Annotated in this window: 52 protein-coding genes and 2 tRNA genes (1 of these 54 running past the window's edge); 39 read left to right on the forward strand and 15 right to left on the reverse strand. The window is 71.2% G+C overall.

The window, feature by feature from the left end; genetic code table 11:
- A partial coding sequence (locus DI573_RS00760; protein ID WP_292809614.1) for an MFS transporter occupies positions 1-772 on the reverse strand: 772 nt, incomplete at its 3' end.
- A 50-nt stretch (positions 773-822) separates the two neighbouring features.
- On the opposite strand from DI573_RS00760, the gene rsmA reads away from it, so the two are divergent.
- Genes rsmA through DI573_RS00775 form a run of 3 tightly spaced genes read left to right on the forward strand, consistent with a single transcriptional unit; the run spans position 823 to position 3683 of the window.
- Positions 823-1674 (forward strand): 16S rRNA (adenine(1518)-N(6)/adenine(1519)-N(6))-dimethyltransferase RsmA, encoded by an 852-nt coding sequence (gene rsmA / locus DI573_RS00765; RefSeq protein WP_292809616.1) that lies wholly within the window; start codon positions 823-825, stop codon positions 1672-1674.
- Between the two features lie 9 nt (positions 1675-1683).
- Complete coding sequence (gene mgrA / locus DI573_RS00770; protein ID WP_292809618.1) at positions 1684-2751, forward strand: L-glyceraldehyde 3-phosphate reductase; 1068 nt, start codon at positions 1684-1686, stop codon at positions 2749-2751.
- Entirely contained in the window at positions 2748-3683 is a 936-nt protein-coding gene (locus DI573_RS00775; RefSeq protein WP_292809620.1) for a 4-(cytidine 5'-diphospho)-2-C-methyl-D-erythritol kinase, read from the forward strand. Before mgrA ends, DI573_RS00775 begins: the two co-directional genes overlap by 4 nt.
- Positions 3684-3689: 6 nt before the next feature.
- Here the strand turns inward: DI573_RS00775 and DI573_RS00780 are convergent, their stop codons facing one another.
- Entirely contained in the window at positions 3690-4928 is a 1239-nt protein-coding gene (locus DI573_RS00780) for a DUF2254 domain-containing protein (protein ID WP_292809622.1), read from the reverse strand.
- Between the two features lie 45 nt (positions 4929-4973).
- Positions 4974-5132, reverse strand: a complete 159-nt coding sequence (locus DI573_RS00785) for a hypothetical protein (RefSeq protein WP_292809624.1) — start codon at positions 5130-5132, stop codon at positions 4974-4976.
- 107 nt (positions 5133-5239) lie between these two features.
- On the opposite strand from DI573_RS00785, the gene DI573_RS00790 reads away from it, so the two are divergent.
- From DI573_RS00790 to DI573_RS00815, 6 genes are all read left to right on the forward strand, one after another.
- Positions 5240-5605 carry a rhodanese-like domain-containing protein gene (locus tag DI573_RS00790; RefSeq protein ID WP_292809626.1) on the forward strand — a complete coding sequence of 122 codons (366 nt, stop codon included), beginning with the start codon at positions 5240-5242 and terminating at the stop codon, positions 5603-5605.
- A gap of 138 nt (positions 5606-5743) precedes the next feature.
- Positions 5744-6046, forward strand: a complete 303-nt coding sequence (locus DI573_RS00795; protein ID WP_292809628.1) for a DUF427 domain-containing protein — start codon at positions 5744-5746, stop codon at positions 6044-6046.
- 49 nt (positions 6047-6095) lie between these two features.
- A complete protein-coding gene (locus tag DI573_RS00800; RefSeq protein WP_292809630.1) occupies positions 6096-6920 on the forward strand; it encodes an ATP-binding cassette domain-containing protein in 825 nt (274 codons plus the stop codon).
- Positions 6917-7609 carry an ABC transporter permease gene (locus tag DI573_RS00805; protein WP_292809632.1) on the forward strand — a complete coding sequence of 231 codons (693 nt, stop codon included), beginning with the start codon at positions 6917-6919 and terminating at the stop codon, positions 7607-7609. The genes DI573_RS00800 and DI573_RS00805 overlap by 4 nt, the downstream gene beginning before the upstream one ends.
- Entirely contained in the window at positions 7606-8367 is a 762-nt protein-coding gene (locus DI573_RS00810; protein WP_292809633.1) for an ABC transporter permease, read from the forward strand. The genes DI573_RS00805 and DI573_RS00810 overlap by 4 nt, the downstream gene beginning before the upstream one ends.
- A gap of 56 nt (positions 8368-8423) precedes the next feature.
- The gene (locus DI573_RS00815; RefSeq protein WP_292809634.1) at positions 8424-9338 is read left to right on the forward strand and encodes an ABC transporter substrate-binding protein; all 915 of its coding nucleotides are present in this window, start codon (positions 8424-8426) and stop codon (positions 9336-9338) included.
- Here the strand turns inward: DI573_RS00815 and DI573_RS00820 are convergent.
- Positions 9335-10270: an NADP-dependent oxidoreductase gene (locus tag DI573_RS00820; protein ID WP_292809636.1), complete on the reverse strand. Its 936-nt coding sequence runs from the start codon at positions 10268-10270 to the stop codon at positions 9335-9337. The two genes, DI573_RS00815 and DI573_RS00820, sit on opposite strands and share 4 nt — an antisense overlap.
- Before the next feature lie 297 nt (positions 10271-10567).
- Between DI573_RS00820 and DI573_RS00825 the strand changes: the two genes are divergently transcribed.
- The gene (locus tag DI573_RS00825) at positions 10568-12376 is read left to right on the forward strand and encodes an ABC-F family ATP-binding cassette domain-containing protein (RefSeq protein ID WP_292809638.1); all 1809 of its coding nucleotides are present in this window, start codon (positions 10568-10570) and stop codon (positions 12374-12376) included.
- Between the two features lie 24 nt (positions 12377-12400).
- On the opposite strand, the gene DI573_RS00830 is transcribed toward DI573_RS00825, so the two are convergent.
- Complete coding sequence (locus DI573_RS00830) at positions 12401-12898, reverse strand: MarR family winged helix-turn-helix transcriptional regulator (RefSeq protein ID WP_292809640.1); 498 nt, start codon at positions 12896-12898, stop codon at positions 12401-12403.
- Positions 12899-12995: 97 nt separating this feature from the next.
- Here DI573_RS00830 and DI573_RS00835 point away from each other — a divergent pair.
- The 7 genes from DI573_RS00835 to DI573_RS00865 all read left to right on the forward strand — a co-directional run bounded on the left by DI573_RS00835 (position 12996) and on the right by DI573_RS00865 (position 21325).
- Positions 12996-13067, forward strand: a tRNA-Gln gene (locus DI573_RS00835).
- A 1-nt stretch (position 13068) separates the two neighbouring features.
- Positions 13069-14511: a bifunctional UDP-N-acetylglucosamine diphosphorylase/glucosamine-1-phosphate N-acetyltransferase GlmU gene (glmU, locus tag DI573_RS00840; RefSeq protein ID WP_292809642.1), complete on the forward strand. Its 1443-nt coding sequence runs from the start codon at positions 13069-13071 to the stop codon at positions 14509-14511.
- Entirely contained in the window at positions 14486-15520 is a 1035-nt protein-coding gene (locus tag DI573_RS00845) for a ribose-phosphate diphosphokinase (RefSeq protein WP_292809644.1), read from the forward strand. Before glmU ends, DI573_RS00845 begins: the two co-directional genes overlap by 26 nt.
- 16 nt (positions 15521-15536) lie before the next feature.
- A complete protein-coding gene (locus tag DI573_RS00850) occupies positions 15537-18320 on the forward strand; it encodes an HAD-IC family P-type ATPase (protein ID WP_292809646.1) in 2784 nt (927 codons plus the stop codon).
- A gap of 88 nt (positions 18321-18408) precedes the next feature.
- On the forward strand, positions 18409-18867 hold the full coding sequence (locus DI573_RS00855) for a hypothetical protein (protein WP_292809648.1): 459 nt from the start codon (positions 18409-18411) through the stop codon (positions 18865-18867).
- A gap of 2 nt (positions 18868-18869) precedes the next feature.
- Entirely contained in the window at positions 18870-19781 is a 912-nt protein-coding gene (locus tag DI573_RS00860) for an FAD:protein FMN transferase (protein WP_292809767.1), read from the forward strand.
- Positions 19778-21325 carry a flavodoxin reductase gene (locus tag DI573_RS00865; protein WP_292809650.1) on the forward strand — a complete coding sequence of 516 codons (1548 nt, stop codon included), beginning with the start codon at positions 19778-19780 and terminating at the stop codon, positions 21323-21325. The genes DI573_RS00860 and DI573_RS00865 overlap by 4 nt, the downstream gene beginning before the upstream one ends.
- Positions 21326-21908: 583 nt before the next feature.
- Here DI573_RS00865 and DI573_RS00870 read toward each other — a convergent pair.
- Together DI573_RS00870 and DI573_RS00875 are read right to left on the reverse strand one after the other, a co-directional pair.
- Positions 21909-23447: an ATP-binding protein gene (locus tag DI573_RS00870; protein ID WP_363331320.1), complete on the reverse strand. Its 1539-nt coding sequence runs from the start codon at positions 23445-23447 to the stop codon at positions 21909-21911.
- Positions 23444-24178: a response regulator transcription factor gene (locus tag DI573_RS00875; RefSeq protein ID WP_292809652.1), complete on the reverse strand. Its 735-nt coding sequence runs from the start codon at positions 24176-24178 to the stop codon at positions 23444-23446. Before DI573_RS00875 ends, DI573_RS00870 begins: the two co-directional genes overlap by 4 nt.
- A gap of 172 nt (positions 24179-24350) precedes the next feature.
- Between DI573_RS00875 and DI573_RS00880 the strand changes: the two genes are divergently transcribed.
- Positions 24351-25811, forward strand: a complete 1461-nt coding sequence (locus tag DI573_RS00880) for an ABC transporter permease (RefSeq protein WP_292809654.1) — start codon at positions 24351-24353, stop codon at positions 25809-25811.
- Between the two features lie 48 nt (positions 25812-25859).
- Entirely contained in the window at positions 25860-26585 is a 726-nt protein-coding gene (locus DI573_RS00885) for an ABC transporter ATP-binding protein (RefSeq protein WP_292809656.1), read from the forward strand.
- Positions 26586-26866: 281 nt separating this feature from the next.
- Here DI573_RS00885 and gndA read toward each other — a convergent pair whose 3' ends face one another.
- Both gndA and eda read right to left on the reverse strand, forming a co-directional pair.
- Positions 26867-28438 (reverse strand): NADP-dependent phosphogluconate dehydrogenase, encoded by a 1572-nt coding sequence (gene gndA, locus DI573_RS00890; RefSeq protein WP_292809658.1) that lies wholly within the window; start codon positions 28436-28438, stop codon positions 26867-26869.
- A gap of 62 nt (positions 28439-28500) precedes the next feature.
- Positions 28501-29151, reverse strand: coding sequence for a bifunctional 4-hydroxy-2-oxoglutarate aldolase/2-dehydro-3-deoxy-phosphogluconate aldolase (gene eda / locus DI573_RS00895; RefSeq protein WP_363331321.1), 651 nt, complete (start codon positions 29149-29151; stop codon positions 28501-28503).
- A 51-nt stretch (positions 29152-29202) separates the two neighbouring features.
- Here eda and DI573_RS00900 point away from each other — a divergent pair, with 51 nt between their 5' ends.
- Together DI573_RS00900 and DI573_RS00905 are read left to right on the forward strand one after the other, a co-directional pair.
- A complete protein-coding gene (locus tag DI573_RS00900) occupies positions 29203-30642 on the forward strand; it encodes an FGGY-family carbohydrate kinase (RefSeq protein ID WP_292809660.1) in 1440 nt (479 codons plus the stop codon).
- Entirely contained in the window at positions 30639-31592 is a 954-nt protein-coding gene (locus tag DI573_RS00905; protein ID WP_292809662.1) for a phosphoglycerate dehydrogenase, read from the forward strand. Before DI573_RS00900 ends, DI573_RS00905 begins: the two co-directional genes overlap by 4 nt.
- 72 nt (positions 31593-31664) lie before the next feature.
- Here DI573_RS00905 and DI573_RS00910 read toward each other — a convergent pair whose 3' ends face one another.
- A complete protein-coding gene (locus DI573_RS00910) occupies positions 31665-32360 on the reverse strand; it encodes an FCD domain-containing protein (protein ID WP_292809664.1) in 696 nt (231 codons plus the stop codon).
- A 174-nt stretch (positions 32361-32534) separates the two neighbouring features.
- On the opposite strand from DI573_RS00910, the gene DI573_RS00915 reads away from it, so the two are divergent.
- From DI573_RS00915 to DI573_RS00925, 3 genes are read left to right on the forward strand one after another with little or no spacing between them, the layout of a single operon-like run.
- Positions 32535-33923, forward strand: coding sequence for a gluconate:H+ symporter (locus DI573_RS00915; RefSeq protein ID WP_292809666.1), 1389 nt, complete (start codon positions 32535-32537; stop codon positions 33921-33923).
- Positions 33924-33964: 41 nt separating this feature from the next.
- Positions 33965-34732, forward strand: a complete 768-nt coding sequence (locus DI573_RS00920) for an SDR family oxidoreductase (RefSeq protein ID WP_292809668.1) — start codon at positions 33965-33967, stop codon at positions 34730-34732.
- A 17-nt stretch (positions 34733-34749) separates the two neighbouring features.
- A complete protein-coding gene (locus DI573_RS00925; RefSeq protein ID WP_292809670.1) occupies positions 34750-35763 on the forward strand; it encodes a zinc-binding dehydrogenase in 1014 nt (337 codons plus the stop codon).
- A 6-nt stretch (positions 35764-35769) separates the two neighbouring features.
- Here DI573_RS00925 and DI573_RS00930 read toward each other — a convergent pair whose 3' ends face one another.
- Positions 35770-35949: a hypothetical protein gene (locus DI573_RS00930; protein ID WP_292809672.1), complete on the reverse strand. Its 180-nt coding sequence runs from the start codon at positions 35947-35949 to the stop codon at positions 35770-35772.
- A 234-nt stretch (positions 35950-36183) separates the two neighbouring features.
- Here DI573_RS00930 and DI573_RS00935 point away from each other — a divergent pair, with 234 nt between their 5' ends.
- Together DI573_RS00935 and pth are read left to right on the forward strand one after the other, a co-directional pair.
- Positions 36184-36813 carry a 50S ribosomal protein L25/general stress protein Ctc gene (locus tag DI573_RS00935; protein WP_292809674.1) on the forward strand — a complete coding sequence of 210 codons (630 nt, stop codon included), beginning with the start codon at positions 36184-36186 and terminating at the stop codon, positions 36811-36813.
- A gap of 115 nt (positions 36814-36928) precedes the next feature.
- Positions 36929-37513: an aminoacyl-tRNA hydrolase gene (gene pth, locus DI573_RS00940; RefSeq protein WP_292809676.1), complete on the forward strand. Its 585-nt coding sequence runs from the start codon at positions 36929-36931 to the stop codon at positions 37511-37513.
- Positions 37514-37543: 30 nt separating this feature from the next.
- Here pth and DI573_RS00945 read toward each other — a convergent pair whose 3' ends face one another.
- Both DI573_RS00945 and DI573_RS00950 read right to left on the reverse strand, forming a co-directional pair.
- Positions 37544-37969 (reverse strand): hypothetical protein, encoded by a 426-nt coding sequence (locus tag DI573_RS00945; RefSeq protein ID WP_292809678.1) that lies wholly within the window; start codon positions 37967-37969, stop codon positions 37544-37546.
- 4 nt (positions 37970-37973) lie between these two features.
- Entirely contained in the window at positions 37974-38627 is a 654-nt protein-coding gene (locus DI573_RS00950; RefSeq protein WP_292809680.1) for a hypothetical protein, read from the reverse strand.
- A 73-nt stretch (positions 38628-38700) separates the two neighbouring features.
- Here DI573_RS00950 and mfd point away from each other — a divergent pair, with 73 nt between their 5' ends.
- Together mfd and DI573_RS00960 are read left to right on the forward strand one after the other, a co-directional pair.
- Positions 38701-42372, forward strand: coding sequence for a transcription-repair coupling factor (gene mfd, locus DI573_RS00955; RefSeq protein WP_292809682.1), 3672 nt, complete (start codon positions 38701-38703; stop codon positions 42370-42372).
- 291 nt (positions 42373-42663) lie between these two features.
- Positions 42664-43263 (forward strand): gamma carbonic anhydrase family protein, encoded by a 600-nt coding sequence (locus DI573_RS00960; RefSeq protein WP_292809684.1) that lies wholly within the window; start codon positions 42664-42666, stop codon positions 43261-43263.
- Positions 43264-43420: 157 nt separating this feature from the next.
- Here the strand turns inward: DI573_RS00960 and DI573_RS00965 are convergent, their stop codons facing one another.
- Entirely contained in the window at positions 43421-46102 is a 2682-nt protein-coding gene (locus tag DI573_RS00965; RefSeq protein WP_292809686.1) for a phosphoenolpyruvate carboxylase, read from the reverse strand.
- Between the two features lie 158 nt (positions 46103-46260).
- On the opposite strand from DI573_RS00965, the gene DI573_RS00970 reads away from it, so the two are divergent.
- The 11 genes from DI573_RS00970 to DI573_RS01020 all read left to right on the forward strand — a co-directional run bounded on the left by DI573_RS00970 (position 46261) and on the right by DI573_RS01020 (position 56750).
- Entirely contained in the window at positions 46261-47463 is a 1203-nt protein-coding gene (locus DI573_RS00970) for a Na+/H+ antiporter NhaA (RefSeq protein WP_292809688.1), read from the forward strand.
- A gap of 118 nt (positions 47464-47581) precedes the next feature.
- Entirely contained in the window at positions 47582-48310 is a 729-nt protein-coding gene (locus tag DI573_RS00975) for a MazG family protein (protein WP_292809689.1), read from the forward strand.
- Between the two features lie 39 nt (positions 48311-48349).
- On the forward strand, positions 48350-49618 hold the full coding sequence (hisS, locus tag DI573_RS00980) for a histidine--tRNA ligase (protein ID WP_292809773.1): 1269 nt from the start codon (positions 48350-48352) through the stop codon (positions 49616-49618).
- A 68-nt stretch (positions 49619-49686) separates the two neighbouring features.
- On the forward strand, positions 49687-50484 hold the full coding sequence (locus tag DI573_RS00985; protein WP_292809691.1) for an SGNH/GDSL hydrolase family protein: 798 nt from the start codon (positions 49687-49689) through the stop codon (positions 50482-50484).
- Between the two features lie 74 nt (positions 50485-50558).
- Entirely contained in the window at positions 50559-51227 is a 669-nt protein-coding gene (locus tag DI573_RS00990; RefSeq protein ID WP_292809693.1) for an O-methyltransferase, read from the forward strand.
- A 96-nt stretch (positions 51228-51323) separates the two neighbouring features.
- Positions 51324-52604, forward strand: coding sequence for a phosphopyruvate hydratase (gene eno / locus DI573_RS00995; protein WP_292809695.1), 1281 nt, complete (start codon positions 51324-51326; stop codon positions 52602-52604).
- A 32-nt stretch (positions 52605-52636) separates the two neighbouring features.
- Positions 52637-53212 carry a septum formation initiator family protein gene (locus DI573_RS01000; protein ID WP_292809697.1) on the forward strand — a complete coding sequence of 192 codons (576 nt, stop codon included), beginning with the start codon at positions 52637-52639 and terminating at the stop codon, positions 53210-53212.
- A gap of 22 nt (positions 53213-53234) precedes the next feature.
- A complete protein-coding gene (locus DI573_RS01005) occupies positions 53235-53753 on the forward strand; it encodes a DUF501 domain-containing protein (protein WP_292809699.1) in 519 nt (172 codons plus the stop codon).
- Positions 53750-55084, forward strand: a complete 1335-nt coding sequence (locus DI573_RS01010) for a S8 family serine peptidase (RefSeq protein ID WP_292809701.1) — start codon at positions 53750-53752, stop codon at positions 55082-55084. The genes DI573_RS01005 and DI573_RS01010 overlap by 4 nt, the downstream gene beginning before the upstream one ends.
- A 47-nt stretch (positions 55085-55131) precedes the next feature.
- Positions 55132-56571, forward strand: a complete 1440-nt coding sequence (locus tag DI573_RS01015; protein WP_292809775.1) for an FAD-dependent oxidoreductase — start codon at positions 55132-55134, stop codon at positions 56569-56571.
- 106 nt (positions 56572-56677) lie between these two features.
- Positions 56678-56750, forward strand: a tRNA-Leu gene (locus DI573_RS01020).
- Between the two features lie 335 nt (positions 56751-57085).
- Here the strand turns inward: DI573_RS01020 and DI573_RS01025 are convergent.
- On the reverse strand, positions 57086-57671 hold the 3' portion of the coding sequence (locus tag DI573_RS01025; RefSeq protein ID WP_292809703.1) for a TerC family protein. The gene runs 539 nt beyond the window's last position; only the last 586 of its 1125 coding nucleotides appear in the window; the start codon falls outside the window, past its right edge; it ends in the stop codon at positions 57086-57088.

Raw genomic sequence — 57671 nt, forward strand, 5'->3', positions numbered from 1 at the left:
CCTTGGATTTGCGGTCCTCGGCGATGCGCTTCTCCAGCTCTCGCATGGTCTGCTCGAGATCCGCCTCCGGCACCAACCGCGCGAAGATCTCGCGGGCCTCGTCGTAGCGGCCCTTGGCGATGAGGTAGCGCGGGGACTCGGGCATCGTGAAGGCGAGGATGCCGTACACGAGCGCCGGCACGGCCTTGACGAGCAGCATCCATCGCCAGGCCTCGAGACCCAGCCACAGCACCTCGGAAGAGCCGCCCGCGACGCCCGCGAGGAGGGCGTTCGAGAGCAGCGCACCGAAGATGCCGAGCGTGATCGCCAGCTGCTGCAACGACCCGAGCGTGCCGCGGATCTGGCGCGGGGCGACCTCGGCGATGTATGCCGGAGCCACGACGGATGCGATCCCGATGCCGAGGCCTCCGATGAAGCGCCAGACCGTCAGGTCGACGGCGCTGAAGGCGAGGCCGGATCCGATCGCGCTGATGAAGAACAGCACGGCGCCGATCATCATGACGCGCAGGCGACCCCAGCGGTCGCTGAGCACGCCCGCGAGCACCGCGCCGAGCGCGCAGCCGAGCAGCGCGATCGCCACGACGAACCCGGTGACGACGTCGTTCAGGCCGAACTGGTTCTCGATCGAGTCGACCGCGCCGTTGATGACCGACGAGTCGAAGCCGAACAGGAAGCCGCCCACGGCCGCGGCGATCGAGAGCGCAACGGCCCGTCGCCCGAAGGGACTCTTCATCGAGAACGCATCAGTGGGGATCGTGCCTGTTCTGCTCACGTGCGCCACCATACTCCGCGCTTCGCGGGCCCTGCCCGTAAGGTGAAGGCATGTCGGTGCACCTGCTCGGCGCGACCGAGATCCGCGCCCTCGCGACCGAGCTCGATGTCACCCCGACCAAGAAGCTCGGTCAGAACTTCGTCGTCGACGCCAACACCGTGCGCCGCATCGTGCAGGTGGCACGCGTCGCACGGGGCGACCGCGTCGTCGAGGTGGGGCCGGGGCTCGGATCCCTGACGCTGGCGATCCTCGAGGCCGAGGCATCCGTCACCGCCGTCGAGATCGACCACCGCCTCGCCGAGCGGCTGCCCGAGACCGCACGCGCCCACGGTGTGCCCGAGGGTGCACTGACGGTGGTGGATGCCGACGCCCTGCGCGTGCGGGAGCTTCCGGGCGATCCGGAGGTGCTCGTGGCGAATCTGCCCTACAACGTCTCGGTGCCGGTGCTGCTGCACCTGCTCGAGACGTTCCCGCGATTGGAGCGCGGTGTCGTCATGGTGCAGGCCGAGGTCGGGGAGAGGCTCGCGGCGCCCCCCGGCTCGAAGGTCTACGGGGCACCGAGCGCGAAGGCGGCCTGGTACGGGCCCTGGCGGCTGGCCGGCACCGTCTCGCGGCAGGTGTTCTGGCCGGTGCCGAACGTGGATTCGGTGCTCGTGGCGTTCGCGCGCGATGCGGAGCCCCGCGGCACGGAGGACGAGCGCCGACGCACGTTCGCGATCATCGACGCGGCCTTCCAGCAGCGCCGCAAGATGCTGCGCCAGGCGCTCTCGTCGGTGCTCGGCGGCTCCTCCGCCGAAGCATCGGCCGCGCTGGAGGCGGCGGGGGTGGCCCCCACCGCGCGGGGCGAGGAGCTCGGGGTCGAGGACTACCTGCGCGTCGCCCGTGTCTCTCCCGGTCGCTAGCCTGGAGCGGTGACAGAGAAGCCGCGCTTTCGCGCAGATGTGAAAGACATCCATCGTCCCTACGCCGCCGCAGCCGACCGCTACGGCGCGACCACATACCGGCAGGTCGGCACGTCGGGCCTGTATCTGCCGCCGATCTCCCTCGGACTGTGGTGGAACTTCGGTGACAACATCCCGTTCGACAACCAGCGTGCGCTGCTGAGGCACGCGTTCGACTCGGGGATCACCCACTTCGACCTGGCCAACAACTACGGTCCGCCCTACGGATCGGCTGAGACCAACTTCGGGCGCATGATGCGCGAGGACTTCGCGCCCTACCGCGACGAGATCATCGTCTCGTCGAAGGCGGGCTACGACATGTGGCCCGGCCCGTACGGCGATCTGGGCTCGCGCAAGTACATCCTCGCGAGCGCCGAGCAGTCGCTCACGCGCATGGGGCTGGACTACGTCGACCTCTTCTACTCCCACCGGGTGGATGCCGTCACCCCGATCGAGGAGACGATCGGTGCCCTCGACACGCTCGTGCGGCAGGGCAAGGCCCTGTACGTGGGCATCTCGTCGTACAGCGCAGAGCGCACGGCCGAGGCCGCGGCCGTGGCTCGGTCGCTCGGCACACCCCTGGTCATCCACCAGCCCTCGTACTCGATCCTCAACCGCTGGGTGGAGGACTCTCTCACGGGCGTGCTGCGGCAGGAGGGCATGGGCGCCATCGCGTTCACGCCGCTGGCGCAGGGCCTGCTCACCGACAAGTACCTCGGCGGCGGCCCTGCGGACCGGGCGCAGAAGCGCGGGTCGCTCCCGGACCGTCCGCTCTCGGAAGCCGGGCTCGCCACCCTCCGCGGCCTGGACGTGATCGCCAAGGAGCGCGGACAGACGCTGGCCCAGATGGCGCTGCAGTGGGTGCTGCGCGACGGGGTCGTCGCCTCGGCGCTGATCGGGGCATCCCGCCCCGGCCAGCTCGACGAGAACATCGCCGCCCTGTCGGGCCCCGCCTTCGACACCGAGGAGCTGGAGCGCATCGACGCCCTCGCCGGCACGATCGACGTCGACCTGTGGGCGGACTCGGCGACCACGTGATCCCCCTCGACGACACCCCGCGCGTGCACGTGCGCGCGCCCGGAAAGATCAACCTCTTCCTCGAGGTCGGTCAGGTGATGGACGATGGCTACCACGAGCTGGCCACCGCCTTTCAGGCGGTGTCGTTGTACGAGGATGTCTGGGCGAGCGAATCCGATGACTTCACGGTCGCGGTGCACGGCACCGTCGACACATCGGGCGTGCCGCTGGACGAGCGCAATCTCGCGCTGCGCGCGGCCCAGCTGGTGGCGCGCGCGACCGAGCAGTCGGGTGGGGTGCACCTCGAGATCCGCAAGGGTGTGCCCGTTGCCGGTGGGATGGGCGGCGGGTCGGCCGATGCCGCGGCGGCGATCGTCGCGTGCGATGCGCTCTGGGGCACGGGTCTGAGCACATCGCAGATGCACGCGATCGCCGCGAGGCTCGGCGCCGACGTGCCCTTCGCCCTGCAGGGTGGCACGGCCGTCGGCACCGGCAGGGGCGACGAGCTGAGCCCGGCTCTGGCGCGCGGGCGGTTCGAGTGGGTCTTCGTCGCCGACGCCGGGGGACTGTCGACCCCCCAGGTCTACACCGAGCTGGATCGCCACCGCGAGCGGCATCGTGTCGACATCGCGCCCGCCGTGCGGCACCCGCTCGTCGATCCCGATGTCCTGCATGCGCTGCGGGCGGGCGACCCGGTGCGCCTGGCGGCGGTGCTGCGCAATGATCTGCAGGTGGCCGCGTTGAATCTCCGCCCCGAGCTCGCCGACCTGCTCGATCTCGGCGAGCGCGCGGGGGCGCTGGCCGGCATCGTGTCGGGCTCTGGACCCACCGTGGCGTTCCTGTGCGCCGACAGCGCCGCCGCCCTCGACGTGCGGGTGGCGCTGTCGGCGACGGGCCACGAGGCCCTGCACGCACACGGCCCCGTGCCCGGGGCGCGGGTCATCCCGGGCTGAGGGCGATCAGCGGCGCATCCACGCCTCGCGCGCCGTGGTGCGCAGCAGGGCGCGGTCGGAGCGCTCGGTGAGAGTTCGGTCGGCCCGTTCGCGGGCTGCCCGGGCGGCTCGGGCGAACTCGTCGGCGTGTGCGGGGCAGCTTGCGGCGCACGCGGCGAGCGTCTTCTGCAGCCGCACATGCACCTCGATCATGCCGGCGCCGTCCCGCGCGATCGGGCGGAAGCCGTCCTCGATCAGATCGCGGATGCCCGGGGCCGGTGCGTGCACCCGATCGCAGGCGTCATCGTCATCGGGCGCCGCCGCGAGCACGGCGAACACCCGCTCCAGCGCGCCCAGCACCTCGATCGCCGTGCCCGGGTCGTTCGTCGACGGCGAGAGGGCGCGGCTGGCGATCTCGGCGAGGGCGATCACGCCCAGGCGCGGGTCCTGCTCGTAGGTGCGATGCGGATCGACCGAGAACGCGCGGCGCAGGGTGCGGCATCCGTCGTCGTCGAGGTCGCCCTCGATGTGTGCGAGAGGGCGCACATGATCGGCCATGGTGCCCGGGATGGCCGCGACGTGGACGATGAGGTCCTCGGACTCGGCGAGCCGCTGCAGCCTGTCGACGTCGACGGCGGTGACGTAGCCGATGTCGTCGGCGAACACGGCGCGGGCCCGCGTCGGCACGGGGACCGCGGGGCTGGCGCCGAGGTGGGGCCGCGCGGCGAACGCACGCGCGGCGCGGGTGGCGGCCTGCTCAACACGATCGATGACATCGGCCATGCGTCCGAACTGGGCCAGATGCGCGATCCAGCGCAGGAGCGTGATCGCGATGATCGCGATGACGGCGAGCGTGCCGAAGAAGAGCACGGTGCGTCCCTGCTCGGTGTAGTAGCCCGTCGAGAGGGCGACGATGCCGACGATCGAGAACAGGAACGAGCCGATGAACGTCGACAGGGCGTTCTGCGAGGTGGGGTCGGCGACGAGCAGCTGGGTCGCACGCGGCGTCGCCGTCGTCGTCGCGGCCGAGTACGCCGACACCATCGCCGTCAGGGAGAAGGTCGTGACCGCGAGCATCGACGAGGCGATGATCTGCAGGATGCTGTCGACCGAGTTCTGCCCCAGTTCGACCGCCAGCGCGTCGGGCAGGAAGGGCCCGAGCACCCCCGCGAGCAGCGCGAGGGCGATCGCGGCGAGGCTGAACATCGCGGCCCGGAACCAGATCCGGCGCACCAGCCTGCCGAGAAAGACACGCCATCCGCGCACTCGACCACCCCCCCGGCCCACCCTAGCCGCGCCGAGGCGCGACGCTCAGCCGAACAGGCGCGCGAACAGCCCGCGCCTCTCCTCGGCCTCGTGCCCGCGGCAGCGCTGGCCTGCGGGTACGCCGCGCATCACCTGGTCGACGTGCTGACCGCATCCGGCCCAGGTCGTCTTTCCGCATCGTCTGCATGCCACGGCTCTGCACATGGTCTCTCCTTCAGGTCGTGGTTCAGTCGGACGCCGGTAGCGTAGCAGATACCCCGGGGGGTATAGTTTCGCTTGTATTCTCCGCCCGCTCGACGAAAGGACGACCCGTGCGTCGCCTGCTCTCCCTCCTCGCGCTCGTCCTGGGATTCGGTCTCGCCCTCACCGGATGCGCGCCGACCGCCGCGCCCGCAGCGCTCGCCGCGGACACCGTGATCATCGACGTACGGACGCCCGAGGAGTTCGCCGCGGGGCACCTCGAAGGAGCCGTCAACATCGACGTGACGGCATCCGACTTCGATGCCCTCGTCTCGGAGCTGGATGCCGACGGGTCCTACGCGGTCTACTGCCGCACGGGAAACCGCTCCGCTCAGGCCGTCGAGCGCATGGCCGGTCTGGGATTCGACGACGTCGTCGATCTCGGCTCGCTGGAGGAGGCCGAAGCGGCGACGGACATCACCATCGTCACGGGCTGAGCCGCGAGGCGGGGCCGCGCGCAGTCGCGGGCGAACGGCACGGACCCTAGCCGTCACCGATTCGTCATGACAACCCCGGCCCCGGTGTCGGCGAGGGCCTATAGAGTCGGAACCCCGTCCGTCGCCCCAGGAGGAACGATGCGCGCAGTCTGGCGCGATCACGTGATCGCCGAAGCCCCCGAAGAGGATCTCGTCCGGATCGAGGGCAACTGGTACTTCCCGCCCGCGAGCATCGGCGAGGGTGTGCTCGAGCACAGCCCCACCGCGTACACGTGCTCGTGGAAGGGCGACGCGCAGTACTTCTCGGTCGTCACCCCCGCGGGCCGCTTCGACGACGGCGCGTGGAGCTACCCCGAGCCGATCCCGTCTTCGCTCGAGCGGGTCGGCACCGACTACTCGGGCTACGTCGCGTTCTCGCGCGGCGTCGAGATCGCGGCCTGAGCGCCGCGACCGCTCACCGAACGCAGCGCCCGACGAGGGGATACCGCCCGTGATCGAGTTCCGCAACGTATCGAAGGTGTTCCCCGACGGTACGCGCGCCGTCGGGGACTTCAGCCTCGCGATGCCCTCGCACAAGACGACCGTCCTCGTCGGGTCCTCGGGCTGCGGCAAGACGACGCTGCTGCGCATGATCAACCGCATGGTCGATCCGACCGCGGGTGTCATCGCGATCGACGACGAAGACATCGCCGCCCGGCCGCCCGTGCAGCTGCGCCGCAGCATCGGGTACGTCATGCAGAACTCGGGCCTGCTGCCGCACTTCACGGTGATCGACAACATCGCGACCGTGCCCGTGCTCCAGGGCACACCGCGGCGGCAGGCGCGCGAGCGCGCGCGGGAGCTGATGGACACCGTCGGCCTCGATCGCTCGATGGCCGACCGCTACCCGAGCCAGCTCTCGGGCGGTCAGCAGCAGCGCGTCGGAGTCGCCCGCGGGCTCGCCGCCGACCCCAACATCCTGCTCATGGACGAGCCGTTCGGTGCGGTCGATCCGATCGTGCGTGCCGAGCTGCAGGAGGAGTTGCTGCGCCTGCAGCGCGAGATCGGCAAGACGATCGTGTTCGTCACCCACGACATCGACGAGGCGTTCCTGCTGGGCGATCAGGTCGTGATCCTCGAGAAAGGCGCGGCGATCGCGCAGGTCGGCACGCCCGACGAGATCATCGAGAATCCCGCGAGCGACTTCGTCGCCAGCTTCATCGGCGCCGACAGGGGCAAGCGCGCGCTGCACCTGCGCGAGACCCCTCGCGGCACGGTCGTCGTCGATGCCGACGGGCGCACGCAGGGTGCGATCGTGGGGGAGCGCACGGCGTGAACTGGGTCGTCGAGAACCTCGACCTGATCTGGGAGCTCTCGCTCGACCATCTGCGGCAGGGCGTGCTGCCGATCATCCTCGGATTCCTCATCGCGATCCCGCTCGGGTGGGTTGCATTCCGTTTCCGGCTGCTGCGCAGCGGCATCATCACGATCATCGGGCTGCTGTACACGATCCCCTCGCTGGCGCTGCTCATGCTCATGCCGGCGATCTTCGGCTACAGCGCGATCAGCGAGACCAACCTGATCATCGCGCTGACCATCTACGCCCTCGCGATCATGGTGCGCTCCGTCTCCGACGGGCTGCAGTCGGTCGACCCGGGCGTGCGACAGGCCTCCACCGCCCTCGGCTACGGTTCCCTGCGGCGTTTCTTCGCCGTCGAGTTCCCGCTCGCGGGTCCGGTCATCCTCGCGGGACTGCGCGTGACCGCCGTGAGCACCATCTCGCTCGCCACCGTGGGCATCCTGATCGGCGTCACGAACCTCGGCTACCTCTTCACCAACGGTCTGCAGCGCCGCATCATCCCCGAGGTCTTCGCGGGGGTGGTGGCCGTCGTGATCATCGCGCTCGTGCTCGACGGGCTGCTCGTGCTCGCGGGACGCACGCTCATGCCCTGGGCCCGCACACCCGGCAGGCGTGCACGGCGACGGGCGCGCCGCGCCATCGCGGCGACGGAGGTGACCGCGTGAACCTCATCGCCGAAGCGTTCGCCTGGATGCTGTCTCCCGAGCGCTGGAGTGGACCCGCGGGCATTCCGGTCGCCCTCGCCCAGCACCTCGGCTTCACGTTCGTGTCGGTGCTGATCGCCGCCGCGATCGCGGTGCCGGTGGGGTGGGCCATCGGTCACAAGGGCAGGGGACGCGAGATCGCCGTGGCCGTGTCGGGGGCAGCCCGCGCGGTGCCCTCGTTCGGTCTGCTGATCCTCCTCGTCCTGCTTCTGGGCGTGCTGCAGACCCCGACCGCCGCCGTCATCACCTTCGTGCTGCTCGGGATCCCCTCGATCCTCGCGGGCGCCTACACCGGGTTCGAGGCGATCGATCGACGCGTCATCGATGCCGGCCGGGCGATGGGCATGACCGAGTGGCAGATCCTCTGGCGCATCGAGGTTCCGCTCGGGCTGCCGCTGCTCGTGTCGGGCCTGCGCGCCGCGACCCTGCAGATCGTCGCGACCGTGACGATCGCCGCCTACGTCGGGCTCGGCGGACTCGGGCAGTACATCATCCAGGGCATCCCGCTCCGGCGGTTCGATCAGGTGCTCGCCGGTGCGATCCTCGTCGCCGTGCTCGCCCTCGTGCTCGATGCCGTGTTCGCGATCCTCGAGCGTGTCGTCGTCCCGCGGGGCGTCGTCGCGGGGCGCGCGGGCGGATCGGGCCCGCGCACGCGCCGCCGTCGCGCGCGTGATGAGGCTGCAGCATCCCCCCGCTCGTCGGCACCCGCGCCCGCCTGACGACGCGCTCATCCCTCAGACCACAGCCCCACCCACAGAGAGAGAAGAACAGCACCATGTTCACAGCGAAGAAGAGGCTCGCGTTCGGCGCGGCCATCGCCGCGAGTGCGGTCCTCGTGCTCGCCGGCTGCTCATCCAGCAACCCCCTCGAGGAGGAGAGCGCGGGCGGCGGAGAGCCCGCGGGCGACACGATCGTCATCGGCTCGCAGGACTACTACTCGAACGAGATCATCGCCGAGATCTACGCCCAGGCGCTCGAGGGCGCCGGGTTCGAGGTCGAGCGTCAGTTCACCATCGGGCAGCGTGACGCGTATATTCCCGAGCTCGAGTCGGGGGCGATCACGCTGTTCCCCGAGTACACCGGCAATCTGCTGCAGTTCTTCGACCCCGAGACCGAGGCGCGCACGAGCGAAGACGTCTACGCGGCGCTGCAGGATGCGCTGCCCGAGAACCTCACGGTGCTCGACCAGGCCGAGGCGAGCGATCAGGACTCCTACACCGTGACCGCGGAGTTCGCCGAGGCGAACGGCCTCACGACGATCGCCGATCTCGCGAACGTCACCGAGCCGCTGACCCTCGGCGGACCGCCAGAGCTGGCCGAGCGCCCCTACGGCCCCGCGGGCCTTGCCGAGACGTACGGCGTCGAGGTCACCTTCTCGGCGACCGGTGCCACGACGGTCGAGAGCCTCGTCGCGGGTGCCGTCAACGTCGCGAACGTCTTCACGGCCGATCCGATGATCCAGACGCAGGACCTCGTCGTGCTCGAAGACCCCGAGGGCCTGTTCCTCGCATCGAACGTCGTGCCGGTCGTGAATGCCGACGTGGCTGACGAGATCGCCGACGTGATCAACGCGGTCAGCGCCGCTCTGACGGCCGACGCCCTCGTCGCGCTCAACGTGCAGAGCACCGAAGAGATGATGTCGCCCGACGACATCGCCGCCGCCTTCCTCGAGGAGAACGGCCTGCTCTAGGCATCGATTATCACGACCAGATTGCCGAGACTCTCATGGCCCCAGGCCGCGAGGGCCTCGGCGATCTGCGTGAAGGGCAACTCCCGGTCGACGATCACCCGCAGACCGTCGTCGACGAGGGCGACGAGACGCTCGAGGCCGGCACCCGTCGGATAGGCGGCGATCGGCACGAGCGTGATCCCCGGATGCGCGAAGACGCTCGGGTCGTAGACGAGCGGTGAGATCACCCGGCCGCCGGCCGCCGTCACTCCCGCGATCTCGTCGATGTCGCCGCTCAGATGCACGGCGTCATCGACGTGTCCCCGACCGATGCGGGCGAGCTCGGGCTCCAGGCCCCGTGTGTAGTCGATCGTGGCGGTCGCGCCGAGATCGATGAGTGTCTCGCGACCGGCGGGCGTGCGTCCTGTGGCGATGACCGTGGCGCCGGCGCGCGCGGCGAGCTGCACGAGGAGCGTGCCGACGCCGCCGGTGGCGCCGACCACGAGCACGGTGCGCCCGGACACGTCGACGCCCAGGGCGTCGAGGATCGTGAGCGCCGTGGTGCCCGTGTGTCCGAGACTCGCGGCCTCGGCGACATCGATGCGGCCGGGCGCGTGCCGTGCGCCGTCGGCGGCCGACACCGTCGTGTGCTCGGCGAACGCACCCTCCCGCAGGAACCGCTTGCTCACGACGCCGAACACCGCGTCGCCGACAGCGAATCCGACGGTGCCCTCGCCGAGTGCGTCGACGACCCCGGCGAACTCCCGGCCGAGGATCACGGGATAGCGGTACTCGAAGAACGGCGCCATGGCGCCCATCGATGCGGCGACATCGAAACCGTTCACCGACGCCGCGATCACCCGCACGCGTATCTCGCCGGGCTCGGGCTCGGGGATCGGCAGATCGACGAGCTCGGGCGGCCTTTCGGGTGCCATGAGGGCGAAGGCTTTCATCGGGGACTCCATCCCCGCGGGACGGGCGCCGCTCCGTTGCGGCGCGCACACGGCACCGCGTCGCCTCAGGAATACACCCGGCGCACCACCCCGGCAAGACCAGACGCGCACCGGACCCCCTGCCGGCTCGCTCGTCCGCAACGCTGCCGGGGTCAGCCGCTAGGGCCCGGGGGCCGGGGGTGGTGTCCCACTTTCTGTCGCCCGCCGCGGGCGTAGGCGACAGAAAGTGGGACATCCACGACGGGGTGGGGGATGCCGGCGAACGGCGGGCGCCGCGCCGCGTAGCCTGGAGCGGATATGGCGCATCTTCTCGGGGCCGAGGCCCTGCACCTCGAATTCCCCACCAAAGTCGTGTTCGACTCCGTCTCGCTGGGCGTGAACGAAGGCGACCGCATCGGCATCGTCGGCCGCAACGGCGACGGCAAGTCGAGCCTGCTGGCGATGCTCGCGGGGCGTCTGCAGCCCGACGGAGGCCGAGTCACCGCCCGCGGCGGTGTGCACATCGGCGTGCTCGATCAGGCCGACGTGCTCGATGACGACGACACGATCGGTCACGCCGTGGTCGGCGAGATGGCCGAGCACGAGTGGGCGGGCGTCGCCCGCATCCGCGACGTCATCGCCGGGCTTCTCGGCGACCTGCCCTGGGACGCCCGCCTCGGCACCCTCTCGGGCGGACAGCGGCGCCGCGTCGCCCTCGCGCGCCTGCTCGCCGGCGACTGGGACATCCTCGCTCTCGACGAGCCCACCAACCACCTCGACGTCGAAGCCATCGCCTGGCTCGCCGAGCACCTGCAGCGCCGCTGGTCGGCCGGCGCGGGCGGCCTGCTCGTCGTCACGCACGATCGCTGGTTCCTGGATGCTGTCTGCACAGCCACGTGGGAGGTGCACGACCGTATCGTCGAGCCCTTCGACGGCGGGTACGCGGCATACATCCTGCAGCGTGTGGAGCGTGATCGGCAGTCCGCGGCGATCGAGGCGCGCCGGCAGAACCTCGCGCGCAAGGAGCTCGCGTGGCTGCGCCGCGGAGCCCCCGCCCGCACGTCGAAGCCGAAGTTCCGCATCGACGCCGCCAACGAGCTGATCGCCGACGTGCCCGAGATCCGCGACCGGGTCTCGCTCCAGTCCCTCGCCCTGACGAGGCTCGGCAAGGACGTCGTCGATCTGCTCGATGTGTCGGTGTCGTACGACGGCACCTCCGTGCTCGATGACGTCGAGTGGCGGATCGCCCCGGGAGAGCGCACCGGCATCCTCGGCGTCAACGGTGCAGGAAAATCGACGCTGCTCGGCCTCGTCGCCGGCACCGTCGAGCCCACGTCCGGTCGCGTCAAGCGCGGTAAGACCGTCAAGGTCGCAACCCTGACGCAGCAGATGGACGCGCTGGATCCGCACCTCGATGACCCCGTGCGCGTGGTGATCGCGGGTCTGCGCACGAGCTACACGATCGGCTCGGGATCCAAGGCGCAGGACCTCACCCCGGGGCAGCTGCTCGAGCGCATGGGTTTCGCCGCCGAGCAGCTCTCCACCCCGGTGAAGGACCTCTCGGGTGGTCAGAAGCGACGCCTCCAGCTGCTGCTCATCCTGCTCGACCAGCCGAACGTGCTGATCCTCGACGAGCCGACGAACGACCTCGACACCGACATGCTCGCCGCGATCGAGGACCTGCTCGACTCGTGGGCGGGCACACTGCTCGTCGTCAGTCACGACCGGTACTTCCTCGAGCGCGTCACCGATCAGCAGTACGCGATCCTCGACGGCCGCCTTCGCCACCTGCCCGGTGGCATCGAGGAGTACCTGCGGCTGCGTGCGGAGTCGACCCGTGCGGGCGGCCGGGGCGACTCGTCGCGCCCGGACCGCGCCGCCGAGTCCGCGCAGGCGCCGCGACGCTCGGGTGCCGAGCTGCGTGCCGCCCAGAAGGAGATCGCCGCGATCGAGCGCCGGATGGCAAGACTCACCGACGACGTCGCGCGCAAGCGCGCCGCCCTCGCCGATCACGACCAGTCGGATTTCACCGGGCTCGGCGAGAAGATGACCGAGATCGGCGCGCTCGAAGCGGAGAACACCGCTCTCGAGGAGCGCTGGCTCGAACTGTCCGAGTCGCTCGAGTGATACGCGACACCCGAGCGCCGCGGATCAGGAGTCGAACCCGAGGCTGAGCTTGCGCAGAAGCGCGGCGAGGCGCTCGCGGTCGGCGCGCGAGAGGGTCTCGAGCAGCGCGGACTCGGCGTCGACGAGGCGCGTGATGGCAGCATCCACCCGTGTGCGGCCCTCGTCGGTGAGCGTGACGAGGACGCTGCGACCGTCGGCGGGGTCGTTCTCCCGCCGCACGAGCCGGCGGCCGACGAGTCGGTCGATGCGGTTGGTCATCGTGCCGCTGGAGACGAGCGTCTGCTGCAGCAGGCTCTTGGGGCTCAGCTGAAAGGGTTCGCCGGCACGGCGCAGGGCCGACAGGACGTCCCACTCCCAGGGTTCGAGGTCGCTGCGGCCGAACGCGACCCTCCGCGCGCGGTCGAGGTGCTTCGACAGTCGATCGACGCGCGAGAGCACCTCGAGGGGCGAGAAGTCGAGGTCCGGGCGCTGGGTCTGCCAGGCGCCGACGATACGGTCGACCTCGTCGCTCTCCTTCGGCATCCGACCATCATGGCATCGGTGGGCGAGCGGACGCGGGGTCACAGCCTCGCTCTGGCAGACTTGTCGGGCGGCGCCCGCCCTCCGGCGGGGCCCGCGGTCCGCCGTGGTGTAATGGCAGCACGACAGCCTTTGGAGCTGTGAGGTTCAGGTTCGAGTCCTGGCGGCGGAGCATGACCGATCGAAGCCTTGCCGTCATCGTCCTCGCCGCGGGCCAGGGCACGCGCATGAAGTCCCGTACGCCCAAGGTGCTCCACCACCTGGGCGGTCGCCCGCTCCTCGGGCACGTGCTCGACACGGCGGGGGCCCTCGATCCGCAGCGCCTGCTGGTCGTCGTGCGGCACGAGCGCGACCTCGTCGCGCAGGCGGTGACGGATGCTGCCCCCGCAGCGATCGTCGTCGACCAGGACGAGATCCCGGGCACAGGGCGCGCCGTACAGGTCGCGCTGGCGGCTCTGCCGGGGTTCGACGGCGACGTGCTGGTGCTCAGCGGCGACGTGCCGCTGCTCGAGGCCGACACGCTGACCTCGCTGATCGCGTCGCACCGCGACGCCGGCGCGGCGGTGACCCTGCTCAGCGCCGTCCTCGAGGATGCGTCCGGCTACGGCCGCGTCGTCCGCGACGCCGAGGGAGGCGTCACGCGCATCGTCGAGCAGAAGGACGCCTCGCCCGCGGAGGCGGCCCTGACGGAGATCAACGCGGGGGTCTACGTCTTCCAGGCGGGGCCCCTGCGCACCCACCTCGACCTCGTCGGCACCGCCAACGCGCAGGGCGAGCGCTACCTGACCGACGTCGTGGCGCTTCTGCGCGATGCGCGTCACCGTGTGGCCGTGGCCGCGGCGCCGAGCGCGGATGCCGCTCTCGGGGTCAACGACCGCGTGCAGCTCTCGGCCGCCGCCGCGACCCTCAATGCGCGCACCGTGCGCCGCTGGCAACTCGAGGGCGTCACCGTGCTCGATCCCGCCACGACCTGGATCGACGTCACCGCAACGCTCGCCCCCGACGTCACAGTGCTGCCGAATACGCACATCCTGCGCGCCACCGCGATCGCGGAGGGTGCCACCGTCGGCCCCGACACGAGCCTCGTCGACTGCGAGGTCGGGGAGGGGGCGACCGTCACCCGCACCGACGCGACCCTCGCCGTTATCGGCGCGGGCGCGAGCGTCGGGCCCTTCGCCTACTTGCGTCCCGGCACGGAACTCGGCGTGAAGGGCAAGATCGGCACCTTCGTCGAGACCAAGAACGCCGTGATCGGCGCGAACAGCAAGGTTCCGCACCTGTCGTACGTCGGCGACGCCGAGGTGGGCACGGGCGCCAACATCGGCGCGGGAACGATCGTGGCCAACTACGACGGCGTCGACAAGCACCGCACGCAGGTGGGCGATGCGGTGCGCACCGGCGCCCACAACGTGTTCGTCGCGCCCGTTAGGATCGGGGATGGCGCGTACACGGGCGCCGGCACGGTCGTGCGGAAAGACGTTCCGCCGGGCGCGCTGGCGGTCGTGACGGGCTCGCAACGCAACGTCGAGGGCTGGGTCATCGCGCACCGTCCCGGCACGGCCGCGGCCGAGGCCGCAGAGAAGGCGGCTCATGGCTCGCAAGAAGAAGACGGTTGACCTCGACAGCGATCGCGGGATCGCACCGGGACTCGTCGCGAAGACCAAGAAGCGCCTCGTCGTCGTCTCGGGCCGATCGCACCCGACGCTCGCGACCGACGTCGCCGACGCGCTCGGCACGCAGCTGGCGCCGACCGAGCACCGCACCTTCGCCAGCGGTGAGATCTACACGCGCTTCGAGGTCTCCATCCGCGGGTGCGACGTCTTCGTGGTGCAGTCCTTCGGCAATCCCGTCAACGAGTGGCTTATGGAGCTGCTCATCATGCTCGACGCCCTCAAGCGCGCCTCCGCCAAGCGCATCACGGTCGTCGCCCCCTACTTCCCCTACTCCCGGCAAGACAAGAAGGGTCGGGGCCGCGAGCCGATCAGCGCGCGTCTGGTCGCCGACCTGCTCAAGACCGCCGGCGCCGACCGCGTGATGAGCGTCGACCTGCACGCCGCGCAGATCCAGGGCTTCTTCGACGGGCCCGTCGATCACCTCTTCGCCAAGCCCGTGCTGCTCGAGCACTTCGAGCAGACGCTCACCGCCGCCGACCGCGCGAAGCTCACGGTCGTCTCGCCCGACATGGGCCGTGTGCGCGTCGCCGACACGTGGTCCGACAGCCTCGGGGCACCGCTGGCGATCATCCACAAACGCCGCGACCCGAAGGTGGCCAACCAGGTCACCGTGCACGAGATCGTCGGCGAGGTCGAGGGGCGCGTCTGCCTGCTGGTCGACGACATGATCGACACCGGCGGCACGATCGTCAAGGCGGCCCAGGCACTCAAAGCCAACGGCGCCGAGAAGGTCATCGTCGCGGCGACCCACGCGATCTTCAGCGGCCCCGCGCTCGACCTGCTGCAGGACGCCGCGGTCGACGAGGTGGTCGTCACCGACACGGTGCCCCTGCCGCCCGAGCGGCGCTTCCCGGGTCTCGTGGTGCTCCCGATCGCGCCGCTGCTCGCGCGGGCCATCCACGAGGTGTTCGAGGACGGCTCGGTCACGAGCATGTTCGACGGCGCAGCCTGAGCCGCGGAGGGGCGCCATGACCGACACATCGATCGCTGCGCCCCTCGAGATCGAGCGGCCGTACGCTCTCGAGATCGACGAGACGCTGACCGCGCTGGACGCGGGCGCGGGTGGGCTCACCGCGGGCCAAGCATCCCGTCGCCTCGCCGAGGTCGGGCCCAACCTGCTGCCGGAGCCGCCGCGGCGCCCCGCGATCCTGCGATTCCTCGTGCATTTCAACGACACCCTGATCTACATCCTGCTCGGCGCCGCCGCGATCAAGGCGATCATGGGCGACTGGCTGGATTTCTGGGTCATCATGGCGGTCGTGATCATCAACGCGGTGATCGGCTTCGTGCAGGAGGGGCGCGCCGAAAAGGCCCTCGCGGGCATCCGCGGGATGCTGTCGGCCGATGCCTCCGCGCGTCGGGACGGTGCGTGGTCGACAGTGCCGGCCGCGGATCTCGTGCCGGGCGACATCGTGCGGCTCGCCCCCGGCGACAAGGTCCCGGCGGATGTGCGGCTGATCCAGGCCACGCAGCTGCGCGTGGACGAATCGGCGCTGACGGGGGAGTCGGCGCCCGCCTCGAAGTCCCTCGACCCGGTCGACCGCGATGCGGGCGTCGGCGACCGATCGTCGATGGCGTTCTCGGGCACGATCGTGTCGGCCGGGCAGGGCCGTGGCGTCGTGACGGCCACGGGGTCCCGCACCGAGATCGGCACGATCCAGGCGCTCGTGGGCGAGGCCGGCAGTCTCGACACGCCCCTGACCAAGCAGCTGGACTCGTTCGGTCGCGTGCTGACGCTCGTGATCCTCGCGATGGCGGTCGTGATGCTCGCGATCGGCCGGTACCTGCACCAGATGCCCTTCGCCGAGTTGATCTCGGCGACGATCGGGTTCGCGGTCGCGGCGATCCCCGAGGGACTTCCGGCGCTGGTGACCATCACCCTCGCGATCGGTGTGCAGCAGATGGCGGGGCGCCACGCGATCACGCGCAAACTGCCGGCCGTCGAGGCGCTCGGCTCGGTGACCACGGTGTGCTCCGACAAGACCGGCACGCTCACCAAGAACGAGATGACGGTGCGTCGCATCGTCACCGCGGCAGGGGAGTACGAGGTCACGGGCCTCGGCTACGCGCCCGAGGGCGAGATCCTGCCCGCGCGCGCAGGCCGCGCCTCGAGCCGACCGGCGGGCGCCCCCGCCGACCTCGCCGCGATCCTCGCCGTCGGCACGCTGTGCAACGACGCGCACATCGTCGTCGACCCCTCTGCCGGCGCCGGATCTGCGGGCTCCCCGGGTCCGTCCGTGGCGGACCCCGCGTCCGCGCAGCGGTGGATGCTGGTGGGCGAGCCCACCGAGGGGGCGCTCAAGACCGTCGCGATGAAGGGCGGCGCGGGCACGGCGGATGCGCGGCGCCTCGCGGTGGTGCCCTTCGATTCCGCGCACAAGTTCATGGCGACCCTCCACGAGGCGGCCGACGGATCGCGCGCGATCCTCGTCAAGGGTGCGCCCGATCGACTGCTCGAGCGCTCGGCGACACAGCGCGGCGAGGAGGGGCCGGTGCCGGTGGATCGCGCTCGCTGGGAGGCTGTGATCGATGAGCTCAGCGGCGAGGGCCTGCGCGTGCTCGCCGCCGCCCGCCGCCCCGTCGATGCGCGCACCGATGATCTGACCGCCGACGACCTGCATGACCTGGAGTTCCTCGGGGTGTGGGGCATCCTCGACCCACCCCGACCCGAGGCGATCGCGGCCATCGCCGACTGTCATGCCGCCGGCATCCGCGTGAAGATGATCACCGGTGATCACGCGGGCACCGCCCTGGCGATCAGTCGCGAGCTCGGCCTCGTCTCCGGCGACGACCCCGAGGTGCTCACGGGTGCCCAACTGGAGCAGATGAGTCAGGAGCAGCTGAAGGCGGTCGTGCGCGACGTCGACGTGTTCGCGCGGACGAGCCCCGAGCACAAGATCCGCATCGTGCGGGCGCTGCAGGCACACGACGAGGTCGTCGCCATGACCGGCGACGGCGTCAATGACGCCCCCGCGCTGACCCGTGCCGACATCGGCATCGCGATGGGCATCAAGGGCACGGAGGCGACCAAGGAGGCCGCCGAGATCGTGCTCGCCGACGACAACTTCGCCACGATCCGCTCGGCGATCCGCGAGGGTCGGCGCATCTACGACAACCTGCGCAAGTCCGTCGTGTTCCTGCTGCCGACCAACGGCGCGCAGTCCCTCGTGATCCTCGTCGCGGTCGTGTTCGGCCTCGCGCTGCCGCTGACGCCCGTGCAGGTGCTGTGGGTCAACATGATCACCGCGGTCACCCTCTCGCTCGCCCTCGCCTACGAGCCCGCCGAGAAGGGCATCATGCAGCGCCCGCCACGGCCGACCGGCGGTTCGATCATCACCGCCCGCGAGCTCGGGTTCGTGCTCGTCGTGTCGCTGCTGATCGGTGGCGCGACCCTCGGGGTGTTCTACGGCGTCGCCTCGACCGGCGTCGACATCGACTATGCGCGCACCGAGGCGGTCGCGATGCTCGCGCTCGGACAGTTGGCCTACCTCTTCAACTGCCGCTTCCTCGGACGCTCGAGCCTGACCCCCGGCATCCTCCGCGGCAACCGGGTCGTGTGGTGGTCGGCGCTCGCCCTGCTCGCGCTGCAACTGGTGTACACGTACGCCCCGTTCATGAATGCGCTGTTCGGCTCGAGACCTCTCGCGGCGCACTCGTGGCTGCTGCCGATAGGCCTCTCGATCGTGATCTTCCTCGCCGTCGAGGGGCTCAAGACCCTGCGGCGCCCGGGGTCGTTCAAAGCTTCCTCATAGGCGGATCACCGACGATGGCGAAGCGCGCTCCATACGCTCGCATACGACGGCCGCTCCGGCCCGTTCCCCACGACGAAGGAGGACCCACATGATCCGCCCCGCCGCTTCCCGCCCGCTCCGCTACACCGCGGCATTCGTCGGTGTCGCCGGCACCCTCGCCCTCGCCGGCTGCGGCGCCGCGACCGCCGACACCGCCGACACCGACACCGACTCATCGAGTTCGACCTCCACCGGCGGAGCGTCGTCGGGATCGTACGACGACGGCACGTACACCGCGAGCGGCTCGTACGTCACACCCGAATCCGTCGAGACGATCGAGGTGTCGCTCACCCTCGAGGGCGGCGTCGTCAGCGACGTCGCGGTCACGGGCGATCCCCAGGCCCGCGAATCGCAGGACTACCAGTCCCGCTTCATCGGGGGCATCAGCGACGAGGTCGTCGGCGTGAGCATCGACGACCTCGCCGTCGACCGCGTCGCCGGATCCTCGCTCACCAGCGGCGGCTTCAACGAGGCCGTCGAGGCCATCAAGGACGAAGCGGCGGCGTGACCGTGTCGGCGCTCGCCGCCCCGGATGCGGGCTCCCGCACCGCGTGGACCTTCGACGCGATCGGCACGCCCTGGCAGATCGAGACGTCGGGGGAGCTACCCTCCGACGCGCGGGCGACCGTCGGCGCGTTGATCGATCGATTCGACGCGGAGTGGTCGCGCTTCCGCGACGACTCGCTCGTCTCGCTGCTCGCGCGTGGCGCGGGCGCCGTGCCCGCGCCACCCGATGCGAAGGACATGCTCGAGGCGTTCGACGAGATCTCTACGGCGACATCCGACGCCGTCAACCCGCTCGTCGGGGCGTCGCTGGCGAGCCTCGGATACGACGCGGCCTACACCCTCGAGGCCGGCCACGCCGTGCCTGCCCCCACAGATTGGCGGGCGCGGCTGAGGGTCGACGGCGATCGCCTGCGCCAGAGCGGCGGGGGCGTCGTCGACGTGGGTGCGCTCGGCAAAGGACGGCTCGTCGACCGGGTGGCCGATGCGCTCGCCCCCTGGTGCACGGACGGTCCGCTCGTCGTCGACGCGGGCGGAGACCTCGCGGTGCGGGGCGCGACCCGCCGGATCGGCCTCGAGCATCCCTACGACCCCTCGCGTGCGATCGGCGTGTGGACCGTGACGGATGCTGCGCTCTGCGCATCGGCGACGAACCGGCGTGCGTGGGGCGATGGCCTCCATCATGTGCTCGATGCCCGGACCGGACTGCCGGTGCGCACGGTTGTGGCCACGTGGGCGCTCGCCGCGTCGGCGATGCGCGCGGACGCCGCCGCCACCGCGCTGTTCTTCGATGGCGGGGCCGAGCTCGCGCACCGCTGGGGGGTCGCGTGGGTGCGGATGCTGTCGAGCGGGCGCGTCGAGTGGTCGCCGGGCTGCGCCGCCGAGCTGTTCACGCGCGCGGGTAGCGTGGGATCGTGATCGCCGCCCTCACCGCCCTGTGGACCCGAGCGCGCGGGTACCTCGGCCGCTTCTCGATGTACCGCCTCGTGATGCTCGCCCTCGCTGCGCTGACGCTGATCGCGCTGGTGCTGTCGCTGTTCGGCCTCGTCGTGCCGACACCGCTCGAGCTGCTGGCGACCGTCGCGGTGCTCGGCATCGCGTGCGTCGGTGCGAACGCGCTCATCCAGCGGATGCTGCGGATGCCCGTCCGCTACGAATCGTCGCTCATCACCGCGTACATCCTGCTGTTCGTGCTGCGGCCCACGCTCGTGCCGCTCGACCTGCTGTGGATCGCCCTCGCGGGTGTCGTTGCCGTCGTGTCGAAGTACGCCCTGGCCTGGCGCGGCCGGCACATCCTCAACCCCGCGGCGGTCGGGGCGAGCGTCCTCACGATCTCGGGGCTCGGTTCGTCCGCGTGGTGGGTGGGTGCGCCCGTGCTGGCGCTGCCGGTGATCGTGCTGGGGCTCGCGGTGCTCGTGCGTACCGAGCGCCTGCGCATCGTCGCGATGTTCTTCGTCGTCGCGGTGGGCATCTCGGTGGCGAGACTCTCGGTGCAGGCGCAGGCGGCGGGCGTCGATGTCGACGCGGGGCAGGCGCTGAGTTTTGCGCTGTGGTCTTCGCCGTTTCTGTTCCTCGGGGCGTTCATGCTGTCCGAGCCGCTGACGCTGCCCCCGCGCCGGTGGCAGCAGCTGACGGTCGCGGCGGTCGCGGGTGTGCTGGCGGGCTGGCCCATCCCGATCGGGGATGTCACCCTCGGTCAGGAGCGGGCGCTGCTCGTCGGCAATCTGCTGGCCTTCGTCTGGGCGGCGCATCACACGGTGCGCCTACGCCTGCGGGACGCGTCGATGATCACCCCGACCGTCCGGCAGCTGACGTTCGAGTCGGCCCGCCCGGTGCGCTTCTCGGCGGGCCAGTACGTCGAGCTCGAGGTGCCGCACGCGCACCCCGACGCGCGCGGGACCCGCCGGGAGTTCAGCATCGTCTCGGCGCCGAGCGACGCCCCCACGGTGCGGATCGCCTACCGGGTGAAGGAGGGCGCGAACGAGAGCTCGTACAAGCGGGCCCTCGGCCGTGCCGAACCGGGCGTCGACTATGCCGCGACCGGCGTCTGGGGCGACTTCCTGCTGCCTCGCGATCCGTCGGTGCCCGTCCTGCTCGTGGCGGCCGGCATCGGCGTCACCCCGTTCGTCTCCCAACTGCGCGAGGCCGCCGCACGTGGCGAGGACCGCGATGTCGTGCTCGTGTACGTCGCCGGCACCGCGGCGGAGATCGCCTTCCGAGACGAGCTCGCCGCGACGGGCGCCGAAGTGATCGTCGTGAGCCGCGACGACCCGTCACCCTTGCCGCCGCGCTGGCGATGGGGGCGGGGCGTGCGCCTCGACGCCGACGGCCTGCAGCACGAGGTGCCCGACCTCACCGCGAGACACGCCTACATCTCCGGTCCGCCCGCGCTGGTCGCCGACCTCGCGCCTGCCCTCGAGAAGGCCCGCTCGCTGACGACGGACGCGTTCGCGGGGTACTGACCCGCCCGGGGCGCGGGGGCGCGCTGGCGATGGGGCGCTTTGCTGCCGGGGGCGCGCTGCTGCCGGGGCGCGCTGCTGCCGGGGCGCGGGTGAGGGGCGCGCACGGTGTCGGTGGCGCGCACGGCGCGGAAGCGCAGCATCCACCCTTCTCGTCGTACCCGTGCGTGACGGCGAGTTCCGCTCGCCTGTCGCGAGTTGCGGGTGTTGCGGCGGTGCACCCGCAGTTTGCGACAGGGGAGCATCAACAGCGTCGCTGAAGTTCCGCTCGCCTGTCGCGAGTTGCGGGTGTTGCGGCGGTGCACCCGCAGTTTGCGACAGGGGAGCGAGGCAGCGCGAGCGGCGTCGCTGCCGGCGGTGGTGTTCGCCTGTCGCGAGTTGCGGGTGTTGCGGCGGTGCACCCGCAGTTTGCGACAGGGGAGCATCAACAGGGTCGCTGAAGTTCCGTTCGCCTGTCGCGAGTTGCGGGTGCTGCGCACCAACACCCGCAATTCGCGACAGCTGAGCATCGACAGCGCGAGCGCCGGCACACGGCGCGCCCGCGGCAGAGAACGCCCCGCACGGATGCTGCGCCGCGGCGCCCGCGTCAGGCCCCGGGATCGCGGGGCTTGGCGGGCAGCCGCACCTCGAACGTCGTGTCGCCGGGCACGCTGCGCACCGCGATCTCGCCGCGGTGCGCCTCGACGATCGCGCGCGCGATCGAGAGCCCGAGGCCGGATCCGCCGGTCTGGCGAGCGCGCGACCGATCGGCGCGGGCGAAGCGCTCGAAGAGCTCGGCCTGCAGCGCCGGATCCACGCCGGGGCCATCGTCGTGCACGCGCACGACGGCCGTGTCGCCCTGACGGGCGACGCTCGCTGTCACGGTCGTGCCCGCGGGGGTGTGGGTCCGCGCATTGGCGAGCAGGTTCGCGACCACCTGATGGAGCCTCGCGGTGTCACCGGCGATGAGTACGGGTTCGTCGCCGACATCCAGCTGCCACTCGTGGTCGGGACCCGCGGCCTGGGCGTCGCCGACGGCCTCGACGACGAGGCGCGAGATGTCGGAGGTGCCGTAGACGAGTTCCTGACCCTCGTCGAGCCGGGCCAGCAGCAGCAGGTCCTCCACGATGCCGGTCATGCGCACGGACTGCGCCTGGATGCGCTCGAGCGCCTGGGCGCTGTTCTCGCTCAGAGTCCGGTCGCGCAGCGACAGCTCGGAGTAACCGCGGATCGAGGCGAGCGGGGTGCGCAGCTCGTGGCTCGCATCCGCGACGAAGGTGCGCATGCGCTCCTCGTTGCGCTGGCGCGCGTCGAGCGAGGACTCGACGTGGTCGAGCAGTGTGTTCAGCGCCGCACCCACCCGTCCGATCTCGGTGCGATCGTCGGACTGCGCGGCCGGAACGCGTTCGGTGATCGACACGGCGCCCTGGTCGAGGGGCTGCTGCGCAACACGTGCGGCGGTGTCGGCGACCGCGCGCAGGGGCTTCAGTCCGGATCGGATCGTCCACGCGGTCGCCAGCACGAGCACGAGCAGGCCCGCGGTCGTCACGAGCGCGATGATCGTCAGGATCTCGCCGATCGTCGCCTGCACCTCATCGAGCGGCAGGCCTACGACACCGGTGTATCCCGTGTTGGGCGAGATGATCGGCACGAGGCGATAGGCGCCCAGGTCGGCCCCGAGACCCGCGGAGGTGAACCCGCCCGCCTCGGTCGCGCCGAGGATCTCCTCGACCTGCGTCGCCGAGAGCTCCTCGACGGAGTCGATGCCGGTCACGACGGCTCCCGACGAGCCGTCGGGCGTCTGCAGCACGAGCAGGAACCCCGGCTGCTGGCGTCCGCCGGCCAGCACGGCGTACGCATCGGGTTCGCCCTCGGTGGTGCCGGGGAAGAGGGGCAGATCGAGTCCGCGGCCGGCGTCCGCCGCGGCCGCGCGGATCTCGTCGTCGAGCTGACGCTGCAGCACGCTGCCCAACATCGCGCTGGTCACGATCGCCACGACGACGAGAATGAACGACACGATGCCGATGATCGTGAGGATCAGGCGCCGCTGCAGCGTCATCGGCGGGCGCCGCGACGTGGCCGACGCCGCGGTCGCAGGCGCCGGCGTGGATGCTGTCGTGACAGCATCCGTCGCGGGTGAGGTCATTGCGGGGCCTTGATCATGTAGCCGACGCCGCGGACGGTCTGGATGAGGGGCGTGCGACCCGCGTCGATCTTCTTGCGCAGGTACGAGATGTAGAGCTCGACGACGCTGGACCGGCCGCCGAAGTCGTAGTTCCAGACCCGATCGAGGATCTGCGCCTTCGACACCACACGGCGCTGGTTGCGCATGAGATAGCGCAGCAGCTCGAACTCCGTCGCCGTCAGCTCGATCTCGGTGCCGGCGCGCTCCACCTCGTGGCTGTCCTCGTTCAGGGAGAGGTCGGCGACACGGAGGATCGGCTCAGCCTCGCTGGCGAACGCCGACCCTGCGCGGCGCATGAGCCCGCGGAGCCTCGCGACGACCTCTTCGAGGCTGAACGGCTTGGTGACGTAGTCGTCGCCGCCCGCCGTGAGGCCCGCGACCCGGTCGGCCACGGCATCCTTCGCGGTGAGGAACAGCACGGGGGTGTCATCGCCGGACTGCCGCAGGCGCTGCAGCACGGCCATCCCGTCGAGGTCCGGCATCATGATGTCGAGCACGAGCGCGTCGGGTGAGAACTCCCGCACCAGCTGCAGCGCCTCGAACCCGCTGCCTGCGGTCCGCACCTCCCAGCCCTCCATGCGCAGCGCCATCGAGAGCAGATCGGTGAGCATCTGCTCGTCGTCGACGACGGCGATACGCAGGGGCGTCCCGTCGGGACGGTGCAGGGCGGGAGTGGGCGCGGCGGTGGTCATGGCATCCATTCTGCGCGTCAACCTATGGGGTTCCTATGCCGTCGGCTATGGCTTGGCTGTGAACCTGCTTCCGTTGCGCATAGCTCTCGCATAACCGCCGCTGGGCGCGCACATCGACGGCCTCCCTAGCGTCGGCACCGGTCCGGCCGCGGGGTCGGCGAGAGGGAGAAGGATGTACGGAACCTATCTGCGGCGCGAGCTTGCCGGCCGCAAGAAACAGACGATCATCGTCGCGGCGGGCCTCGGCCTTGCGATCGCACTCGTCATCATCGTCAACGCGCTTTCGGCCGGGGTGCGGGATGCTCAGGCCCAGGCGCTCGAGTCCGTCTACGGTGTCGGCACCGACCTCACCGTCACCGGCGCGCAGGCGCAGCCGGGAGAGGGCGGGGGCGGTCCGCAGTTCGAGTTCGAGGACGGCGCCGGCGAGAGCACGGATGGCACGACGACGCTCAGCCAGTCCCGCCTGATGGCAGATCGCTCGCGCGGCACCCTCGAGGCCTCGACCCTCGGCACCATCTCGTCGATCGACTCCGTGGCGGCAGCATCCGGCGCTCTGAGCCTGACGAACACGACGTTCTCGGGCGAGATGCCGGACCGGTCGCAGATGGCCGCTCCCGGCGAGGGAGGCGAGCCGCCCGCCGGCGGACCGGACGGCGCGGGCGGCAGCGCCTTCGGCCTCGACTCCTTCGCCGTTCTGGGTATCGACCCCACCGCCACCGCCGTCGGCCCGCTCTCCGCGGTCGAGCTCACCGAGGGGCGCGCGCTCGAGGCGAGCGATGAGGGCGCGTACGTCGCGATCATCGATGCCACCTACGCCACGACGAACTCGCTCGCCGTGGGGGACACGGTGGATGTCGGGGGCACGGGGGTCGAGATCGTCGGTATCGTCGCCTCGACCTCCAGCGATGCCGACACGGCGGCCGACGTGTACATCCCGCTGGATGTCGCGCAGACCCTCGCGGGCCTCGAAGACGTCGTCTCCACGATCTACGTGCAGGCCGAATCGTCCGATGCGATCGCCGCCGTGCAGGCCGCGATCGCCGACGAGGTGCCGGAGGCGACCGTCAGTTCGCAATCCGACCTCGCGGCCACGGTGTCGGGATCGCTCTCGAGTGCCTCGTCGCTGATCACCAGCCTCGGCACATGGCTGTCGGTGATCGTTCTGGCGGTCGCGGTGCTGCTCGCCGTGCTCTTCACGATCTCGGGCGTCTCTCGCCGGACGCGGGAGTTCGGAACCCTCAAGGCGATCGGCTGGTCGAACCGCCGCGTCGTCGCACAGGTCGCCGGAGAGTCGGTCGTGCAGGGCCTGATCGGCGGCGCCGTGGGGCTCGTGCTGGGGCTCGCGGGAGCACTGACGATCACCCTCGTCGCCCCGACCATCTCGTCCGCCACCGCGGCCGAGACCGCCGGGCCCGGTGGGGCGGGTCCCGGCGGCATGGGCGGCTCGGGTGGCTTCGGCGGGGCGCAGACCGCGCAGACCGCCTCGGACATCGTGCTGCAGGCGCCGCTGACGATCGGTGTGATCCTCGCCGCGATCGGCCTGGCCATCGCCGGGGGACTCGTCGCCGGAGCGTTCGGCGGCTGGCGCGCCGCCCGCCTGAGCCCCGCCGAAGCCCTGCGATCGGTGGGCTGAGGCATGGACGAGCAGACACTGACACCCGACACGACGGAAGAAGCTGACATGACACTCGCAGACACCCACACAGAGGACGCAGGCTGGGAGGCGGCATCCCCGCTGTACCGGCTGTCGGGGGTGGTGAAGACCTACGCCCAGAAGGGGCGGCAGGTGAAGGCCCTGGTCGGGGTCGACATCGAGATCGCGGCGGGCGACTTCGTCACGATCCAGGGCCCGACGGGCGGGGGAAAATCGACGTTCCTCCAGCTGCTCGGGGCACTCGATCGTCCGACGGCGGGTTCGGTCCTGCTGGGAGAGGTCGACATGGCGACGGCGTCGAACGCCGAGCTCGGGAGACTGCGCGCGCACGAGATCGGCTTCGTGTTCCAGGGATTCAATCTGATTCCGACGTTGACCGCGCACGAGAACGTCGACATGGCTCTCGAGCCCCTCGGGCTGCCGCGGGCGGAGCGCGCGACGCGCGTCAGCGAGGCGCTGGCGCACGTCGGACTCGCCGAGCGCGCCGACCACCTTCCGGGCGAGCTGTCGGGCGGTCAGCAGCAGCGCGTCGCGATCGCGCGGGCGATCGTGGGGCGACCCCGGGTGCTGCTGGCAGACGAGCCGACCGGCAACCTCGACGAGTCGATGCGCGACGAGATCCTGGCGCTGCTGGAGGGGCTCAATGCCGAAGGTCTCACTCTCATCGTGGTGACCCATGACTCGGCCGTCGCGCGCCGCGCGCGGCGCCGGCTGCGGCTTGACCGCGGCGTGGTGCGGGACATCACCGGCTGAGCCCGCCGAACCGGACAACATTCCGGAGACATGGGCGCGGGTCGGGTGCCCGGGCGCCCGGACGTCGCCCGGGGTGGCAATGCTCCGGAATGTTGGCACGTTCGTGGCCGGGACCCGCGGTCGCGCCCCGGCTGCACGACGGCATGGTGTCCCATTTTCTGTCGCCGGCGCCTGCGCCAAGCGACAGAAAGTGGGACACGCAGGGGTCGCGCGGCAGACGGCCCACATAGACGAAGGCGCCGGCGCACGATGCGCCGGCGCCTTCGAGGCCTATCCGGGGATCAGTGCGTGTCCTCGGCCTCGATCTCGGTGCGGTCGCCCGACCACAGCGTGTGGAAGGTGCCCTCCTTGTCGACGCGCTTGTAGGTGTGCGCCCCGAAGAAGTCGCGCTGACCCTGGATCAGCGCCGCCGGCAGCCGCTCCGCACGCAGACCGTCGTAGTACGCCAGCGACGACGAGAACGCGGGGGCCGGGATGCCGGCGCCCGCCGACTGCGACACGATCCGGCGCCATGCGTCCTGAGCGCGGCCGAGCGCCTCGACGAAATACGGCGCCGTCAGCAGCACGGGCAGACCGGGCTCGGCGGCGTACGCGTCCGAGATCCGGTTGAGGAACTGCGCGCGGATGATGCAGCCCCCGCGCCAGATCTTCGCGATCGCGCCCAGGTCGATCGACCAGTCGTACTCGGCCGCGCCCGCACGGATCTCGTCGAAGCCCTGCGAGTACGCGACGATCTTCGAGGCGTAGAGCGCCAGGCGCACGTCTTCGATGAACGCGTCGACGTCATCGATCGACAGGCCCGCGGAGGGCCCGGGCAGGTCGCCTGACACGGCGCGCTGCTCGGGGTGCGAGGAGAGCGAACGGGCGAAGGTGGCTTCGGCGATGCCCGAGACCGGCACGCCCAGCGAGAGGGCGGTCTGCACGGTCCACGCTCCGGTGCCCTTGGCGCCGGCCTGGTCGAGGATCACGTCGACGAGCGGCTGACCGGTCGCGGCGTCCACCTGGCGGAGCACCTCGGCGGTGATCTCGATGAGGTAGCTCTCGAGCTCGCCGCGGTTCCACTCGGCGAACACGTCGGCGATCTCGGCCGGCGACTTGCCGGTGCCGCGGCGGATGAGGTCGTACGCCTCGGCGATGAGCTGCATGTCGGCGTACTCGATGCCGTTGTGCACCATCTTCACGAAGTGGCCGGCGCCGTCATGCCCGACGTGCGTCACACACGGCTCGCCCTCGGCGACGGCCGCGATGGACCGCAGGATCGGGCCGAGCGTGACCCACGACTCATCCGAGCCGCCGGGCATGATCGAGGGGCCGGTCAGGGCTCCCTCCTCGCCGCCCGAGATGCCGGCGCCGACGAAGTTGATGCCGGTCTCGCGAACCGCCTTCTCGCGGCGGATGGTGTCGGTGAAGAGGGCGTTGCCGCCGTCGACGATGATGTCGCCCGGCTCGAACGCGTCGACGAGCGCGTCGATCACGGCGTCGGTGGCCTTGCCGGCCTTGACCATGATGATCGCGGTGCGCGGCTTCTGCAGCGACGCGGCGAACTCGTCGTACGAGAACGCGGGCACGAACTCGGCCTCGGGGTGCTCGGCGACCAGCTCGTCGGTCTTCGACCGTGAACGGTTGTAGATGGCGACGGTGTTGCCCTCGCGCGAGGCGAGGTTGCGGGCGAGGTTGGATCCCATGACCGCCAGGCCCACGACGCCGATGTTGGCGATGGGGGCGCCGGCGGTGTCGGGGCCGGCGGGAGTGGGCGCCTCGCGGGGCACATCCTCGGGCGAGGGTGCACCCTCGTGCGCCTCGGCCGAGCCCGGCTGGTCGTCTCGATCGGTGGACGTGTTGGTGCTGTTCATACCTCTCCTCGTGCGTGCCGACCTGCGGTGCGCCGCGACGTGGGCCGCACCCGTAGCCGGTCCTAGCGTAGTGCGAGCGCCGGGTGTGCCCCCGCGAGTGTGACGGCCTCTTTCGTCAGGCGTGCGACCTCGTCCCATTGACCGCGACGGATGCTGTCGGCGGGCAGCATCCACGAACCACCGACCGCGAGCACGGCGGGGATGCGCAGGTAGTCGGCGAGGTTCGCCGGTGAGATCCCGCCGGTGGGGACGAAGCGCACGCCGCCGAACGGGGCGGTGAGAGCACGAAGCGACCCGGCGCCGCCGGAGGACTCGGCGGGGAAGAACTTGACGGCGTCGACGCCGAGTTCGAGTGCCGCCTGGATCTCGGTCGCGGTGACGGCGCCCGGTAGCACGGGGATGGCGTGCTCCCGGCAACGCTCGATCACCGCCCGCGACGTGCCCGGCGAGACGATGAACGACGCCCCGGCAGTCACGGCGGCGTCGACCTGCTCGGGCCGGATCACGGTGCCCGCCCCGACGAGCACGTCTCCGCGGGCGGCGATCGCCGCGATCGCGTCGGCCGCGGCGTCGGTGCGGAAGGTGACCTCGGCGACGGGGAGACCGCCGGCGACGAGGGCCGCGGCGATGCCGGCGCCCTCGAGGGGTGTGGTCGCCGTGACGACGGGGACGATCCTGTGCTGCGCGATGCGCTCGAAGAGGGGGGTCATCATCTGCTTCCGCCGAGCGCGGCGGTCGCGCGTGGAGGAAATGATCATATCATTGTGGGGCAACGACTCGAAGCCAGTACGACATCCGCGAAGACGATGCTCTTCGACACCGAATCGGGAGTGCTCGCGGTGCGCAGCCGTCGGTTCGAGGTCGATGGACCCGATTCCGCGGTGCGGGACGGCGATGCCATCTACACGCAGATGATGGCGCTCGGGCGCGAGAGCGCCGCGGGCCGTGCCATCGATCTGATCGTGCTCAGCGGCACCTGGCACGGTCTGACGCTGCGCCGCGCCGACCTCTCGCCCGTCACCCCCGTCATGGAGTGGCCCTACACCGGGGCTCAGGACCTGTGCGCCCGGCTGCGCGCCGACCAGGAGTTCATGTGGTGGTTCTACGAGCGCACCGGCTGCATGGTCAACGCGATCTATCCGGTCTTCAAGCTGCTGCACCTGGCCGAGGGTGGACACGACCTCGACGGCCTGCTCGCGCTCGACCAGTCCAGCCTCAACTTCGCCCGACTGACCGGCGAGGTCTGGACCAATCCGTCGCTGGCCTCGGGCACCGGACTGCTCAACGCCCACACCGCGGACTGGGATGCCGAGGTCATCGCCCGCCTGGGGCTGGAGGGCGTACGCCTCCCCGAACTGCGCTCGGCGACCGACACGGCGCCGCTCGCGCCCGACGCCGCCGTCCTGCTCGGGTTGCGCCCGGGGATCCCGGTGCTCACGCCGGGTCCCGACGGCGGCCTCAGCCAGGTCGGCGATCTCGCCACCGAGCCCGGCGACATGACCTTCTCGATGGGCACGAGCGGCGCCCTTCGCTTTTCGACCCTGCACCCCTCGCTCTCGCCGACGCTCAGCACCTGGTCCTACCGCTCGCCCGTCGGGGCGCTCAGCGGCGCGGCGACATCAGGGTGCGGCAACTGCGTCGACTGGGCGAAGGAGCGGCTGTTCGGCTCGTCGACCGACTACGCCGAGATCGAGCCGCTGCTGTCGGCCGACAAACGGTCGCTGCCGGTGTTCATGCCCTTCCTCTTCGGCGAACGCAGCCCCGGGTGGCAGGATCAGCGTCGCGGCGGCCTGCTCGAACTGCAGCCGCAGCATTCCCGCGCCGACATGTATCAGGCGGTTCTCGAGGGCATCGTGTACTCGCTCTACCACTGCTACAAGGAGCTCACGGCGCTCAACGGCACACCGCGGCGCATCGTGCTCTCGGGTGGCGTGCTCTCCTCGCCCTACTGGACCCAGCTCACATCCGACGTCTTCGGCGCGCAGATGGAGGTCTCGTCGCGCCAGCACAGCTCGGTCGTCGGCGCGGTGCGCATGGGCCTTCGCAGCGCGGGGCTCGACGAGCGGCATCCCGCACTCGATGACGCGGCGCCGCGCATCGTCGCGCCACGTCTGGAGCGTAGAGAGCAGTACGACGAGGGCTTCGCGCGATACCTCGACCACTACTCGCGGACGCTCCCGGGCGCGGGGGAGGGCGCACGATGAAGATCCTCGTCACGCCCACGTCCCTCTGCCGCGACCGCGAGGCGCCGAGCCTCGATCCGCTGCGCGCGTACGCCGACGAGCTCGTCTTCAACGACACCGGCCGGCCGATGACGGAGCACGAGCTCATCGAGGCGCTGCCGGGGGTGGATGCTGTCGTCGCCGGCCTCGACGACTACACCGCTGCCGTGCTGCGCAGCGCCGACGCGCTCCGCGTCATCTCGCGCTACGGCGTGGGGGTGAACAACATCGACCTCGCCGTCGCCGCCGAGCGCGGCGTCGTCGTCACGCGCACGCCCGGCGCGAACGCGCTCGCCGTGGCGGAGCTGGCGATCGGGTTGACGTTCTCCGCGGCACGCAGCATCCCTCGTCTGGATGCGGGGGTGCGCGCGGGGGACTGGCTCCGAGGCGACGGGTTGGAGTTGACGGGGCGCACGTTCGGCGTGATCGGATTCGGCGCGATCGGGCGCCTGGTCGCCGAGCGTGCACGCGGGATCGGCATGCGCGTCGTGGCATATGACCCGATGCTGCCCGATGCGGTCTTCGAGGGGGCGGGCGTCGAGCGCGCCGATCTCGACGACCTGTGCCGCGCGAGCGACGTCGTGAGTGCGCACGTGCCGCTTCTGGATTCGACCCGGCACCTGCTCGATGCGCGCCGACTCGCGCTGCTGCGGCCGGATGCGATCGTGATCAACACCGCCCGGGGCGGGCTGCTCGACGAGGCGGCGGCGCTGGCCGCGCTGGAGTCCGGGCACCTGCACGCCGTCGCGATCGACGTCTACGAGACCGAGCCGCCGAGCGCGTCCGTGCTGGTCGGGCATCCCCGGGTGATATCGACACCCCACAGCGGCGCGCACACGCGCGAGGCGATCGTGCGCACCGCGACCCAGGCCGTCGCGGACGTGCTCGCGGTCCTGCGCGGCCAGGCGACGCCGAACGCGGTCACCACCTAGACAGCACAGGGCGCGCACGCCGCTGCTCGGCAGGGGGCGCGGATGCCGGGGCTCAGCGATGCAGCCCGCGACCTACCGGGCCCCGCGCACCTCGCCGAGCACGGTGTCGACATACCGGCGCGTGTGATGCTCGGCGGCATCGGCGTCGCCCCGCGCGATCGCGGCCGCGGTCTGGACGTGATTGTGCAGCGCTTCCGAGTGCGGCACCCCGGGGGTCAGGCCCAGGTGCGAACGCCCGGCGATGACCGCGGCGATCGCGGGCTTGGTCGCCGCGAGCATGAGGTTGCCGCTCGTGTCGAGGATGAGGTCGTGGAAGGCGATGTCGGCGGCCAGGTATTCGTCGGTGTCGCCGAGACCGTCGTGCCCGAGCTTCTCGAGCCGGTTGGCGAGCCGGAGGATCTCGGCTCGCTGCACGTCGCTGGCCCGCTGCGCGCTCAGACGTGCGGCGATCGGCTCGATCGCCGCACGCAGCTCGGTCACGACGACCAGCTGCTGGTCTCGGCCCGGCCCCTGCAGCTGCCAGCCGATGAGCCGCGTGTCCAGTGCGCTCCACTCCGACGGCGGGCGCACCGTGACGCCCACGCGGCGGCGTGATTCCAGCATCCCCATCGCCTCGAGCACCCGGACGGCTTCGCGGATCACCGTGCGGGAGACGCCGTACTCCGCCTCGAGCCCCGCGAGGGTGAGCACGGACCCGGGGAGGAGCTCGCCGGCGGTGATGCGCACGCCCAGATGGTCGAGCACCGGGCCGTGGGATGCCTGGGCCAACGAGCACTCCGATCAAAAATATGACGACAGGTTGAAAAAGATACGATCTTTGTGTGAGAATTCACAGATCCTCGGTCAGGCGTTGACGCCGGGCCCGAGGAACGCTCGAATCCTAACGCGGGTGCATCGGCCTTCACGGCGGCACCCGGTTCCTCACTATCAATGGAGATCCAGATGGAAGATTGGACCCAGACTCTGGGTACGGGGCCGCTGCTGCTGATCGCAGCCGGCGCCATCGCGCTGATCCTCGTCATGATCATCGTCTTCAAGGTGCACGCCTTCCTGACGCTGATCGTCGTCTCGCTGCTGACCGCCCTGGTCGCCCGCGTGCCGATCGGCGAGATCGCGACCACCCTGACCGGCGGCTTCGGCGCAACCCTCGGCACGGTCGCGCTGCTCGTCGGTCTCGGCGCGATGCTCGGCCGCCTCATCGAACACTCGGGTGGCGCGAAGGCGCTCGCCGACCGCTTCGTCGAGATCTTCGGCGAGAAGCGCGCTCCGTTCGCGCTCGGCATCGCATCGCTGATCCTCGGCTTCCCGATGTTCTTCGACGCCGGCCTCGTCATGATGCTGCCCATCATCTTCGCGATCGCACGCCGCGTCTCGAAGAACAACGTGCTGCTGTTCGGCCTGCCCGCCGCCGCGGCGTTCTCGGTCATGCACGTCTTCCTGCCCCCGCACCCGGGCCCGGTCACGGCGACCGAGCTCTACGGCGCGAACCTCGGCATCGTGCTGCTGGTCGGCCTCATCATCGCGTTCCCGGTCTGGTACGTCTCGGGTTACCTCTGGGGAAAGTTCGTCGCCGCGCGCATCCCGCTGCCGGTGCCCACGATCTTCGGCGAGATCGACGACGACCAGCCCGTCAACCCGCCCAAGCCCCGCACGATCATCCTGCTGCTCCTGCTGCCGATGTTCCTGATTTTCCTCAACACGGGGCTGTCGACGCTCGCGACGGCCGGCGCCGTCGACGGCGACAACATGTGGATCCAGCTGCTCATCCTCCTCGGCAACTCCGCCGTCGCACTGCTCATCACGGTCATCGTCGCGATGGTCGTGCTGGGCACGCGCCGCGGTGAGAACGGCACCGCGATCGAGAAGATCGTCGACTCGGCCCTCGGACCCGTCGCCTCCGTGATCCTCATCACGGGCGCCGGCGGCATGTTCGGCGGCGTCCTACGGGCCTCCGGCATCGGCGATGCACTCGCCGACACCCTCGCCGACATGGGCCTGCCGATCATCTTCGCGGCATACATCATCGCCGTCGTGATCCGACTGGCTCAGGGCTCGGCGACGGTGGCCCTGGTAACCGCGGCGGGCCTTGCCGCGCCGGCCGTGGTCGCCGGCGACTTCAACCCGCTCCAGATCGCGGCGATCACGCTCGCGACCGCGGCGGGCTCGGTCTTCGCCGGACACGTCAACGACTCGGGCTTCTGGCTCGTCGGCCGCCTGATGGGTATGGACGTCAAGACCACGCTGAAGACCTGGACCGTGCAGCAGACCATCGAGTCGGTCCTCGCGTTCGCGCTCGTGCTCGTGGTCTACGGCATCGGCTCGATGCTCTAGTCCCGCGCCCCGGCATCCACACCCCGAACAGGAGAACCCTCATGTCCGCCCTCTTCGACGTCTCCGATCGTCTCGCGCTGGTCACGGGCTCGTCCCGCGGACTGGGCCGATCCCTCGCCCTCGCGCTCGCGCGCGCCGGCGCCCGGGTCATCGTGCACGGGCGTGACGCGGATGCGCTCGAGGCGACGCGTGCGCAGGCGCAGACCCTGTCCGGCCGTCCCGCCGTGTCGGTCACCTTCGATGTGACCGACGCGGCGGCGGTCGAGGCCGGGGTGGCCGATCTGCTCGCGCGGGTCGGCACCCCCGACATCCTCGTCAACAACGCCGGCGTGCAGCGCCGCGCGCCCATCCAGGACTTCGCGGTCTCGGACTGGGACGACATCATCGCCGCGAACCTCTCGGGCGTCTTCTACGTCTCGCGATTCGTCGCGCCCGCGATGATCGCCCGCGGCTCCGGCAAAATCGTCAACGTCGCCTCGGTGCAGTCGCACCTCGCGCGGCAGACGATCGCCCCGTACTCCGCGTCCAAGGGCGGCGTCGCCCAGCTGACCAAGGGCATGGCGGCCGACCTCGCCCGCCACGGCATCCAGGTCAACGCGCTCTCACCCGGCTACTTCGCCACCGAGATGAACCGCGCGCTCGTCGAGGACGCCGACTTCACCGCGTGGCTCACCCAGCGCACCCCCGCCCAGCGCTGGGGGAACTTCGCCGAGCTCGACGGTGCCCTGCTCTTCCTCGCCTCCGACGCCTCCAGTTTCGTGTCGGGACAGAACATCTTCGTCGACGGCGGCATGACCGCGGTCGTCTGACCCCGAAAGGCCCGCACATGCGCGCAGCGTTCATCGACGCGAAAGAGACCCTCGTCGTCCGCGAGGTCGACATCCCGCAGCCCGGGCCCGCTCAGGTGCGGGTGCGGATCGACTACGTCGGCATCTGCGGGTCCGATCTGCACTACTACTTCGAGGGTGCCAACGGCGCCTTCGTCGTGCGCGAGCCACTCGTTCCCAGCCACGAGGTGTCGGGTCGCATCGACCTCGACCCGACCGGGGAGTGGGCTCCCGGCACGCCGGTCACGGTGCACCCCGCCACCTTCGGCACGCCCACCGCCGACCTCGACCCGCATCTCTGGCCGGGCGGCGCCTACCTCGGCAGCGCCTCCACCTGGCCGCACACGCAGGGCGGTCTCGCCGAGCATCTCCTCGTGGCACGCGAGATGGTGCGGGTGCTGCCGGCATCGCTGCCGGTGCGTCGCGCGGTGCTCGCCGAGCCCCTCGCGGTCGCGCTCCACGGCCTCCGCAAGGCGGGCGACGTCGCGGGGCGCCGGGTGCTGGTGACGGGGTCCGGTCCGATCGGCCTGCTCGCCGTCGCGGCGGCCGTCGCGGCGGGTGCGGCGGAGGTCACCGCCACCGACGTTCTCGAGGGTCCTCTGGAGAGGGCGCGGATGCTGGGAGCCGCACACGCGGTCGACGTCTCTCGCGAGCAGCTGACCGAGAGCGCCTACGACGTCGTGCTCGAATGCTCCGGCGTCGCGCCCTCGATCTCCGCGGCGCTGCGGGCGGCTCGGCCAGGGGGGACGGTCGTGCAGGTGGGGATGGTGCCCGACGAGGCGCGTCCCGTGAACATCGCGCCCTTCATCTCGAAGGAGCTGCGCTACTTCGGCACGTTCCGGTTCTTGGACGAGATCGATCGGGCCATCGCACTGCTGGATGCGGTGCCGGAGATCGAGCGCGTCATCACGCACGAGATCGCCGCGGACGATGCAGTGCGCGCGTTCACGGTGGCGAAGGACTCGCAGGCCTCCGGCAAGGTGATCGTCGCTGTCTGGCCCGCGGAGGACTGAGACGGATCAGTCCTGGCGGTAGGCCGAGCGTCCCATCGCGACGAACGCGCCGACGACCAGGACACCGCCGAGCGTTGCGAGTGCGCCGATCGTCCAGGCGATGAGGTGCGAGAGCATGGCGCCGTCCACGGGGTCCTCCAGGTTCGGGGGCGAGCCCCGGGGGCTCGCGATGTGCGATGTCTTCACGCTATCGCAGGCTCGGGTAGGATGGGGGAGACCTCGGCGAGGGATGTCTCGCACGGCCGCGCGGCCGGTGCCCCCGACATCCGTGATCGACGCGGTGATGCGGGCCCTGCGGCCCTCCTCACGTGTGTGCGTTCGATCCGTTCGACCACCGATCCACGTTCGAGTCGACACCTGCAGACCCCCGCGACACCGGCTCGACATCGAGTGTGTGCGCGTTCCAGAAGGAGAACACCCATGTCGAAGGACACCACCCCCGACACCACGGTCCACGCCGAGCTTCGCGAGAACTTCGGCAAGGGCTTCGCCCGCCGCCTCCGCGCCGCCGGCAAGATCCCCGCCGTCATCTACGGTCACGGCGCAGACCCCGTGCACGTGGCGATGCCCGGTCACCAGACCGCGCTGCTGATCCGCCGCGCCAACGTCGTGCTCGAGCTCGACGTCGCGGGAGCGCAGCACCTCGTGCTCGTCAAGGACGTGCAGAAGGACCCCGTGCACCAGATCATCGAGCACATCGACCTGCTCGTCGTCCGCAAGGGCGAGAAGGTGCAGGTCGACGTGCCGGTCTCGGTGCAGGGCGAGCCCTTCCCCGGCACGATCACGAACCTCGAAGCCAGCACGGTGCTGCTCGAGGTCGAGGCGACGAACATCCCGCAGAACGTCGAGGTCGACGTCGAGGGCCTCGAGGACGGCACGCACATCACCGCCGCCGACCTGAAGCTGCCCGCCGGCGCGGCGCTCGCGGTCGACCCCGAGACGCTCATCATCGCCATCTCGGTGCCCGCGTCCACGCTCGCCGCCGAGGACGAGATCGCGGCGGCAGACGCCGAGGTCGCCGCCGAGCAGTCCGAAGAGGCCGCGGAGTAATCCTTCACCCGCACGAGGGGGGCACTCCGCGTTCGCGCGGGGTGCCCCCCTCGCCGTTCGGTAGCCTGTCGATGCCGCCCGACCGCGTCGATCCCCGCACCCCTGGAGAGAGTACATGCCCGAGACCTGGCTCGTCGTGGGCCTCGGCAACCCCGGTCCGCGGTACGAGGCGACCCGGCACAACGTGGGCCAGATGGTGCTCGACGAGCTTGCGACCCGGCGAGGTGCGGCGTTCAAGAGTCACAAGGCGAACGCCCGCGTCGCCGAGACCTGGCTGCGCCCCGGCGCCGCCAAGCTCGTGCTGGCCAAGCCCAACTCGTTCATGAACGTCTCGGGCGGCCCGGTCGCGGGACTCGCGCGGTTCTTCGGCGTCGACGCCGACCACGTCGTGGTCGTCCACGATGAGCTCGACATCCCCTTCGACACGCTCAAGCTCAAGGTCGGCGGGGGGCACGGTGGGCACAACGGCGTTCGGGATGTCGCCAAGGCGCTGGCCACGGCGGATTTCGCGCGGGTGCGGGTCGGTATCGGGCGTCCCCCCGGACGGCAGGATCCCGCGGACTGGGTGCTCGATCCGTTCGGGGCGACCGAACGGCAGGCGCTGCCTCTGCTCGTCTCGGACGCGGCGGATGCCGTCGAGCGGCTCGTCGACGAGGGTCTGCTCGCCGCGCAGCAGCACCACCACGCTCCGCGCGCGTAGAGGCCGGGTAGGCCGTCGCCGTCGCGCGACTCAGACGTACGGCGCCGTGCCCCCCGCGAGGCCGAGCGGGAACGCGAGCTGCACCACGACGTAGCTGATCGGCACCAGGATCACCGCGACGACACCCCACGCGCGGCCGCGGCGGGTGGCGATCGCGATCACGCCGAGCACGAGCGCGGCGATGGCCGACAGCATCCACCCGCCGTTGCCGATCGCGAGCCACACGCTGCTCTGCTCGACCAGGGTGCGCGCGGCCGCGGGCAGGGTCTCGGGGTCGAGGCGCTCGCCCGCCGTGCCCATCGCGGTGAGGTCGACGTGGGCGCCGATGCCGCCGAGGATGTATCCGCCGACGAGCACGACGGCGGGGGCGATCGCGGCCGCCACAGCGGCGAGCGAGAGGGCGATGACGCCGAGGGTGCGCGGTCGTCGCGGTCGCGCGGGCGGGGCGGGAGGCATCGGATCAGGGGCCGAACGGCGCGCCCGCGGCGAGCCCGGCGAAGAAGAAGCCGCTCGCGACGCTGACGAACACGACGAATCCGATCGGCGCGATCACGACCGCGGCGATGCCCTGGCCGCGGCCGCGTCGGCGGGTGATCGCGACGATCGCCTGCGCGATCGCCCAGATTCCGAGCACCGTGCCGGCCCAGAAGGCGATCTCGCCGACGAGCACCCAGCTCCGCACCGGGGCCAGGACCGCGAGGTCGGACGGAGGGACGGGGCTCGCCAGCGCCGGCGCGACCTCGAGGCCTACGGTGAACGCCGCCGGGCCCACCGCGACGGTGGGGGCGACGAGCGCGATGATCGCGAGCACGAGCGCCACGATGCCGAGCGCCGGGCGTCCGATCGGGCGCGGCGCGGCGGGGGGCTGGGGGTGCACCGGGTACGGCTGGTGAGCCTGCGGGTGCGTGGGGTACGGCGGCTGCGCCTGCGGGTGCGTGGGGTACGGCGGCTGCGCCTGCAGGTGCGTGGGGTACGGCGGCTGCGCGGGGGCGTATGCCGGGTACGGCGGCTGCGCGGCGGGGGGCGAGGGGGGCTGTGCCGGTGGGATGGGCAGAGGCGGCACGGGGGGCGGGGGAGGCGCGGAATCGGAACCCGGTGCCGGCTGCTCGCTCATCCCCTCATCCTAGGCCGGGCTCCCCGAGGGTCCCCGGGGGAGGGATGTCGGAGGAGGCTCCTAGACTTGTGCGGTGACGATTCACGGGATCACGCGCGCCCTCGCGCGCTCAGGCGCGTTCGCAGACGGCGGGGCTCCGGCGTCCGTCGACGCCGACTTCTCGCTCGTCGAGGGCCTTGTCGCGCCCACCCTCGCCGCGCTCCTCGACAAGCGGGCCCGCGCGCAGAAGCCCCCCGTGCTGCTCGCGATCACGCCCACGGGCCGCCGCGCCGACCAGCTCGCCCCCTCACTGCAGGCGTATCTGCCCGGCGCGACGGTGCTTGCTTTCCCGGCATGGGAGACCCTGCCGCACGAGCGCCTCAGCCCGAGCGCCGAGACCGTCGGCGCGCGCCTCGAGGTGTTGCGCCGCATCGCCGCGCACGCCGGCGATGCGCCCCTCGTCGTCATGGCGTCGGTGCGCGCTGCGCTGCAGCCGATCGCGCCGGGCCTCGACACGGTCGAACCCGTCGTCCTGCGCGCGCAGGGGCGCGGGTATGAGCTGCCCGAGCTCGCCGAACGCCTCGTCGAGCTGGCGTACGCCCGCGTGGACATGGTCTCGCGACGCGGCGAGTTCGCCGTGCGGGGCGGAATCCTCGACGTCTTCCCCGCGGTGGCGGAGCACCCCTACCGAGTGGAATTCTTCGGCGACGAGGTCGACCAGATCCGCGCCTTCTCCGTCGCCGATCAGCGATCGCTGCCGGGTGAGGTCCACGAGGTGCGGCTGCCGCCCACGCGCGAGCTGCTCCTGACGACCGAGGTGCGCGAACGCGCGCGCGGCCTGCAGTCGAGCCTGCCGGGCCTCTCGAGCATGCTCGAGCGCATGGCCGAGGGCATCCCCGTCGATGGCATGGAGTCGCTCACGCCCGCCCTCGTCGACCACCTGCTTCCGCTCGTCGACTATCTGCCCGCGGGCACTGCGGTCGCGCTCGTCGACCCCGAGCGGGCCATCGCCCGCGCCCTCAACCTGCAGGAGACCAATCGCGAGTTCCTCGAGGCTGCGTGGAGCGCCGCGACCGCGGGCGCCGACACGCCGATCGATCTGGGTGCGGGCGACTTCCTGACCCTGCCGCTGCTGCGCGAGGCCGCCCGTGAGCGCGGGGGAGTGTGGTGGACCTTCAGCGCCTTCGACTCGGGTGCGGCCGACGCGGCGGCCGAGGGCATCCTCGACGTCTCGGCCGACGACGAGGCCGCCCCCCTGCGGGTGCCGGGCACCGCGGTGCCCTCGTTCCACGGCAATGTCGACGGCGCCACCGCGCACGTCGGCGACCTGCTGGCCCGCGGCTGGAGCGTCGTGGTGGCGGCGTCGGGGGCGGGGCTGGTCGACCGCGCGCGCGACGTGCTCGCCGAGCGCGGCTTCGCGGCGCGGGTGACGGATGCCGTCATCGAGCCGCCCGAGCCGGGTGTGGCTCTGCTGGTCAAGGCGCAGATCGAGGCGGGCTTCGAATCCGCCGAGGCGCAGCTGGCGGTCCTGACGGAGTCCGACTTCTACGGGCGCACCATCGGCGGTGATTCCCGCGTAGTCAAGAAGCTCGCCTCTCGCCGCCGCAACGTCGTCGATCCGATGCAGCTGAAGGCCGGCGACTTCGTCGTGCATGCCACCCACGGGATCGGCCGCTTCGTCGAGCTCGTGCAGCGCGAGGTCTCCTCCGGCGGCCGCAACCCCGTCAAGAGCACCCGCGAGTACCTCGTCGTCGAGTACGCCCCGTCCAAGCGCGGGTATCCCGGCGACAAGCTGTTCGTGCCCACCGATCAGCTCGACCTGCTCTCGCGGTACGTCGGCGGCGAAGCCCCGACCCTGTCGAAGATGGGCGGCAGCGACTGGGCGCAGGCCAAGGGCCGCGCGCGCAAGGCGGTGCGCGACATCGCCGTCGAGCTCGTCAAGCTCTACTCGGCGCGCATGTCGGCCAAGGGTCACGCCTTCGGGCCCGACACGCCCTGGCAGAGGGAGCTCGAAGAGGCCTTCCCGTTCGCCGAGACGCTCGACCAGCTGCAGACGATCGACGAGATCAAGGCCGACATGGAGCGCCCCATCCCGATGGACCGTCTGCTCTCGGGCGACGTCGGATTCGGCAAGACCGAAGTCGCCGTGCGGGCGGCGTTCAAGGCGATCCAAGACGGCAAGCAGGTCGCGATGCTCGTGCCCACGACGCTCCTGGTCAAGCAGCACCTCGAGACGTTCACCGAGCGCTTCGCCGGGTTCCCCGTGCACGTGCGCGCCCTCTCGCGGTTCCAGACCGACAAGCAGGCGCGCGAGATCGTCAAAGGGCTCGCCGACGGGACCGTCGACATGGTGATCGGTACGCATCGCATCCTCACCGAGCAGGTGCTGTTCAAGGACCTCGGCCTGATGATCATCGACGAGGAGCAGCGCTTCGGCGTCGAGCACAAAGACGCGCTCAAGAAGCTCAAGACCAACGTCGACATCCTGGCCATGAGCGCAACCCCCATCCCCCGCACGCTCGAGATGGCGGTCACAGGGATCCGCGAGATGTCGACTCTCGCGACGCCGCCCGAGGATCGGCATCCCATCCTCTCCTTCGTCGGCCCTCGCAACGACAAGCAGATCGCGGCGGCGATCCGGCGCGAGCTGCTGCGCGAGGGCCAGGTGTTCTACGTGCACAACCGCGTGCATTCGATCCAGCGGGTCGCGGCGCACCTCGCCGAGCTCGTGCCCGAGGCGCGGATCGCCGTCGCACACGGGCAGATGGGTGAGCACGCGCTCGAGCAGGTCGTCGACGACTTCTGGGAGCGCAAGTTCGATGTGCTCGTCTCGACGACGATCATCGAGACGGGCCTCGACATCGCCAACGCCAACACGATCATCATCGACCGGGCCGACAAATACGGGCTCTCGCAGCTGCATCAGCTGCGCGGGCGGGTGGGACGCGCGCGCGAGCGCGCCTACGCCTACTTCTTGTACGACGAGATGAAGCCCCTCTCCGAGACCGCCGCCGACCGTCTCGAGACCATCGCGGTCAACAACGATCTCGGCTCGGGCATGCAGGTGGCGCTGAAGGACCTCGAGCTGCGGGGCGCCGGCAATCTGCTGGGCGCCGAGCAGGCGGGGCACATCGCCGGCGTCGGCTTCGACCTCTACCTGCGCATGATCGGCGAGGCGGTCGCGACGTTCCGCGGCGAAGACACCGAGGGGCCCGCCGAGCTGCGTCTCGAGCTGCCCGTACAGGCGCGCGTGCCGGAGACCTACATCGAGAGCGAGCGCCTGCGGCTCGAGGCCTACCAGAAGCTGTCGGCGGCCGCTGCCGCCAACGCAGAGCCCGACGCGATCGACCTCGTCATCGACGAGCTGCGCGATCGTTACGGCGAGCCGCCGGCCGAGGTCTCGGGCCTCGTGCAGGTGGCACGACTGCGCCGGCGTGCGGCCCGGGCGGGTCTGACCGACGTCGTCGCGATGGGTCCGAATCTCCGCGTCGCGCCCGCGCAGCTGCCGGATTCGCGACGCGTGCGGCTGCAGCGCCTGTATCCGAACGCCAAGCTGGTCCAGGGTGGCGACGCTCTGGTCGTGCCGATGCCGCGTGTCGGTGGCGAGCCGCTCGGCGATGACGAACTGATCGCCTGGGTCAGCCAGCTGCTGACGGCGCTGTTTCCCGAGCCGGCGGCGGATGCGCCCGCGGCGGACGGTGCGCCGGCCGGCGCCGATGCGCCCGACGGCGCGCGCGGCTCGACCGCCGTCCCGTCGCCCCGATAACTCCCCTTCGGTGTCCCAATTTCTGTCGCCCGCCGCGGGTCATAGCGACATTGTTCGGGACACGCTCACCGCGGCGGGATGCCGCGCCTCAGCTCGCCGGGGTGATGTCCCACTTTCTGTCGCCCACCGCGCCCCGGAGCGACCGAAAGTGGGACATGGTCACCAGGGTGTGGAAGCAGGGTGCGGGAGCAGGGTGCTGGAGCGGGGTGTGGAAGCAGGGTGCGGAAGCAGGGTTCGGGAGCGGGGCCGGCGCGGGTGGCCGCGCGAGCCCGGCGCGGCTAGGGTGAGGCCGTGCAGTTCGAGCATCTGGGCGCGAGGCCGCGCATCCATCCGACGGCGGTCATCGCCGAGACCGCGGTCGTGTCGGGGGATGTCGAGATCGGCGCCGACTGCCAGGTTCTGCACGGCGCGATCATCACCGCCGAGGGCGGCCCGATCACGCTCGCCGAGAGCGTCATCGTGATGGAGAACGCGGTGGTCCGGGCAAGTGCCGCCGACCCCGTGCACATCGCCGACCACACCCTCATCGGTCCGGGCGCCACCGTCAGCGGTGCGACGATCGGGGCAGAGGTGTTCCTCGCGACGGGCACGCGCGTCTTCAACGGAGCCCACATCGGCGACCGCTGCGAGGTGCGTGTCGGCGCCGTCGTGCATCTGCGCACGACACTGCCGCCCGAGACCGTGGTGCCGATCGGTTGGGTGGCCGTCGGCGACCCGCTCGGCATCCACCCGCCCAGCGCGCACGACAAGATCTGGGCGGCGCAGCAGGAACTCGACTTTCCCGGCTACGTGTTCGGCCTGGACCGCGACACGCCCGACCTGATGGTGCAGCTCACCGAGCGCTACGGACGCAGCCTTGCCCGGCATGCGCACGACCGCCGCATCGGCTGAGACCCGCCCTCCACCCGGGTACGGCCCCATTGGGCGTGCACAACGGCGGATGCTGTCGCCGACACGCCGCGCCTCGGCCAGAGCCTCCGGCGTGTCGGGCGATCTGTCCGCAGCCGTGCACGCCGCTCGCGTCGGGCGACGCCCGGGCCCGCGATTCTCACCCCGTGTTCTGCAGCCCCGCCGCGACACCCGAGACCGACAGCAGCAGCAGGCGCTGCTGCTCGGGATCGGGCTTCTCGCCCTCGGCCGTGGCGCGCAGCGCGCGCAGCGCACGCAGCTGCAGCAGTGACAGCGCGTCGACGTAGGGGCTGCGCATCTTGACCGCGCGCCCCAGGACGGGGCGGTTCTCGAGCAGATCGTCACCGCCCGTGATGCGGATCACCCATGCCCGCGTCAGCTCCATCTCGCCCGCGACGAGATCGGCGAGGTCGCTGCGGTCGCCGAGGTCGAGATAGCGCTTGGCGATGCGCGCATCGGCCTTGGCGAGGCTCATCGCGACGTTGTCGATCATGGTGCGCAGCAGCGGCCACTGCTCGTAGGCCTCGCGCAGCAGCGCCTCGTCGCCGACCGCCTCGAGAGCGGTGCCCAGGCCGAACCAGCCGGCGAGGTTGATGCGGGCCTGCGTCCATGCGAACACCCACGGGATCGCGCGCAGGTCCTCGAGCGACTCGACCGACAGGCCGCGCCGCGCGGGCCTCGAGCCCAGAGCGAGCAGCCCGACCTCCTCCATCGGCGTGACGGTGGCGAACCACGGCGCGAACCCCTCGGCCTTGACGAGGGCGAAGAAGCGCTCACGGGATGCTGTGTCCAGCGTCGCCGCGATGTGCGCGTATTTCTCCGCCGCGGCCTCGTTCCGCTGCTCGATCGAGGGGGAGGAGGCCAGCAGGGTCGCGGCGGCGACCTGGTCGATGTGGCGCATCGCGATGGCGGGGTCGCCGTACCGGGCGAAGATGACCTCGCCCTGTTCGGTGAGCTTGAACCGGCCGTCGACGGAGTGCGGCGGCTGCGCGAGGATCGCCGAGTTGGCGGGCCCGCCGCCTCGGCCGAGAGCACCTCCGCGGCCGTGGAAGAGCGTCAGCTCGATGCCGGTCTCCCGGGCCCAGGCGGCGATCTTCGCCTGCGCTTCGTACAGCGCGAGGTTGGCCGCGACCGGACCGACGTCCTTGGACGAGTCGGAGTATCCCAGCATCACCTCGAGCCTGCGGCCGGTCGCCTCCAGCCGCGCGGCGAACATCGGATGCTCCACGATCTCGGCGAGGATCCCGGGCGCCGCCTGCAGGTCGGCGAAGGTCTCGAACAGCGGGATGACGTCGAGGGTCGGTCCCTCGGCATCCGGGCCCACCGCGTAGCGGGCCAGGCGGTGCACGTTGGCGAGATCCTCGGCCGACTGGGTGAACGAGACGATGTATCGGCCCGCGGCGCGGGGGCCGAAGCGGTCCTGCACGAAGGCGATCGAGCGGAAGACGTCGAGCACCTCCTCCGCCAGGTCGCTGCGCGCGGCGCCCGGCGCGAGCGCGTCGAGCTCGGCGAGCACCGTGCGATGCACCTGCGAATGCTGGCGCACCTCGAGTTCGGTCAGATGGAAGCCGTAGGTCTCGACCTGCCAGATCAGCTGCTGCAGCGCGCCGTACGCATGGCGGGCGGCGCCGGCGGACGCGAGCGAGGTCTGCACCGTGCGCAGCTCCGCCAGCAGCTCGTCCGGCTCGCGGTAGGCGAGGTCGGCGTCGCGCGTGCGCGTCGCGGCGATGCGGCGCGCGATCAGGAGCAGGATGCGCCGGTGCGGCTCGGAGGGCGAGCGCTTGGCGATGTCGGCCGCCGCGTCCTCGTCGGCGGCGCGCAGCCTGTGCCACAGCGCGACGAGTGCGTCGCTCGGCGGGGTCGTGTCGGCGTCGAGGGTCAGCGCGCGACCCACCCTCTCGGTCGTGCGCTCGAGACCCCGCAGCACGTGCTCCGACGCGATGCCCGCAGCCTTGCGCGTGACCTTGGCGGTGACGAAGGGGTTGCCGTCGCGGTCGCCGCCCACCCACGAGCCGATGCGCACGAAGGGACGCACGACGGGAGGCCGCTGACCGGCCGCGAGACCCTGGAGGGCGTCGTCGATGCGGCGGTACACGTGGGGGACCGCCGTGTACAGGGTGTCGTCGAAGACGGCCATGACGGCGCGCACCTCGTCGGTGGGCGAGGGCTTCTCGGCGCGGAGCGGGGCGGTGCGCCAGAGCGTGTCGATCTCCTCGAGGATCCGGCGGCGGGCGCGGCGCTCGTCGGCCCCTCCGCGCAGCGACGCGTCGAGCTCCTCGAGCAGCGCGGCGATGCGGCGCACGCTCGTCGAGATCGCGCGGCGGCGCGCCTCGGTGGGGTGCGCGGTGAAGACCGGGTGGAACCGCAGCGCCTGCAAGCGCGCGAGAGCCGTCTCGTCGCCGACTTCGGCCGATAGCCGCACGAAGGCCGCCGCGACGGAGTCGGTGGCATCCTCCTTCTCGGGGCGTCCGTCGCGCTCGCGCAGGATGCGCACGCGCTGGTGCTCCTCGGCGAGGTTGACGAGGTGGAAGTAGCACGTGAACGCGCGTGCCACCTCGTCGGCGCGGGCGACCGTGAAGGACTCCACGATCGCCGCCGCGCGGGCGAACGCTTCGGGCGAGGTGTCGGTGTAGGCCGCGATCGTGGCGGTCCGCAGGCGCTCGACGTCTTCATACAGGCCCGGGCTTCCGCTCTCGCGCAGCACCTGACCGAGCAGCGACCCCAGCATGCGCACATCGGCACGCATCGTTTCGGGCAATTCTTGACCGGCATCGAAGCGTCCGACGAGGTCGATGGCTTCGGTGGGGGTGGGATCGAGCATGATCTCCACGTTAGCGCGAGCGTGTTTCCTGTTCGTCACGCGGGCGGGCCCCCGGGGAGGCGGCAGCTCGCCGGGTAGACTGGGAACCTGGTGTGCCGGGAAGTCTGGTCGGCGGCGGTGCGCGCGCGCCCACCGCGACCCCCGACGAAAGGACCCGTGTGTCCCTGCTGCGCTCTGCCCGTTTTCCCGCGATCATCCTGCTCGCGGCCGCCATCGCCGCCCTGATCGTCGCCAACTCGCCGGCCGGTCCGGCGGTGGGCGCCCTGAAGGAGACCTATCTCGGCATCCCGGGCGTGTTCGAGATGTCCATCGGGCACTGGGTGCAGGACGGCCTGCTCGCGATCTTCTTCTTCGTCGTCGCGGTCGAGCTGCAGTTCGAGCTCACCAACGGCGAGCTCAATTCGGCCCGAAAGGCCCTCCAACCGGCGATCGCCGCGACCGGCGGCGTGCTGATCCCGATCGCCGTGTTCCTCGCGTTCGCCGCGGGGTCGGACGCGTCCTCGGGCTGGCCGATCCCCACCGCGACCGACATCGCCTTCGCGCTTGGCGTGCTCGCCGTCTTCGGCAAAGGACTGCCCGCCGGCATCCGCATCTTCCTGCTCGCCCTCGCGATCCTCGACGACATCGTCGGCATCATCTTCATCGCCGTGCTCTTCACCACCGACGTCAACGTCGGCCTGCTCGCGCTGGCCGCGGTGCTCGTGGTCGTCTTCGGCATCCTGAGCCGCCTGCTCGACACGCGGGCGCGCGTGCCGCTCGCGATCGTGCTCGTGCTGCTGGGCATCGCCACCTGGGTGCTGGTCTATCTCTCGGGCGTCCACGCGACGATCGCGGGTGTGGCTCTGGGCCTTGCCATGTTCCAGCGCCCGGCCCTCGCCACCCGCCACGCGCTCGAGCCGTGGGTCAACGGCATCGTGCTGCCCCTGTTCGCCTTCTCGGCCGCGCTCGTCGTGATCCCGCAGGTCTCGCCGACCGAGCTCTCGCCGGCGTTCTGGGGAATCCTCGTGGCGCTCCCGGTGGGAAAGATCATCGGCATCTCGATCTTCGGCTGGATCTCCCTCCGGGTGGGCAACCGGGGCGCCACGCCGCACCTCTCGTTCGCCGACCTGCTCGCGGCCGGTGCGCTCGGCGGCATCGGGTTCACCGTGTCGCTGCTGCTGTCCGAGCTGGCGTTCGCGGGCGAGGCGCTGGTGCGGGACGAGGCGACGCTCGGCGTGCTCGCCGGGTCGGCGGTCTCCCTCGTGATGGCCGCCGTGCTCGTGTCCCAGCGGGCGCGGCACTACCGCCGGCTCGCCGACACCGAGGCCGAGGCGCAGCAGGTTCCGCACACCCCGACGCCCACGGGCGGCCAGCTTAACTGACGCGGGGCGCCGGCGCGGGGCGCGGCGAGCACAGGATCGGAGCCGAGCACAGGATGATTCGGCGCCGTTCGTCCTGTTCTCGGCTCCTCTCCTGTCCTGGCCGCACGAGAATGGGTCGATGACCCCTTCCGACGACGTGGATGCTGTCACCGCACACCGCGCGCGGGCGCTGGCCGACGCGGCCGAGACCATGCGCATCGTCCGCGAGCGCTGCGTCTGGACGCAGCAGATCACCCATCGCGAGCTGGTGCCCTACCTGATCGAGGAATCGCACGAGCTGATCGACGCCGTCGAGAGCGGATCGCGCCCGGAGCTGCGGGAGGAGCTCGGCGATGTTCTGTGGCAGGTGCTCTTCCACGCCGAGCTCGCGTCGCGCGATGCCGAGGCGCCCTTCGACATCGGGGATGTGGCCGCGGACCTGACGGACAAGATGGTCCGCCGGCATCCGCACGTCTTCGCCGGTGAGACCGCCGACACGCCCGAGCGTGTGCGGGAGCTCTGGAACGCCGCGAAGGCCGCCGAGAAGCGGGAGCGCGTGAGCGTCCTCGACGGTGTGGCCCGCGGCATGCCCGCGCTCGCGCTCGCGCAGAAGATGCTGGGCAAGGCGGCGGCGGTGGGCACCGGCCCTTCGACGGGCTCAGGGTCCGCTGCCGGCCCTTCGACGGGCTCAGGGTCCGCTGCCGGGATCCGATCCGAGGCCGAGCTCGGCGACGCGCTGCTGCGCCTCGTCGCGCAGGCGAGAGAGAACGGGTGGGATGCCGAGCGCGCCCTGCGAGAGCGGCTGCGCGCTCTCGAGTCCGAGATCCGCACCGCAGAGCGGCGGACGAGGCCGGCGGACGCGACCTGAGAGGATGGGGGGGTGCCACCCGTGAACCCGCCGCGCGGCATGCGCGACTTCCTGCCCGCCGACAAGGCCCGCCGCGAGCGTGTGCTCGCGATCATCCGCGACCGCTACCGTGCGCACGGGTTCGAGGAGATCGAGACCCCCGTCGTCGAGGACTACGACCGGCTCCACGCGGGCATCGGCGGCGACAACGAGAAGCTCTCCTTCAGCGTGCTCAAGCGCGGCCTCGACGCCGACGGCATCCGGGCCGCGGCCGATGATCCGGCGGCGCTCGCAGACCTGGGCCTGCGGTACGACCTGACCGTTCCGCTCGCCCGGTTCTACGCCAGCCACCGCGGCGACCTGCCGGGCGTCTTCCGAGCCATCCAGATCGCGCCCGTGTGGCGTGCCGAGCGCCCGCAGAAGGGCCGCTACCGGCAGTTCGTGCAGTGCGACATCGACATCATCGGCGATGCCTCAGCGCGCGCCGAGGCCGAGCTCATCACCGCGACGCTCGACACCCTCGACGCGCTCGGGCTCGAGGGTGCGCGGGTGCGCATCAACGACCGCCGGGTGCTCGATGGGATGCTGGCAGCCTTCGGCTTCGCGCCCGATCAGCGCCCCGGGGTGCTCATCACGATCGACAAGCTCGACAAGATCGGTGCGACGGGCGTCGCCGCCGAGCTGCGCGAGCGCGGTGCGGACGAGGCCGCGGTCGATGCGTTCGAGCGGTTCCTCACCCGCCCGCAGACCCAGGAGCTGATCCCCTACGGCGAGCGGCAGATCCGCCGCGCACTGCCCGAGGGCATCCCCGACGACGTCGTGGCTCACCTCGTGGCGCTCGGCGAGGCCGTGGCCGCGGCCCGGCCGCCGGTCGACGGCGGCGAGGGTCTCCCGCTCGTGTTCGACCCGTTCCTCGTGCGGGGCATGGGCTACTACACCGGCACGATCTTCGAGCTCGCTCATCCGTCGGTGTCCTTCTCCCTCGGGGGTGGGGGGCGCTACGACGGCATGATCGGGCGGTTCCTGGGCACCGATGTGCCCGCCGTGGGATTCTCGATCGGGTTCGAGCGCATCGTCGATCTGGTGTCGGCGGACGAGGCGGCCACAGCATCCGCCGTCGTTCTCGTGCACGATCGCGACATGCCGCTGCCGCGGCTGCTCTCGCTCAAGGCGGCGCTCGTGGCCCGGGGTTCGCGCGTGCGCGTCGAACAGCGCACGAAAAATCTCAAGGCGCCGCTCGAGCGCGCCGCAGCCGACGGCTACACGGCGTTCGCGATCGTCGGGGCAGAAACGGCACCCGACGCGATCGACCTCAAGCCGCTCGACTGAGACGCCGGCGATTCCGGAGGTCACCGGATCGTCGCTGTCCGTTCACCGGCGGGGTGTGCACTTCACCCATGGGACGCACCAGAGCGGTCGGTCAGGCGCTCGCGCTTCTCGTCGTCGCAGGTCTTGGGGGCTTCGCCGTGCGAAGCCTCCTTGCCCGACAGGCTGCCATTGCGCGACGGCGCATCGGCAAGCCGCTCGGGGAGATCGCCGTCGACGCCGACCGGGTGTGGCGCCGCCGGCTCGAGGGGCGCCCGCTCGAGCTGCTGCTCCTGGGTGACTCGATAGCCGCAGGGCTCGGCGCGGAGCGGCGCAAGGACACGCTCGGCGCGCGCCTGGCGAAGGGACTGGCGCGGCGGCTGCACCGGCCGGTGCGCCTGCGCACGGCGGCGGTCGTGGGCTCCGAATCGTCCGCCCTCGCGGTTCAGCTCGAGAGCCTCGACGATGGCTACGCGCCCGATGCGGCGGTCATCGTCGTCGGCGGCAACGATGTGACGCACCGTGTTCCGGTGCGCGAATCCGTCGCTCATCTGCGCGCGGCGATCGAGCAGCTGCACGCCCGCGGCGCGGCCGTCGTGGTCGGCACATGCCCCGATCTCGGGGCGCTCCGGCCGGTGCCCCAGCCGCTGCGCGCGCTCGTGTCGCGCCTGTCCCGCCAGCTCGCCGCCGCGCAGACCGCGTCCGCGCGGCACGCGGGGGCGCGCGCGGTGTCGCTGCGCGCGGCGGTGGGGCCCTTCTTCGTCCTGCAGCCCGATGAGATGTTCAGCCTTGATCGCTTCCATCCGAGCGCTCTGGGCTACCGACGTACCGCCGATGCGCTGCTGCCTGCCCTCGTCGAGGCCGTCACCGACCCCGGACGGCGCCCGTAGGCTCGCGGGGCGCACGACGCCGGTCTTGGCGCACGAGGGTTGACGCGGCGCGCGCCTGCTTGTTGGCTGGGCCCATGAGCGAGCCCACCGTCGATGCGTGGCAGCGCGTCGACGCCTATCTGACCGCCACGCTCGTCGGGCACGACCCCGATCTCGACCGGGCGATCGCCGCACAGAGCGCAGCGGGACTGCCGCCCATCGAGGTCGCGCCGGTCAACGGCAAGCTGCTGCATCTGCTCGCCCGCATGACGAACGCCCGCCGCGTGCTGGAGATCGGCACGCTCGGGGCCTATTCGACGATCTGGCTGGCGCGCGCGCTGCCCGACGGCGGCCGTGTCGTCACGATCGAGGCCGAGACCCGCGTCGCCGAGATCGCGCGCTCCAATCTCGACCGCGCGGGCGTCGGCGACCGCGTGGAGATCAGGGTGGGTCGCGCCGTCGACGTGCTGCCGACGCTCGAGGGCGTCGAGCCGTTCGATCTGGTGTTCATCGACGCCGACAAGGAGTCCAACACGATCTACCTCGACTGGGCCGCCAGGCTCGGCAGGGCGGGCGCGGTGGTCGTCGTCGACAACATCGTCCGCTCGGGCAGGGTCGCCGACCCTGCGACCGACGATCCGCAGATCCTCGGCGTGCAGCGCGGACTTGAGATGCTCGCCCGCGACCCGCGCTTCGAGGCCACGGCGATCCAGACGCTCGACGCGAAGGGGTGGGATGGCATCGCGATCGCGGTGCTCACCTGAATCGGACCCCCAAACCCGACACTGCGCCTCGCTAGACTGGCCCGCGGATCGACGACGCTCCCATCCACCTTCAGTCCACGACAAAGGAGCAACCCCGTGGCACTCATCGAGGCAGTAGGCGCACGCGAGATTCTCGACTCGCGCGGAAACCCGACGGTGGAAGTGGAGGTGCTCCTCGACGACGGTATCGTCCAGCGCGCAGCCGTCCCCTCCGGCGCATCCACCGGCGCCTTCGAGGCGTACGAGCTACGCGACGGCGACAAGAAGCGCTACGGCGGCAAGGGCGTCCTCAAGGCGGTGGCGGCCGTCATCGACGAGCTCGGCCCCGCGATCGAGGGCGTCGAGGCCAGCGAGCAGCGCCTCATCGACGAGATCCTGATCGCGACCGACGGCACCGAGAACAAGAAGCGCACAGGCGCCAACGCGATCCTCGGCGTCAGCCTCGCCGTCGCCAAGGCCGCCGCCGACTCGGCCGACCTGCCGCTGTTCCGCTACCTCGGCGGACCGAACGCCCACGTCCTGCCCGTGCCGCTGTTCAACGTCATCAACGGCGGCGAGCACGCCGACAACGGCATCGACTTCCAGGAGTACTTCCTCGCCCCCACGGGTGCCGACACCTACGCCGAGTCGCTGCGCTGGGGCACCGAGGTCTACCACGTCCTCAAGGGCGAGTTGAAGGCCGCCGGCTTCTCCACGGGTCTCGGTGACGAGGGCGGCTTCGCCCCCGATCTGCCCAGCAACCGCGAGGGTCTGGACTTCCTGATGAAGGCGATCGAGAAGGCCGGGTTCACGCCCGGACGCGACATCACCGTCGGTCTCGACGTCGCCGCGACCGAATTCTTCAAGGACGGCGTCTACACCGTCGAGGGCAAGGCCTGGTCGGCCGACAAGCTGACCGACTACTTCGCCGATCTCGTCGCGAACTACCCGATCGTCACGATCGAGGACGCCCTCGCCGAGGACGACTGGGACGCGTGGAAGTCGCTCACCGACGCCATCGGCACCAAGGTGCAGCTCGTCGGCGACGACCTGTTCGTGACCAACCCCGAGCGTCTGCAGCGCGGCATCGACCTGGGCGTGGGCAACGCGCTGCTGGTCAAGGTCAACCAGATCGGCACGCTCTCCGAGACCCTCGACGCGATCTCGCTCGCCACCCAGAACGGCTACCGCTCGATGCTCTCGCACCGTTCGGGCGAGACCGAGGACACCACGATCGCCGACCTCGCCGTCGCGGTCAACGCGGGTCAGATCAAGACCGGCGCGCCCGCCCGCAGCGAACGCGTCGCGAAATACAATCAGCTTCTGCGCATCGAAGAGGAGCTCGGCGACGCCGCGGTCTTCGCGGGTCGCGGGGCGTTCCCCCGCTACAAGGGCTGAGCGCACCGCACACGCAATCGGAGGGGGGAGTCATGGCGAAACGGCCGGCTCCCCCCTCCGGGCTTTCAGGCGATGCCACGACGACGCGGGATGCTGCCGTCACGACACCCCCGTCCGCCCGGGGCCGCGCGGGCCGACCTCGGCGGGATCGGCCGCCGCGGCGACAGGTCGATGTGCGGGGCTGGCTCGGCGGCATCCGGCTCTCGGGTTTCATGGTCGTGATGCTCGGCCTGGTCGTGCTCGCGGCGTTCGTGCTGGTGCCCACGGTCGGCACGTTCGTGCAGCAGCGGCAGCGGATCGCGGCCCTCGAGGCGTCGGTGCAGCTCGGTCAGCAGGAGGTCGCCGACCTGGAGGCGCAGCAGGAGCGCTGGAGCGACCCCGCTTACATCACGACGCAGGCGCGCGAGCGGCTGTACTACGTGCGACCCGGCGAGGTGGTCTACCTCGTCGTCAACGATCTCGAGGCGGCGTTCCAGCCCGCGCTCGACGAGCCCGTCAGCGCCGAGGTGACCGAGACCCGCACCGACTGGATGACGCAGATGCTCTCCTCGGTCGCGACCGCGGGGCTCGCCCAGACCGTCCGCGGGCCCGAGGCGCCGGCGCCCTGAGGGCGGCGACTACCCTGGTGGGGTGACCACCCCGCCCTTCGCCGCGCCCACCGACGCCGAACTCGCTGTCGTCACCGGGCAGCTGGGTCGCCCCGTGCGCGGGGTCGTCGGTATTGCCGCGCGCTGCGTCTGCGGCAATCCCACCGTCGTGGCCACCGCTCCGCGGCTGCCGGACGGCACGCCGTTCCCGACGTTCTACTACCTCACCCACCCTGCGGCGACGGCGGCGATGAGCGAGCTCGAGGCCACGCACGTCATGGCCGAGCTGCAGGAGACCCTCCAGGCCGACGACGATCTGCTCGCCGGCTACGCGGCCGCGCACCGCGCTTATCTCGCCGACCGCGCCGGATTCGGCGAGGTCCCCGAGATCGAGGGCATCTCCGCCGGTGGCATGCCCAGGCGGGTCAAGTGCCTGCACGCCCTCGCCGGCCACGCCCTGGCGGCCGGCCCCGGGGTCAATCCCGTCGGCGATCTGGCGCTGGCGCGCTCGCGCTGGTCCCCCTCCGTCTGCGTCTGCGCCGATCCCGGAGCCGCCGGGTGAGGGCAGGGCGAGCGCGCGGACTGCGCGCGAGTGCCGCGGCGCTGCTGGTCGGGGCGATCGTGCTCGCGGGCGGTGTGGCGCCCGCGGCGGCTACGGCCACGGCATCCGCCCCCGTCGTCGAACCCGCGTTCGCGGATGACACCGCCGATCCCGTCCGCCAGGCAGAGTACTGGCTCGATGCCCTCGGCGTGCGGCAGGCGTGGCAGACCACCCGTGGCGCGGGCCAGCGCATCGCGATCATCGACACGGGTATCGGCGCGGGTCCGCCCGAGTTCGCGGGCGCGGTCGTCGGCGGCACGGACGTGTCGGGGGCGGGATCGGCCGACGGCCGCACGCCCATCGGTGCCGTCGATGCCAACCACGGCTCGTGGGTCGCCTCGCTCGCCGCGGCCCGCGGCACCGCGGGCGGAACCGGCATGGTGGGTGTCGCGCCCGAGGCCGAGCTGCTCTCGGTGTCCGTCGGTTTCGGCACGACGGCCCGGGTCTCGTTCGTCGACCAGGTCGCGGAGGCGATCCGCTGGTCGGTGGATGCCGGAGCCACCATCATCAACCTCTCTTTCACGACGAACACCCTCGACTGGGACCCGCGCTGGGACGACGCGTTCCTCTACGCCGCCGAGAACGACGTGCTCGTCATCGTCGCGGCCGGCAACAGGGGCAGCGGCACGACCCGCGTGGGCGCGCCCGCGACGATTCCCGGCGTGCTGACGGTGGGCGGGGTGGACCCGGCCGGAAACGCGAGCGAGCAGGCGTCGACGCAGGGCATCACGATCGGAGTCTCGGCGCCCAGCGAACAGCTGCTCGGCGTCTCCGCCGACGGACGCATCGTCACGTGGAGCGGAACGAGCGGGGCGGCGCCGATCGTGGCGGGCATCGCGGCGCTGGTGCGCGCGGCCCACCCCGAACTCGACGTCGCTAATGTCGTGAATCGCCTCATCCAGACGGCGAAACCGGCCGAGGCTGCCACCGCGCGACCCGATCCGCTCTACGGCTATGGCATCGTCGACGCATCTGCGGCAGTGCAGGCCAGCATCCCCGCTGTCGCGGAGAACCCGATGGGTAGTATCGAGGAGTGGATCCGGCTCTACCGCCGAGCCGATATCGAGCCGGCGCCGGACCCCACCGCGGCGCCGGTCGAGATCGAGGCGCTTCCTCCGGCCGGCTCCCGAACGGAGGCCGGTTCGGCGTTGCTCCCGTCCCCGGACAGTCTGCGGTACGGGACACTGCCTCTCCTGGCTTCGACCCTGGCTGGTATCCTGGTAGCGCTCGGCGTCACCGCAGCTGTCCGACGCATCCGATCGGCGCGCCCACACCGCGCACCGACTCCGTGATCCTTTGAGGAGTTCCCCCCATCGTGACAAGCACCGTGACACCTGCCGTGCCCAAGATCCTCATCGTCGGCGGCGGCTACGCCGGCTTCTACACCGCGTGGAAGCTGGAGAAGCACCTTCGAAAGGGCGAGGCCGAGGTCACGATCGTCGACCCGCTGCCGTACATGACCTACCAGCCCTTCCTCCCCGAGGTCGCGGCCGGATCCATCGAGGCGCGCCACTCGGTGGTGGCGCTGCGCCGCCACCTCAAGCGCACGACCGTCGTCACGGCCAAGGTGACCGGCATCGATCACGCCAACAAGACCGCCACGATCACCCCCGAGCTGGGCGAGCCGTGGCAGCACGAGTACGACCAGATCGTCGTGACCGCGGGCGCCGTCTCGCGCACGTTCCCGATCCCCGGCATCGCCGACAACGCGATCGGGCTGAAGACGATCGAAGAGGCCGTCGCGATCCGCGACCGCCTCATGTCCAACTTCGACAAGGCGGCGACACTGCCGGCCGGCCCCGAACGCGAGCGTCTGCTCACCGTCGTCGTCGTCGGCGGCGGATTCGCCGGCATCGAGGTGTTCGCCGAGCTGCGCTCGTTCGCCTCCGCGCTGCTGAAGGACTACCCGCAGCTGACGTTCGACGACACGAGCTTCCACCTGATCGAGGCGATGGGCCGGATCATGCCCGAGGTCTCGCTCAAGACGAGCGAATGGGTGCTGAAGGACCTCGCTACCCGCGGCGCCTACGTGCACCTCGACACGCAGGTCAAGGGCGCCGTCGACGGCAACGTCGAGCTCTCCACCGGCGAGACCATCCCCGCTGACCTGATCATCTGGACGGCCGGTGTCATGGCCAACCCCACGGTAGTCCGCGGCGGCGACCTCCCGGTCGAGGAGCGCGGTCGCATCCGCACCCGCGCCGATCTGCGCGTGGGCACCGACGAAGAGATCGTCGAGGGCGCCTGGGCGGCCGGCGACGTGTCGGCCGTTCCCGACCTCACGGGCAAGGGCGTCGGAGGCTACTGCGTGCCCAACGCGCAGCACGCCGTCCGCCAGGCGAAGCTTCTCGCCAAGAACCTCACCGCGGTGCTGCGCGGCGAGGTGCCCGTCGACTACATCCACCACAACCTCGGTGCGGTGGCGGGGCTCGGCCTCTACAACGGCGTGTTCCAGTCCAAGGGCATCGCGCTCAAGGGCTTCATCGCGTGGCTCGCCCACCGCGGCTACCACGGCATGGCGATGCCCTCGTGGGAGCGCAAGATCCGCGTCGTCTGGGGCTGGATCAACAACTTCTTCCTCGGCCGCGATCTCGTCAACCTCTCCACGGTGCAGAACCCGCGCTACGTGTTCGAGGAGTTCGCCGCACGGCCGCGTCCGGCCCAGCCCGAGGCGGCACCGGCGGTCACCCCGCCCGCCGTCCCGCGCGAGGCGGGCAAGGCGGCCGATGCGCCCGAGGCCGTCGAATCCGACGCCAAGGCAGCAGCCGCCGCGCGCTGAGCGGCCTGCTCCTCCCGTACTGCGCCGAAGGCCGCGCGGGGCACCTCCGTACGGTGCCCCGCGCGGCCTTCGGCGATACTGGGGAAGGTGCCGGTGTTCCGGCGACGCCCCCGTAGCCCAATGGCAGAGGCAGGCGACTTAAAATCGCCCAAGTGTGGGTTCGAGTCCCACCGGGGGTACTGACAGCTGGTCGGATCGGCCCGGGGATCGTCGCTTACCTCGGCCTCCAGCATCCCGCGCCGCCGACGACCCGCGCCTCCCGCGTCCCGTCGACCCGCGCCTCCGGTCGACCCGCGCCTCCGGCCGACCCGCGCCTCCGGCCGACCCGCGCCTCCGGTCGACCCGCGCCTCCGGTCGACCCGCGCCTCCGGCCGACCCGTGCGTCCCGCCGAACCCACATTTTTGCAGCGAGCCACCACACGTCGGAGGGTGGCTCGCTGCAAAAATGTGGGTTCGGCCCGCGGCCGGGCCCGAGGCCCGGGCCCGGCGGGCGCGCATGACGGGATGCCGGGACTCAGCCGCGCCCGTCGCGGGCACCCGCCGCGCGCTCGGCTTCGTCGTCGTAGCGGATCTCACCCTCGACGCCCTCGCCGCGCACATCATCGACCTGCTCGTCGAGGCTCGGTGCGCCCGAGCTGGAGTCTGCGTCGTCCCACGCGGGATCGTCGTCGCTGCGCTCGTCGCGGCGGGTCTTCACGAGGCTGGCCACCGTCGCGACCGCGATCGTCGCGGCGATGAACAGCAGCGAGAACCAGATCGGGATCTCCGGTGCCCACTCCACCGGCTGCCCGCCGTTGACGAAGGGCAGCTCGTTGACGTGCAGGGCGTGGAAGACGAGCTTCACGCCGATGAAGGCGAGGATGACGGCGAGCCCCTGCGCGAGGTAGACGAGACGCTCGAGCAGCCCGCCGATGAGGAAGAAGAGCTGACGCAGCCCCATGAGGGCGAACGCGTTGGCGGTGAAGACGATGTAGGCCTCGTTGGTCAGCCCGTAGATGGCGGGGATCGAGTCGACGGCAAAGATGAGGTCGATGAATCCGATCGCGATGATCGTGAGCATCATCGGTGTGACGAACAGCATCCCGCCCTGGCGCACCGTC

Source organism: Microbacterium sp. (assembly GCF_003248605.1).
Taxonomy (GTDB): Bacteria; Actinomycetota; Actinomycetes; order Actinomycetales; family Microbacteriaceae; genus Microbacterium.

What these genes read in the sequence shown, in the direction of transcription:
- rsmA (WP_292809616.1), top strand. Translation starts at nt 823, where the DNA reads ATGTCGGTGCACCTGCTCGGCGCGACCGAGATCCGCGCCCTCGCGACC.
- DI573_RS00785 (WP_292809624.1), bottom strand. Translation starts at nt 5,132, where the DNA reads ATGTGCAGAGCCGTGGCATGCAGACGATGCGGAAAGACGACCTGGGCC.
- DI573_RS00795 (WP_292809628.1), top strand. Translation starts at nt 5,744, where the DNA reads ATGCGCGCAGTCTGGCGCGATCACGTGATCGCCGAAGCCCCCGAAGAG.
- DI573_RS00815 (WP_292809634.1), top strand. Translation starts at nt 8,424, where the DNA reads ATGTTCACAGCGAAGAAGAGGCTCGCGTTCGGCGCGGCCATCGCCGCG.
- DI573_RS00820 (WP_292809636.1), bottom strand. Translation starts at nt 10,270, where the DNA reads ATGAAAGCCTTCGCCCTCATGGCACCCGAAAGGCCGCCCGAGCTCGTC.
- DI573_RS00825 (WP_292809638.1), top strand. Translation starts at nt 10,568, where the DNA reads ATGGCGCATCTTCTCGGGGCCGAGGCCCTGCACCTCGAATTCCCCACC.
- DI573_RS00830 (WP_292809640.1), bottom strand. Translation starts at nt 12,898, where the DNA reads ATGCCGAAGGAGAGCGACGAGGTCGACCGTATCGTCGGCGCCTGGCAG.
- glmU (WP_292809642.1), top strand. Translation starts at nt 13,069, where the DNA reads ATGACCGATCGAAGCCTTGCCGTCATCGTCCTCGCCGCGGGCCAGGGC.
- DI573_RS00845 (WP_292809644.1), top strand. Translation starts at nt 14,486, where the DNA reads ATGGCTCGCAAGAAGAAGACGGTTGACCTCGACAGCGATCGCGGGATC.
- DI573_RS00850 (WP_292809646.1), top strand. Translation starts at nt 15,537, where the DNA reads ATGACCGACACATCGATCGCTGCGCCCCTCGAGATCGAGCGGCCGTAC.
- DI573_RS00855 (WP_292809648.1), top strand. Translation starts at nt 18,409, where the DNA reads ATGATCCGCCCCGCCGCTTCCCGCCCGCTCCGCTACACCGCGGCATTC.
- DI573_RS00870 (WP_363331320.1), bottom strand. Translation starts at nt 23,447, where the DNA reads ATGACCTCACCCGCGACGGATGCTGTCACGACAGCATCCACGCCGGCG.
- DI573_RS00875 (WP_292809652.1), bottom strand. Translation starts at nt 24,178, where the DNA reads ATGACCACCGCCGCGCCCACTCCCGCCCTGCACCGTCCCGACGGGACG.
- DI573_RS00880 (WP_292809654.1), top strand. Translation starts at nt 24,351, where the DNA reads ATGTACGGAACCTATCTGCGGCGCGAGCTTGCCGGCCGCAAGAAACAG.
- DI573_RS00885 (WP_292809656.1), top strand. Translation starts at nt 25,860, where the DNA reads ATGACACTCGCAGACACCCACACAGAGGACGCAGGCTGGGAGGCGGCA.
- gndA (WP_292809658.1), bottom strand. Translation starts at nt 28,438, where the DNA reads ATGAACAGCACCAACACGTCCACCGATCGAGACGACCAGCCGGGCTCG.
- eda (WP_363331321.1), bottom strand. Translation starts at nt 29,151, where the DNA reads ATGATGACCCCCCTCTTCGAGCGCATCGCGCAGCACAGGATCGTCCCC.
- DI573_RS00905 (WP_292809662.1), top strand. Translation starts at nt 30,639, where the DNA reads ATGAAGATCCTCGTCACGCCCACGTCCCTCTGCCGCGACCGCGAGGCG.
- DI573_RS00915 (WP_292809666.1), top strand. Translation starts at nt 32,535, where the DNA reads ATGGAAGATTGGACCCAGACTCTGGGTACGGGGCCGCTGCTGCTGATC.
- DI573_RS00920 (WP_292809668.1), top strand. Translation starts at nt 33,965, where the DNA reads ATGTCCGCCCTCTTCGACGTCTCCGATCGTCTCGCGCTGGTCACGGGC.
- DI573_RS00925 (WP_292809670.1), top strand. Translation starts at nt 34,750, where the DNA reads ATGCGCGCAGCGTTCATCGACGCGAAAGAGACCCTCGTCGTCCGCGAG.
- DI573_RS00935 (WP_292809674.1), top strand. Translation starts at nt 36,184, where the DNA reads ATGTCGAAGGACACCACCCCCGACACCACGGTCCACGCCGAGCTTCGC.
- pth (WP_292809676.1), top strand. Translation starts at nt 36,929, where the DNA reads ATGCCCGAGACCTGGCTCGTCGTGGGCCTCGGCAACCCCGGTCCGCGG.
- DI573_RS00945 (WP_292809678.1), bottom strand. Translation starts at nt 37,969, where the DNA reads ATGCCTCCCGCCCCGCCCGCGCGACCGCGACGACCGCGCACCCTCGGC.
- DI573_RS00950 (WP_292809680.1), bottom strand. Translation starts at nt 38,627, where the DNA reads ATGAGCGAGCAGCCGGCACCGGGTTCCGATTCCGCGCCTCCCCCGCCC.
- DI573_RS00965 (WP_292809686.1), bottom strand. Translation starts at nt 46,102, where the DNA reads ATGCTCGATCCCACCCCCACCGAAGCCATCGACCTCGTCGGACGCTTC.
- DI573_RS00975 (WP_292809689.1), top strand. Translation starts at nt 47,582, where the DNA reads ATGACCCCTTCCGACGACGTGGATGCTGTCACCGCACACCGCGCGCGG.
- hisS (WP_292809773.1), top strand. Translation starts at nt 48,350, where the DNA reads ATGCGCGACTTCCTGCCCGCCGACAAGGCCCGCCGCGAGCGTGTGCTC.
- DI573_RS00985 (WP_292809691.1), top strand. Translation starts at nt 49,687, where the DNA reads ATGGGACGCACCAGAGCGGTCGGTCAGGCGCTCGCGCTTCTCGTCGTC.
- DI573_RS00990 (WP_292809693.1), top strand. Translation starts at nt 50,559, where the DNA reads ATGAGCGAGCCCACCGTCGATGCGTGGCAGCGCGTCGACGCCTATCTG.
- DI573_RS01000 (WP_292809697.1), top strand. Translation starts at nt 52,637, where the DNA reads ATGGCGAAACGGCCGGCTCCCCCCTCCGGGCTTTCAGGCGATGCCACG.